The sequence below is a fragment of the Dorea longicatena genome (assembly GCF_025150085.1).
Lineage (GTDB): Bacteria > Bacillota > Clostridia > Lachnospirales > Lachnospiraceae > Dorea_A > Dorea_A longicatena.
In genome coordinates, this window is record NZ_CP102280.1 from 936,825 (window position 1) to 994,495 (window position 57,671).

47 protein-coding genes and 2 pseudogenes (2 of these 49 cut by a window edge) are annotated in these 57,671 nt (G+C 37.7%); 44 read left to right on the forward strand and 5 right to left on the reverse strand.

Going from position 1 to position 57,671, the window contains the following annotated elements; all coding sequences use genetic code 11:
- From NQ508_RS04450 to NQ508_RS14240, 6 genes and pseudogenes are all read left to right on the forward strand, one after another.
- Nucleotides 1-1,317, forward strand: partial view of a VirB4-like conjugal transfer ATPase, CD1110 family gene (locus NQ508_RS04450; protein WP_006426167.1) — the 3' portion only. It extends 1,023 nt beyond the left edge of the window; only the last 1,317 of its 2,340 coding nucleotides appear in the window; its start codon lies beyond the left edge, outside the window; the stop codon is at nucleotides 1,315-1,317.
- A 140-nt stretch (nucleotides 1,318-1,457) separates the two neighbouring features.
- Complete coding sequence (locus NQ508_RS04455; RefSeq protein ID WP_242654644.1) at nucleotides 1,458-1,814, forward strand: DUF6075 family protein; 357 nt, start codon at nucleotides 1,458-1,460, stop codon at nucleotides 1,812-1,814.
- 25 nt (nucleotides 1,815-1,839) lie between these two features.
- The gene (locus tag NQ508_RS04460) at nucleotides 1,840-3,561 is read left to right on the forward strand and encodes a lysozyme family protein (protein WP_006426165.1); all 1,722 of its coding nucleotides are present in this window, start codon (nucleotides 1,840-1,842) and stop codon (nucleotides 3,559-3,561) included.
- Nucleotides 3,562-3,690: 129 nt separating this feature from the next.
- A complete protein-coding gene (locus NQ508_RS04465) occupies nucleotides 3,691-5,802 on the forward strand; it encodes a penicillin-binding transpeptidase domain-containing protein (RefSeq protein ID WP_006426164.1) in 2,112 nt (703 codons plus the stop codon).
- 215 nt (nucleotides 5,803-6,017) lie between these two features.
- Nucleotides 6,018-6,194, forward strand: a complete 177-nt coding sequence (locus NQ508_RS04470) for a DUF6070 family protein (RefSeq protein WP_172676572.1) — start codon at nucleotides 6,018-6,020, stop codon at nucleotides 6,192-6,194.
- A 27-nt stretch (nucleotides 6,195-6,221) separates the two neighbouring features.
- Nucleotides 6,222-6,293, forward strand: a pseudogene (locus NQ508_RS14240) (metal-sensing transcriptional repressor); the annotation flags it as partial.
- Between the two features lie 31 nt (nucleotides 6,294-6,324).
- Here NQ508_RS14240 and NQ508_RS04480 read toward each other — a convergent pair.
- Nucleotides 6,325-6,591 (reverse strand): annotated as a pseudogene (locus NQ508_RS04480) (hypothetical protein); the annotation flags it as partial.
- A gap of 104 nt (nucleotides 6,592-6,695) precedes the next feature.
- On the opposite strand from NQ508_RS04480, the gene NQ508_RS04485 reads away from it, so the two are divergent.
- The 3 genes from NQ508_RS04485 (at nucleotide 6,696) to NQ508_RS04495 (ending at nucleotide 10,212) form a co-directional block, all read left to right on the forward strand.
- On the forward strand, nucleotides 6,696-7,535 hold the full coding sequence (locus NQ508_RS04485; protein ID WP_026649394.1) for a DUF2721 domain-containing protein: 840 nt from the start codon (nucleotides 6,696-6,698) through the stop codon (nucleotides 7,533-7,535).
- 380 nt (nucleotides 7,536-7,915) lie between these two features.
- Nucleotides 7,916-8,971 carry a DUF6070 family protein gene (locus NQ508_RS04490; protein WP_259829099.1) on the forward strand — a complete coding sequence of 352 codons (1,056 nt, stop codon included), beginning with the start codon at nucleotides 7,916-7,918 and terminating at the stop codon, nucleotides 8,969-8,971.
- Nucleotides 8,972-8,979: 8 nt separating this feature from the next.
- Nucleotides 8,980-10,212: a DUF6070 family protein gene (locus tag NQ508_RS04495; protein ID WP_006428648.1), complete on the forward strand. Its 1,233-nt coding sequence runs from the start codon at nucleotides 8,980-8,982 to the stop codon at nucleotides 10,210-10,212.
- A gap of 64 nt (nucleotides 10,213-10,276) precedes the next feature.
- Here the strand turns inward: NQ508_RS04495 and NQ508_RS04500 are convergent, their stop codons facing one another.
- Complete coding sequence (locus NQ508_RS04500; protein WP_080543156.1) at nucleotides 10,277-12,076, reverse strand: BlaR1 family beta-lactam sensor/signal transducer; 1,800 nt, start codon at nucleotides 12,074-12,076, stop codon at nucleotides 10,277-10,279.
- Nucleotides 12,077-12,094: 18 nt separating this feature from the next.
- On the reverse strand, nucleotides 12,095-12,463 hold the full coding sequence (locus NQ508_RS04505) for a BlaI/MecI/CopY family transcriptional regulator (RefSeq protein WP_006428645.1): 369 nt from the start codon (nucleotides 12,461-12,463) through the stop codon (nucleotides 12,095-12,097).
- Between the two features lie 158 nt (nucleotides 12,464-12,621).
- Here NQ508_RS04505 and NQ508_RS04510 point away from each other — a divergent pair, with 158 nt between their 5' ends.
- Nucleotides 12,622-13,044 (forward strand): winged helix-turn-helix domain-containing protein, encoded by a 423-nt coding sequence (locus NQ508_RS04510; protein ID WP_006428644.1) that lies wholly within the window; start codon nucleotides 12,622-12,624, stop codon nucleotides 13,042-13,044.
- A gap of 58 nt (nucleotides 13,045-13,102) precedes the next feature.
- On the forward strand, nucleotides 13,103-13,444 hold the full coding sequence (locus NQ508_RS04515; protein WP_006428643.1) for a hypothetical protein: 342 nt from the start codon (nucleotides 13,103-13,105) through the stop codon (nucleotides 13,442-13,444).
- A 181-nt stretch (nucleotides 13,445-13,625) separates the two neighbouring features.
- On the opposite strand, the gene NQ508_RS04520 is transcribed toward NQ508_RS04515, so the two are convergent.
- Nucleotides 13,626-13,988, reverse strand: a complete 363-nt coding sequence (locus tag NQ508_RS04520) for a helix-turn-helix domain-containing protein (RefSeq protein WP_006428642.1) — start codon at nucleotides 13,986-13,988, stop codon at nucleotides 13,626-13,628.
- Nucleotides 13,989-14,473: 485 nt separating this feature from the next.
- Here NQ508_RS04520 and NQ508_RS04525 point away from each other — a divergent pair, with 485 nt between their 5' ends.
- The 20 genes from NQ508_RS04525 to NQ508_RS04620 all read left to right on the forward strand — a co-directional run bounded on the left by NQ508_RS04525 (nucleotide 14,474) and on the right by NQ508_RS04620 (nucleotide 44,098).
- Nucleotides 14,474-14,944 carry an RNA polymerase sigma factor gene (locus NQ508_RS04525; RefSeq protein ID WP_006428637.1) on the forward strand — a complete coding sequence of 157 codons (471 nt, stop codon included), beginning with the start codon at nucleotides 14,474-14,476 and terminating at the stop codon, nucleotides 14,942-14,944.
- 593 nt (nucleotides 14,945-15,537) lie between these two features.
- On the forward strand, nucleotides 15,538-16,059 hold the full coding sequence (locus NQ508_RS04530) for a type II toxin-antitoxin system PemK/MazF family toxin (RefSeq protein WP_006428635.1): 522 nt from the start codon (nucleotides 15,538-15,540) through the stop codon (nucleotides 16,057-16,059).
- A 150-nt stretch (nucleotides 16,060-16,209) separates the two neighbouring features.
- Nucleotides 16,210-16,437, forward strand: a complete 228-nt coding sequence (locus NQ508_RS04535) for a helix-turn-helix domain-containing protein (RefSeq protein ID WP_006428633.1) — start codon at nucleotides 16,210-16,212, stop codon at nucleotides 16,435-16,437.
- Nucleotides 16,434-17,651 (forward strand): site-specific integrase, encoded by a 1,218-nt coding sequence (locus NQ508_RS04540; RefSeq protein ID WP_006428631.1) that lies wholly within the window; start codon nucleotides 16,434-16,436, stop codon nucleotides 17,649-17,651. The genes NQ508_RS04535 and NQ508_RS04540 overlap by 4 nt, the downstream gene beginning before the upstream one ends.
- Nucleotides 17,652-17,653: 2 nt before the next feature.
- Entirely contained in the window at nucleotides 17,654-18,946 is a 1,293-nt protein-coding gene (locus NQ508_RS04545; RefSeq protein WP_005337952.1) for a tyrosine-type recombinase/integrase, read from the forward strand.
- Nucleotides 18,947-19,300: 354 nt separating this feature from the next.
- Nucleotides 19,301-21,289, forward strand: coding sequence for an excinuclease ABC subunit UvrB (gene uvrB, locus NQ508_RS04550; RefSeq protein WP_044920527.1), 1,989 nt, complete (start codon nucleotides 19,301-19,303; stop codon nucleotides 21,287-21,289).
- Nucleotides 21,290-21,311: 22 nt separating this feature from the next.
- Nucleotides 21,312-24,155, forward strand: coding sequence for an excinuclease ABC subunit UvrA (uvrA, locus tag NQ508_RS04555; RefSeq protein WP_006428628.1), 2,844 nt, complete (start codon nucleotides 21,312-21,314; stop codon nucleotides 24,153-24,155).
- Nucleotides 24,156-24,360: 205 nt separating this feature from the next.
- Entirely contained in the window at nucleotides 24,361-25,350 is a 990-nt protein-coding gene (mreB, locus tag NQ508_RS04560; RefSeq protein ID WP_044920524.1) for a rod shape-determining protein, read from the forward strand.
- A gap of 23 nt (nucleotides 25,351-25,373) precedes the next feature.
- Complete coding sequence (gene recD2 / locus NQ508_RS04565; RefSeq protein ID WP_006428626.1) at nucleotides 25,374-27,590, forward strand: SF1B family DNA helicase RecD2; 2,217 nt, start codon at nucleotides 25,374-25,376, stop codon at nucleotides 27,588-27,590.
- Entirely contained in the window at nucleotides 27,580-28,308 is a 729-nt protein-coding gene (locus NQ508_RS04570) for a ComF family protein (RefSeq protein WP_006428625.1), read from the forward strand. The genes recD2 and NQ508_RS04570 overlap by 11 nt, the downstream gene beginning before the upstream one ends.
- Nucleotides 28,309-28,366: 58 nt before the next feature.
- On the forward strand, nucleotides 28,367-28,762 hold the full coding sequence (locus tag NQ508_RS04575) for a hypothetical protein (protein ID WP_006428624.1): 396 nt from the start codon (nucleotides 28,367-28,369) through the stop codon (nucleotides 28,760-28,762).
- Nucleotides 28,763-30,007: a hypothetical protein gene (locus NQ508_RS04580; protein ID WP_006428623.1), complete on the forward strand. Its 1,245-nt coding sequence runs from the start codon at nucleotides 28,763-28,765 to the stop codon at nucleotides 30,005-30,007.
- A 47-nt stretch (nucleotides 30,008-30,054) separates the two neighbouring features.
- Nucleotides 30,055-30,933: a diadenylate cyclase CdaA gene (gene cdaA, locus NQ508_RS04585; protein WP_006428622.1), complete on the forward strand. Its 879-nt coding sequence runs from the start codon at nucleotides 30,055-30,057 to the stop codon at nucleotides 30,931-30,933.
- Entirely contained in the window at nucleotides 30,914-32,242 is a 1,329-nt protein-coding gene (locus NQ508_RS04590; protein WP_006428621.1) for a CdaR family protein, read from the forward strand. Before cdaA ends, NQ508_RS04590 begins: the two co-directional genes overlap by 20 nt.
- A 79-nt stretch (nucleotides 32,243-32,321) precedes the next feature.
- On the forward strand, nucleotides 32,322-32,588 hold the full coding sequence (locus tag NQ508_RS04595; RefSeq protein ID WP_006428620.1) for an HPr family phosphocarrier protein: 267 nt from the start codon (nucleotides 32,322-32,324) through the stop codon (nucleotides 32,586-32,588).
- A 93-nt stretch (nucleotides 32,589-32,681) separates the two neighbouring features.
- Nucleotides 32,682-33,095: a GtrA family protein gene (locus tag NQ508_RS04600; protein WP_022415613.1), complete on the forward strand. Its 414-nt coding sequence runs from the start codon at nucleotides 32,682-32,684 to the stop codon at nucleotides 33,093-33,095.
- Nucleotides 33,096-33,191: 96 nt separating this feature from the next.
- Nucleotides 33,192-35,489: a GH25 family lysozyme gene (locus tag NQ508_RS04605; protein ID WP_006428618.1), complete on the forward strand. Its 2,298-nt coding sequence runs from the start codon at nucleotides 33,192-33,194 to the stop codon at nucleotides 35,487-35,489.
- 121 nt (nucleotides 35,490-35,610) lie between these two features.
- Entirely contained in the window at nucleotides 35,611-38,955 is a 3,345-nt protein-coding gene (locus NQ508_RS04610) for a glycoside hydrolase family 2 TIM barrel-domain containing protein (RefSeq protein WP_022415611.1), read from the forward strand.
- Nucleotides 38,956-39,102: 147 nt separating this feature from the next.
- Entirely contained in the window at nucleotides 39,103-41,640 is a 2,538-nt protein-coding gene (locus NQ508_RS04615) for a glucosaminidase domain-containing protein (RefSeq protein WP_049940543.1), read from the forward strand.
- A gap of 28 nt (nucleotides 41,641-41,668) precedes the next feature.
- Nucleotides 41,669-44,098, forward strand: coding sequence for a L,D-transpeptidase family protein (locus NQ508_RS04620; protein ID WP_006428615.1), 2,430 nt, complete (start codon nucleotides 41,669-41,671; stop codon nucleotides 44,096-44,098).
- Nucleotides 44,099-44,159: 61 nt separating this feature from the next.
- On the opposite strand, the gene NQ508_RS04625 is transcribed toward NQ508_RS04620, so the two are convergent.
- On the reverse strand, nucleotides 44,160-45,641 hold the full coding sequence (locus tag NQ508_RS04625) for a nucleotide sugar dehydrogenase (protein ID WP_044920521.1): 1,482 nt from the start codon (nucleotides 45,639-45,641) through the stop codon (nucleotides 44,160-44,162).
- 308 nt (nucleotides 45,642-45,949) lie between these two features.
- On the opposite strand from NQ508_RS04625, the gene NQ508_RS04630 reads away from it, so the two are divergent.
- The 13 genes from NQ508_RS04630 to NQ508_RS04690 all read left to right on the forward strand — a co-directional run.
- Nucleotides 45,950-46,411 (forward strand): glycoside hydrolase family 78 protein, encoded by a 462-nt coding sequence (locus NQ508_RS04630; RefSeq protein WP_006428613.1) that lies wholly within the window; start codon nucleotides 45,950-45,952, stop codon nucleotides 46,409-46,411.
- Nucleotides 46,381-47,514, forward strand: a complete 1,134-nt coding sequence (locus NQ508_RS04635) for a family 78 glycoside hydrolase catalytic domain (protein WP_006428612.1) — start codon at nucleotides 46,381-46,383, stop codon at nucleotides 47,512-47,514. Before NQ508_RS04630 ends, NQ508_RS04635 begins: the two co-directional genes overlap by 31 nt.
- A gap of 183 nt (nucleotides 47,515-47,697) precedes the next feature.
- Nucleotides 47,698-48,081 (forward strand): IS200/IS605 family transposase, encoded by a 384-nt coding sequence (gene tnpA, locus NQ508_RS04640; protein WP_044920514.1) that lies wholly within the window; start codon nucleotides 47,698-47,700, stop codon nucleotides 48,079-48,081.
- A gap of 147 nt (nucleotides 48,082-48,228) precedes the next feature.
- The gene (locus tag NQ508_RS04645; protein ID WP_006428610.1) at nucleotides 48,229-49,308 is read left to right on the forward strand and encodes an alpha-L-rhamnosidase C-terminal domain-containing protein; all 1,080 of its coding nucleotides are present in this window, start codon (nucleotides 48,229-48,231) and stop codon (nucleotides 49,306-49,308) included.
- A gap of 60 nt (nucleotides 49,309-49,368) precedes the next feature.
- Entirely contained in the window at nucleotides 49,369-49,494 is a 126-nt protein-coding gene (locus tag NQ508_RS04650; protein ID WP_006428609.1) for a hypothetical protein, read from the forward strand.
- Between the two features lie 256 nt (nucleotides 49,495-49,750).
- The gene (locus NQ508_RS04655; protein WP_006428608.1) at nucleotides 49,751-50,470 is read left to right on the forward strand and encodes an IspD/TarI family cytidylyltransferase; all 720 of its coding nucleotides are present in this window, start codon (nucleotides 49,751-49,753) and stop codon (nucleotides 50,468-50,470) included.
- Between the two features lie 40 nt (nucleotides 50,471-50,510).
- Nucleotides 50,511-51,977, forward strand: coding sequence for a flippase (locus NQ508_RS04660; protein WP_006428607.1), 1,467 nt, complete (start codon nucleotides 50,511-50,513; stop codon nucleotides 51,975-51,977).
- 26 nt (nucleotides 51,978-52,003) lie between these two features.
- Nucleotides 52,004-53,092, forward strand: a complete 1,089-nt coding sequence (locus NQ508_RS04665; RefSeq protein ID WP_006428606.1) for an NAD-dependent epimerase/dehydratase family protein — start codon at nucleotides 52,004-52,006, stop codon at nucleotides 53,090-53,092.
- Nucleotides 53,092-54,150, forward strand: coding sequence for a glycosyltransferase (locus NQ508_RS04670; protein WP_006428605.1), 1,059 nt, complete (start codon nucleotides 53,092-53,094; stop codon nucleotides 54,148-54,150). The genes NQ508_RS04665 and NQ508_RS04670 overlap by 1 nt, the downstream gene beginning before the upstream one ends.
- 3 nt (nucleotides 54,151-54,153) lie before the next feature.
- On the forward strand, nucleotides 54,154-55,044 hold the full coding sequence (locus NQ508_RS04675) for a glycosyltransferase family 2 protein (RefSeq protein ID WP_006428604.1): 891 nt from the start codon (nucleotides 54,154-54,156) through the stop codon (nucleotides 55,042-55,044).
- Nucleotides 55,045-55,054: 10 nt separating this feature from the next.
- Nucleotides 55,055-56,104 (forward strand): glycosyltransferase, encoded by a 1,050-nt coding sequence (locus NQ508_RS04680; RefSeq protein WP_044920511.1) that lies wholly within the window; start codon nucleotides 55,055-55,057, stop codon nucleotides 56,102-56,104.
- A gap of 116 nt (nucleotides 56,105-56,220) precedes the next feature.
- Nucleotides 56,221-57,072 (forward strand): LicD family protein, encoded by an 852-nt coding sequence (locus NQ508_RS04685; RefSeq protein WP_006428602.1) that lies wholly within the window; start codon nucleotides 56,221-56,223, stop codon nucleotides 57,070-57,072.
- Between the two features lie 2 nt (nucleotides 57,073-57,074).
- Nucleotides 57,075-57,671, forward strand: partial view of a LicD family protein gene (locus NQ508_RS04690; protein WP_006428601.1) — the 5' portion only. The gene runs 285 nt beyond the window's last position; the window shows 597 of its 882 coding nt (coding positions 1-597); it begins with the start codon at nucleotides 57,075-57,077; the stop codon falls past the right edge of the window.

A 57,671-nucleotide genomic window follows, 5' to 3' on the forward strand; every position in this document is an offset into this window, starting at 1 on the left:
GAATCGAAAAAACAGCTTGATGCAGATACGGAAACACTTCTGACAATCGGACGGAAAAAGTTATGCCAGTTTTCTGTTCTGAAATTTCAGCAGATGGACGGACTGAATACAGCACTACCCATCGGACACCGGAAGATTCCGGCAGTCCGCACACTGACTTCGGAGAGTGTAGCAGTGTTGATGCCATTCCGGGTGCAGGAGATTATGGACGCAGGAGGTATCTATTGTGGAGAAAATGCAATCTCCCATAACTTAATCATGTGTAATAAAGAAAAACTGTTGAATCCAAACTCATTCCTTTTGGGTGTGCCGGGAAGTGGAAAATCCTTTAATGCAAAAATGCAGATTGTATTCCTGGCACTGGCAACGCAGGACGATATCCTGATTTGTGATCCAGAGCGAGAGTATGCATCATTAGTTGAAGCAATGGGCGGAGAAGTGGTTCGCATTGCTGCAGGAAGCCGGGACCATATCAATGCAATGGATATGGTAGACGGATATGGAGATGGCGGTGATCCAGTGATTGAGAAGTCACAGTTTATTTTATCTCTGTTTGAACAGTTGGATAAAAAAGGAATCAATGCAAAGGAACGTTCCATTATTGACCGATGTGTGGGAGAAGTTTATGAGGAATATCAGCATGGCGGAGCAGTGCCGACTTTGCGGGTGTTGCGTGAAAAATTTTTAGAACAGGAAGAACCGGAAGCACAGGATTTGGCACTGGTATCAGAATTATTTACCAATGGAAGTCTGGACGCATTTGCACATGAAAGTAATGTTGATGTGAATAACCGTATCATGGTATACGACATTCTGGATTTAGGAAAACAGTTAAAGACCATGGGACTTCTGGTAATCACTGATGCAATGTTGAACCGGGTAACGGAGAACTGGAAACAGGGAAAGCGAACCCATATTTTTTTAGACGAGTTTCATGTAGTATTTGAAAATGAGTATTCCGGAGCATTTTTTAACTCTGCATGGCGAAGATTTCGTAAGCGTAATGCATTCCCGACAGCAATCACACAGAACGTGGAATATCTGTTAGATTCTGTTCTTGCAAGTACGATGATTTCAAACAGTGAGTATATCGTGATGCTTAATCAGGCAGAGCCGGACAGAGCAAAACTGGCAACACTACTAAATATCTCCACAGAACAGATGGGATATATCACAAATGCAGATGCCGGTTGTGGTTTGGTGAAATACGGAAGTTCGCTTGTACCGTTCGTCAATAGATTTCCAACCAATACAAGGTTGTATAAACTGATGACCACAAAGCCGGGAGAGGACAGTATCAACCGGGGAAGAATGTAAAACTAAAAATATTTTGAATAATGAAAAGCAACGCACTGGAAATCGTCACAATTTGTGGCGTTTTTTTAGTGCCGGAAAAGGAGGCAACTATGTCAGAAATCAGATTTTCATCAAAGGAACACGAAAAGTTTTTTTATTAGATGTTAGCAAAATGCGGAAAGCACGACAGTTATTACAGTTCATTTTTCTATTGTGTGGGAATTTCTAAAGATACCAGAAATCATGTTGATCGCATGTTTGATTTTAAAGAGCGTTTGATTAAACCAGAAGCATTGCATGAAGGGTGGCAGACAGGCGGTTCGGCACGATTGACCAGACTGGCTTTCAACTTGTGGAATGGATATGTGGAGAAGGGAGAAGAAAGTCTGTCTACTCCATATGAGATGTTCGATTGCGGTTATGCACCATATTTCTATGAAGCAATCCGCATAAAGTACCCGGAATACTGTCGGGACTTGCCACAGGTGAGCAAAAAAGAAACTAATCATGAACGCTAGATAAAGATTCAAATGGAGAAAAGCGATGGATCGTAAGATAAAAACACGCCAAGTCCATAAGGATATTAAAGTATTAGATAAGACAGTTATAGTGACAGACCATATCAAGCAGTCCTATGTCAGAACAAAAGAAAATATCATGCAATCGATGGAGAAATCTAGTGATAGAGAGAATAATCCGGTAGGTTATGCAGAAGATGCGACCAGCAAGTATGCTGACCGCATCTTTCACGAAACAGGGCATCAGGTACGCAGACAGGCAGAAAAGCTTATTGAACGGAAGAAAGAGAAAGCTTCTGTTTCTTCGGCAGGCGAAGAAACAGTTTACCAACCGAAAGAACAAATACGACCAGTACCGCCTTTAGGCGAAGAAAAGGCACAGGAGCAGGGGAAAGAACTTGCTGTCAAAAAAATCAAGACCATTGAACGGGATAAAAGAACCATCAAGACCGGTAGAGCATCGGAACAGGTAGTAAAGAATACCGGAAAAGGTACCATTAAGACTTCTGGGAAAGCGGTCAAGACTGCAGAACAAACAGCAAGGACCAGTATCAAAACATCGGAGCAGACAGCAAATGCTTCTGTCCAGGCAATGCATTATTCCATGAAAAAGGCAGAAAAAGCAGTGCAGACAGCAAGACAGACAGCACGAGATACCACAATTGCAGTGAAAAAGACAGCAAAAGCGGTAACACATGCGATAAAAGCGTTGATGGAAGCTACAAAAGCATTGTTAAGTGGATTGACCGCAGGCGGTTGGATTGCAGTGGTGATATTGATTATCGTCATTTTATTTGGTGGATTTCTTTGCATGACAGGCGGGGATAATTCCAGTACAGTTTCTTCTGTCAGTGCAGAAGTAGAAGCATACGAACCACTAATCCGTCAGTATGCAAATCAATATGGTATTGGAGAATATGTGGAACTGATCAAAGCGATTATGATGCAGGAATCCGGTGGGAGAGGACTTGATCCGATGCAGTGTTCAGAAGGGAGCTTTAATACAAAGTATCCCAGACAGCCGAATGGAATCACGGATCCAGAGTATTCGATTTCCTGTGGTGTGCAAGAAATAAAAAGTTGTCTGGAACGTGCAGGAGTAAAAAATTCTCTGGATATGGAAAATATTAAACTGGCATTGCAAAGTTACAATTATGGAAATGGATATCTGGAATGGGCGAAAGCCAGAGGTGGATATACCCTTGCAAATGCAGCAGAATTTTCCGATATGATGGCACAGAGAATGGGGTGGAGCAGTTATGGAGATAAGCAGTATGTGCCGCATGTGCTTCAGTATTATGCATTTGGAAGAATCCCGACAGGCATCGGTAATCAGGCAATCGTTCAGGTAGCAGCATCTCAGGAAGGAAAAGGCGGAACAACCTACTGGAGTTGGTATGGATTTGGAAGCCGAGTAGAGTGGTGTGCCTGCTTTGTGTCATGGTGTGCAGACCAGAGTGGTTATATCCAGAGTGGAGCTATTCCAAAATTCTCTCTTTGTTCGGACGGTGTGAAATGGTTTGAAAGTAAAGGCAGGTTCCGGGACGCAAGTTATACCCCGGCGGTAGGAGATATTATTTTCTTTGACTGGGGGAATAATGGAACGATTGACCATGTTGGAATTGTAGAGAGTGTCAGTGGTGGAACCGTCAATACCATAGAAGGTAACAGTGGAGATAAAGTGGCAAGACGAAGTTACAGTATCGGAAGTAGTAATATTTATGGATATGGTGTTCCGGCATATTAAAAGGCAGGAGAAAAAGTGTGATAGTCTAATGGTGAATCTGGAGTATACAATTCCTGAAAATAGACTTGACTTTCAAATATTACAAGCGTAAGATTTAAGAAACAAAAAAATTAGAAGAAAGGAATATCTATGAAAAGAAGACGAAAAAAGCAAAATATCCAAAAATCTTACATTTGTAAGATTTTTGGGCTGATAGTAGCTATAACAGTAATTGCTGTTTCAGGAGGTATTTTATTAAAAAGGACTATAACGGAATCACCAGAAAATACACTTATGGAATATATGAACCATATTGAAAAAAAGGAATATGAAGTAATGTACACTATGATAGATTCAGATGAAAAAGTTTATCTGACAAAAGAAGAGTACATACAACGAAATTCTAAGATATACGAAGGAATAGAGGTCAGTGACATTAAAATCAGTCATATAGCTGTGAAAGAGAAAAAAGCAGATACAGTTACGCTTTCGTATGAAACATCATGTAATACAATTGCCGGAACGATACAATTTGACAATATGGCGGAACTGAAGAAGACGAAACAGGGATATAAATTAGTATGGCAGGATAGCCTGATTTTTCCAGATTTAGAGAGTGATGATAAAATAAGTGTTACTACATCAAAAGCGGAGAGAGGAGAAATATTAGACCGAGATGGTAAAATGCTTGCAGGAAAAGGAGTAGCAACATCAGTTGGCATTATACCGGGAAAGCTGGAAGACAGGAATGTATCTATTGAAAAAATAGCGGAGTTATTAGAGATAGATGTAGAAACAATAAATAACAAACTCACAGCAAAGTGGGTAAAAGAAGATTCTTTTGTACCAATTGAAACTATTCCGAAAGTAGAAGAAATAGATTTAATGAAAATACAGCCAGAAGAAAAGACACTTGAGGAGCAGGATTGTCAGAATAAACTTTTGGAAATTCCAGGGGTTATGCTATCAGATGTGGAAGTTAGAACCTATGAGTTAGGGGAAGCAGCAGCTCATTTAATTGGTTATGTACAGTCTGTAACAGCAGAAGATTTGGAAAATCATCCAGGGGAAGGATATTCAGCTGAAAGTGTAATCGGAAGATCTGGGGTGGAAAAGTTATACGAAAAGCAATTAAAAGGAAAAGATGGTTGTGATATAAAGATTTTGGATAGTGATGGGGAAGTAAAAGAGGTTCTTGCAAGTATTTTTAAAGAAGATGGTATGGATATAAGATTAACGATAGATTCCGATTTGCAAAAATCATTATACGAGCAGTTTAAAGAAGATCCGGGGTGTTCTGTCGCAATGAATCCTTATACGGGAGAAGTATTGGCTTTGGTAAGTACCCCATCTTATGATAATAATGAATTTATACGGGGCTTATCATCAGAGAAATGGACATCATTAAACGAAGATGAAAAGAAGCCATTATATAATCGTTTTCGTCAAGTATGGTGTCCTGGCTCAACATTTAAACCAGTTGTGGCAGGAATTGGGTTGAAAACGGGAAGCATAGATCCAAAAGAAGATTTTGGAAATGAAGGTTTGGCATGGCAGAAAGATTCGTCTTGGGGATCTTATCAAGTGACAACACTTCATGAATATGAACCGGTTATTATGAAAAATGCAATTATCTATTCTGATAATATTTATTTTGCAAAGGCAGCTCTTAAAATTGGTAGTGAGAATTTCATGAATACTTTAAATGAAATAGGATTTAATCAGAATATGCCGTTTGAGATTGCGATGCAGGAATCAACATATTCCAATACAGATAAAATAGAAACAGAAATACAATTGGCAGATAGTGGTTATGGGCAAGGGCAGATTCTTGTAAATCCATTACATCTGGCAAGTATTTATACTTCATTTTTAAATGAAGGGAATATGATAAAACCGTATTTGAAATACAAAGAAGAAGCATCTGGTGAAACATGGATAGAAAATGCGTTTAGCAAAGAAAATGTAGAAGAAATTATGCAAGGGGTGGAAGGTGTTGTAAATGATCCGGAAGGAACCGGATATGCTGCACATCGTGACGATATTTTGCTGGCTGGAAAAACAGGGACAGCCGAGTTGAAGGCAACGAAAGAAGATACTTCTGGCAAAGAAATCGGGTGGTTTTCGGTGTTTACGGCAGATAAAAGCGTGGACAAACCAATTCTTCTTATCAGTATGGTTGATAATGTGAAAGGAATCGGTGGAAGTGGTTATGTTGTTAAAAAGGATGCAACCGTATTGGAGGAATATTTTGAAAAATAAAAAAATTTTTACGGGGAATTATTACATATGTAAGAAATTTGCGATGATATTGATAGTTCTTATTGTTTTTACAGGGTGCGGACAAAATCGAATTACGGAAAAAGAAGAAAAGAAAGAAACCGTAGAATCTGAAATGAATGCAGAAGTAAAAAAAAACAGTGCAAACTTTTCGGTCTGTTTATATGAAGGAGAAGTCGGAGTTAAATACATTAAAGGTGAAAAGAAAAATTATCAATTGTCTGGAAGAAAAAGGATATGCGGCAGTAGATTGTGATAATCAGATCGATATGGTCAATCGTGAAAAAGTAGAAGAATTTTGCAAGGCAGCGGAGAAAGAAGAACAGGCAACAGTAGATATTGTACAACCGAACAGAGATTCGCTACAATATTAATATTTCTGGTGATAAGGAGATGGGAAGATGAGACAATGTATGGATGCAGATAATCTGCACCGAAGACTGAAGAAAATAATCGGACAGGTTCAGGCAATCAGATGTACTGGTATCACTGGCATTAATTGCATCAGTCTGTATTGGTGAAAATTTTGCAGCAGGCGAGGTCTTTCTGGTTCAATATTCCATTAAAGCGGCTTAAGAAGGTTATGGTTGTAATGGCAGCCGCCAGGATATCACTGACTGGTTCTGCAAGGAAAACTGCAAATACCTTATCAGATAAAAAGAGCGGCAGGATAAAGATCAGAGGGATCAGCAGGATCAGTTTTCGCAGGCATGCAAGAAGCAGACTGATCTTTGCCTGTCCGAGTGCCATAAAACTCTGCTGGCAGCTTATACTCCCGGAAAGCAGGAGACAGCAAGAGAAGATTTCAATAACAGCAGAAATTATGTATAATTATGTTGTAGGTACAAAAATAGTGTGACAGCGAGGTAGAGAAAATGGAAGAGCAGATAAAAAAGATTTATGAAAAGCAGAAAAATGGACGCATCAGGATGATACGGAATGTGCTGTTGATTTATGCAGCATTGATCTGTGTGGTGAGTATTTTCAAAGGAAATCCGTTCCCGCATCAGGAGACAGTACTCTTTTTCGATGTGAAGCAGCCGGGCTGGGTCACGACAGATCCCTGGCTTCTGTGGATTTGCGTGGTGGTTGATCTGATTGCAGGTATATTCATTTTAATCAGGGACATTCTCAGAGATTTTTCAAAAATTGACCGGATTCTGTCACAGCAATGTGATGCAGAAAAATATTCAGAAATGCTGGAAGAGTTGATAAAGTACGGAAAGAGCTTGGATTATCATGGATTTCAAAAAAGTGTCATGCTGATAGCTGAGTCTAAATATGTAGTTGCACTGATCATAAATGGGCAGTTGCAGAAGGCAGAAGAGTATATAAAGAATGAATGGGAAGGAAAAAGAGAGGGACGTTCCTGGCAGCAGGTCATGACGAATCTCGAACTGTCGAAGAAATATCAGGAGAAAGATGCGGCAGGTTATTCGGCTACATTAGAAAAAGCAGGGAAAGTATTTCAAAAGAATCCACTGTTTATGGCAAAAAATTTGATGCTGAAAGGTGAAGATGAGGCAGCAGTAAGATTACTGGAAAATGATACGGAAAAGTTGCCTTATTATGAGGTTACACGCAGATTCCTGCTGGGAGTATGTTACTACCGAATCGGAAAAGAAGAGCAGGGAAAAGAATGTATGGAATATGTAATTGGGCATGGAAATACGTTGAAGTGCAAAGAAGAAGCGGAAAAATATGTAACAGTGTAAGTAAGGATGTTCTTTAAAATGACAGGGTAACAAAAATGGAGAAGATATAGAGGATGGTAATAAAATAGGATATATCGCACATAAAGATGGTGAATCTGGAGTATACAATTCCTGAAAATAGACTTGATTTTTAAATATTACAAGCGTAAGATTTAAGGAACAAAAAAATTAGAAGAAAGGAATCGGTGGAAGTGGTTATGTTGTTAAAAAAGATGCAACAATATTGGATGAGTATTTTGAAGAATAAAAAAATTTTTATGTGGAATTATTACATATGTAAGATATTTGCGATGATATTGATAGTTCTTATTGTTTTTACAGGGTGCGGACAAAATCGAATTACGGAAAAAGAAGAAAAGAAAGAAACCGTAGAATCTGAAATGAATGCAGAAGTAAAAAAAACAGCGCAAACTTTTCGGTCTGTTTATATGAAGGAGAAGTCGGAGTTAAATACATTAAAGGTGAAAAGAAAAATTATCAATTGTCTGGAAAAAAAAGGATATGCGGCAGTAGATTGTGATAATCAGATTGATATGGTCAATCGTGAAAAAGTAGAAGAATTTTGCAAAGCAGCGGAGAAAGCAGAACAGGCAGCAGTAGATATTGTTGTTGTATTTGATGAAGGGGAAATTATACAATATCATTTAGAGTCAATGAATGGAAAGATAAATGTTCGATTATGTCAGGTTAAATGGAAGGATAATAGCCCACAGGCTAATTATTATGATGAATATGAAGCATATGAGTGGAAATATACAGAAAAAGGATACTTGTTTCTGGAGGAATATCACCCACCGGGATTTGATGGAGCACCGGGTGAAACTGGATTCAGAGTGCAGCCATTAGATAAAACATGCCGGGAATTGAATCGAAAATATGTTATGCCGTTGGGGTATGCACTTAATAATCTGTTGATTACAAATTGGGATAACCAGAATTATACGGAACTTGATTTTTATGATCTTTATGAAAAAATGTATTATATGAAATATGGAAAGCAAGTTCCATATGAAGCAAATTATGGTGGAGCAGAATATGAAGTTCCAAAAGATGAGTTTGAAGAGGTTATAAAGACCTATTTACCATTTAGTAATAGCGAGATTGAAAAAGGAACTTTTTATAACTCTGATAATAGAACTTTTAGATACAGACCGCGAGGGTTATATGATTGTGAATTCCCATATGAGCCATATCCGGAAGTTATATCATATGAAAAATTACAAGATGGAACATTAAAACTTACGATAGAAGCAGTATGGGAAATCAGAATGTTAGATCAGGCAATCACCAGTGAATTGATGATAAAACCTATGGAAGACGGAAGTTTCCAGTATTTATCAAATAAGGTAATCAGTTCAGATCAAAATGCAAATGCAGGGTGGTATATGCCAAGGTTAACAGAAGAAGAGTGGGAAGAGAATTACAGTAATAATTAGGGGGCAATATGAAAAGAAAAAGTATTTTGTTAGTACTTTGTATAGGAATGATTCTGACTTCCTGTGAAAGTAAGATATCGTTAAACAGCACAGATGTAAAAAATGAGAAGAATCAGAAAAACACTACCATGGAAAATCCGGATAAGGGATATAATCTACCAATCGATGAAGACAAGAAAAAGGAAGTTGTGAACGATTGTGAAGAAATTATGGGCATTGTCCGAGACATTTATTCTGAATATAATGGAATACAAGAAGCAGATCAGAACACTGCTGAGCAAATGATGAATCGGATGAAAGAAATTATCAAACAAAATGGGAATCCGGTTATTGGTTCCGATCATTATTCTGTTATGGATAATTATCAGAAGATGGAACAATTTTTAAAATCTGCAGAACAAGAAGAAAAAGGAAGTGTAATTTTATATGAAGCAGATACAGATGGTGGAATTACCAGAAAAGAATATAGTTATGATGGAAAAGAAATGAGTGTGATGTCCGCAAAAATGATCTGGAGTGAGGATACAGAGCCTGTACTTACATACATATCGCTATCAAAAATAAAAGAATGGGCATATACTGAAAATGGGAATTTCTGTTATGAATTATGCGTACCTGAACCACCGGAAGTGACAGAGATTGTAGATGGAAGTTGTATTATCCGGGTAAAGCCTTTGAGTGAGGAGTGTCGGGAATATTTAAAAAAATATGTGAGTACGTTCGGCTATCAAGGAAACAATCTGTTATGTTCAAACTGGAATGCGGAGGATATGCAGGGGTTGGATTATAATGGACTTTATGAATATTTTTATCAAATGAAATATGGAGAAAAATTTACTGCAGAAAAAGAGGTTGTGGGAATTCCAGCAGAAGAGTTCGAAAATGTAATTATGACATATCTTCCTGTTACAAAAGAAGAATTGAAAGAATGGGCGGTCTACGATGAACAAAGTAATAGGTTTATCTGGGAACGATTGGGATATGGTAATTATTCACCAACACATTTTGGCTTGTCTTTACCGGAAGTAACAGAAGTCAGGCACAATGAAGATGGAACCATTGTTTTGACAATTCATGCAGTATGTGATTCTGTTGTATGTAATGATGTTGTTATTACACACGAACTTACGATGAAAATTCAGGATGATGGAACGATTCAGTATGTTGGAAACAGGATTTTAGATAATGGTATTGATAATATACCGAGGTATCAGTACCGGTTAGGTAATTTGCAGAATTGATCAGTAGAGAAGAAATAAATAAAGAGAACTGATAACGGGAAATTATGCTATCAGTTCTCTTTATTTATTTCCAAATACCAAGATTAGAAAGTACAGATTTTGTTATTTCGGTAGCCTGACTTCCAGTTGCACCAGAAGAGGATTGAATATTTGTTGCGAAGTAGTAAGTATTATTCGATGTTTCAATGTATCCGATAAACCAGCCATTGACATCCTTACCATTGACACGCCCGGTTCCTGTTTTCCCGTAAAGAGAACCGGAAGAAGTAGTGGAAAGCAGCAGAGCTTTTTTTACTGCCTGGATATTTTTACTGTCAAAATGAAAATTATTTTGATAGAAATCCTGTAACAATTCCACCTGTTCTATGGGTGATATCTTCAGAGAGAAATCTGTCCAATAGAGATTTAGATTTGTTCCAGTATTCTGATTCCCATAGTTTATTGTCTGTAAAAATGTTCTTACGGCTTCAAAACCTGCCTGTGAATCAATTGCCTGAAAATACCAGTTTACGGAATTATGTATAGCCGAGGTTAAATCTTGATCGGCTTCCCATGAATTAAAAGGATATGGTTCTCCATTCCATGTGAAAGTGGAATGTTCTGGTGTAATAATTCCAGATTCCAAGCCAAGTAATGCATCATATATTTTATAAGTCGAATTCGGTGATACACGTGTGGAAGCATGCTCCATATTATAAATATTCCATTTATCAGCAGACTGATCATATAAAACAAAACTTCCAGTGTAGTCCCCAAAATTGGAAGAAAGATTTAGCTGAGTAATATTCTTTTCGGTTGTGTCAAAATGATACCCAGTCTGATCAGAAGCATAAGCAGAAAGTATGGGAATGCATCCAATGATGATAGTAGAGACGAATATGCATATAAGATATCCACGAATTTTTTGTTTAAAAGTAGGTTGGTGGAATGATGCAATATTTAAAATGCGTCCTTTTAACTGTTTTATATTTCCACTAATTCCCATAGTAAGAGGGAATGGAGACAGAGCTATTGTTTCGGCAAAGTTAATCAGTGTATTTCCATATGACTTGTATTCTGTTTCTTTCAATAATTGTAATACAGCACTGTCGCAGGCAAGTTCCCGTTCCTGTCGTATTCTTTTTAGAAAATACCAGATTAGGGGATTGAACCAGTAGAAAACATTTACTGTATTTATCAAATATCCAATTAGAATATCTTTATGCTTGTAGTGCTGCAGTTCATGAAGAAGCATATAGCGAATATCAGTTGCGCTTATAGTTCCAGCGTTAAAATCTGAAATCAAGTGAATTGGAAGATAAATGCGAGGATGCAGGAAACCAGCCAAAACAGGAGATTTCAAAAATGCTGTACTATAAATCGGAATGGTATGCTTGCTGTTCACTTCGTTTAAACATTCTATATAAAGAGCGTTTAGTTCTTCATTTTGAAGAGGTAAAGCAGAACTATGTAAGGCTTTTACTTGTTTTACTGAGCGGTAGAGAAGAAAAAACATTATGAATATACCGATACTCCAGAAAAATACAAGTAATGTGTGAATAAAAGTTGGTATTTGGGTGCTGACAGAGACAGCAAAATCATTTATTTTATCCAAATTATAACCATTACCAGAAAGAAAAGTGGTTTGAATGTCACCATTGGTACTTGAACTGGCTGTCAGCAAATGTCTCCACGATATAGAAGATGGGGCAGAGTTTATCGGTAAAAAGGGAACAATTAGAACGGCAAGAAATATAATCGAAAGATTATATTGCATACATGCGGATAATTGCCTTTGCAATAAATTTTTTAATCCCAGTAAACTACCTAAAAAAATACAAATGATGGCATTACAGAGTAAAAATCGAAAACTAAAATATATCAAAATATGCTCCTCCCATGGTTAATGATTGGAAAGAAGATTCCGTAAGCTGGCAATGTCTTCTTCAGACAATTTATCATCCTCAATGTAAGAGGCAAGCATAGAAGTGATATTATCATTATAATATCGCTTTAAAAAAGAATTACTTTCCTGCCGAATATATTCGTCTTCCTTGACCAATGGAGTATAGACAAAAACCCGGCTTTGTTTTTCATAGGTTAGTGCTTTTTTAGAAACGAGACGTTTAATCAATGTCTGAATTGTTTTAGGACTCCAACTGGAAATTTGTGTTAATTTTTCAGTAATTTCATTGGTGCTGATTGGTGCGTATTTCCAAACGATTTTCATAACTTCAAATTCAGCTTCTGAAATTTGAGGCAGATTGCTCATGTGATATTCCTCCAAATCTTACAAATGTAATAAAAATATTATATATCTTAAAAGGTTATTCTGTCAACGAAATAAAAACTTGACTTTAAATCTTACAGATGTAATAATAGATAAAAATTACACTTGTAAGATTTGAAATGTGAAAGGTTTTTATAAAAATGGGAAGGGTAGTTGTTGTAACATTTGATGAAAATGAGGAAGAAAAATTAAATGAATTATTACATTTTCTGTCTGCTAAAAAATACTCTGAGATGCCTGATAAACAAAATAGGGTACTTGATTACGGAGCATTAAAAATAAATGCGGAATATCGTTCTGTAGAAAGTAATGGTGAGCTGGTTCAATTGACGAATTATGAATTTGAAATATTATATTTGCTGGCAAAAAATCCAGGACGGATATTTTCAAAGGAACAAATATATACACAGGTGTGGAAAGAACCATATTATGGGGCAGAAGATAATGTTATGGGCATAATTCGGAGAATCAGAAAAAAGATTGAGCCAGATTCTGCAAAACCAAGATACATTTTAAATGTATGGGGTATGGGATATAAATTTAATGGTGAATTGATGAAATGATGGAATATAAAATTGGGCATAATAAGTAAAGATACCAAAAAAAGCAGGAGAAATTTTTATGGAAAATGATATTTGGAATGAAATATCCTCTTTTTTGAACCAGTTGCGTTGTGAGAATATAAACAGAGAAAGTTATATCTATTTCCAAGAACTTGCAAATATTCAGTTGAAGAAGAAAATGGAAAAAGAAAAGGTGAATAAACTTCTCGATCATATAAGTTATGAGGACAGGGAGAAGTTGAAGCAATATGGAGAAATTTTGGAAGAAGAAGCGTTTGTGTCAGAACAAAGGGCATATTGTCAAGGATATGTAGATTGTATTCAGTTATTGGCTGGTTTAGGACTCTTGAAAAAATCGACGGATATGGAAAAAATAATTAGCGAGATGAAAAGCAATTAAGTGTGTCGTGGAGGAAAATGTAGTATTTGATAGATAAAAGGATGTTCGTAAAGAAGAAACAGTTATGTTATATCAAGTTGTAATGATATAGCATAACTGTTTTTAACATATGGTAATAGTATTTATTCCACTAATTTTAAATATCGGTAATTATCAGCTATTTATCGGTATTTTACAAGTTTTATTTTGTATCATTAGTAGTGTCTACGTTAGAAATAAAAGGATTAGAATCTAGCAGAGCTGTCGTAGTTGCAAGAATTACCTGTAACTGATAATCATTGCACTGATTTAAGAGCCGAAGAATCTGATCATATGTAGAATTATTTTTATTTTGATTTGGATAAACGTAGTCATCAGCAGAAATATTTAAAGTCTGCATGGTTTTACAAAATAATTCCAGACTGGGACCGCCTTTATGGCGTTCGAGGTCTCCAAGATAAGCCGCCGATATTCCGAGTTTTTCAGCAAGAGCTTCTTGTGTTAAATGCATTTCCATACGCCCTTGTTTTACTAAAGTGGCAAATAATGTTTTTGGAATATCCATGTTTGTATACCTCCATAAACTTAGTGTATTACCCAAAATTTGAAAAGTGAAAAGGGTGTAACATTAGAAAAAACACAGGGTATTACCCGATGAATGAGAAAGCATACAAATCTCTTTCGGTTAAAAAAACAGATTCCGAAAGAGCAGTATTTGTATGCTTATTTTCTTTTCCGGAATCTAACCGGAGAAAATATGGTTCTTAGCAAGAGTTCAGCTAAAAAATTCTGTTCAACAGAAGGTATTCAATTAAAAAAATCTCAACAATTTCATTAGTAAATGTTGGAATTGAAACTAGGGTAAGAGCCAATAATGAATCCAGGGTAATAAAATATCGAATTAAATGCGTCCATAGGAGTGAAATCTGTCAGGGCGTTTTTTGTTACCTAAATATTGAGAATGAGCAATTCAAAATAAGGTCGATTGTTCGTATTCGTGCCCCGCCTACTGATCTGAATTCAAAAAAAATTCAGATTGGAGGAAAGGTCATGGAAGGCAGACAGCCTAAAAGAAGAAAAGATAAATATAACCCATATGAAATCTATGAGAAGGACGGAAAATATTATGTTTCATTTCGTAATGGTGAAAAAGAGTACAAGGATTTGGAAATAGGAAAGAATGTATATGAAGCTTTTAATACGTTTGAATTGCAGGATGTGTCGCATATGAATGTTGTGGACAGGCATCTGGAACAGTCAGAAATCTGGGATTCCAGTTTATATGAACGGATATTTCAGAAAGAAGAAAATGTAGAGAATACGGTTCTGAATAAACTGGAAGCGGAACGGTTACATAGTGCAATTCAGCAGTTGTCGGAAATTCAGAGAAGACGATTGATGAAGTATTATTTTGAAGATAAGAAATATGAGCAGATTGCACAGGAAGAAGGATGCTCTTTTCAGATGGTAGCAAAGTCTGTAAAAGCAGCAATCAGAAATTTGAAAAAGATTTTGAGATAGTGGGTTGAAAAATAGCATTTAAGTGAGGAAACAGGTGGAAAGAGAAATATTTTGATCCACCTGTTTCTTCTTTTGTCACGAAAAGACTGGGGAGCGGGAAGAACCTTGACAAATTCATATACATTCATCAGGCACATTCCTGTTGTTATCGTGATGAGCGTAAGCCACATTAACAAATACGCCATAACACAGGCTGGGTAAAGACAGCGAAATCCCACCCGTATACTTCCTTTTGGTTTCAGTTTGTATTACCCGGACTGTTGAGCGAAAAATATCTGGTTATAACTGTCAGATTGCTTCTGGCAGGGCGATGACAGACAACAGGCATAATGATACTCCTGTCCGGTCATAAAGTCGTGTATACAAAATATTTCTTTGATGCCGCAACAAGTGAGGGCAGCTTCAGGAGATCCCTGGAGAGGAAAACTCCCAATCCCATATATTTATTTTAGATAAAATCCTGTGGAGCTGATTAGCAGTCAGTCGTCTGATGATTTCCCAATTACAAGTCGGGGCGTCGGGGACAAATAGGCTTGTATTTTACATATTTAGGGATAACAACAGTTAGAAAGACGAGAGGAGATATAGCAAAGATGGAAGATAGGAACGTCAAGCGTGGGGATATTTATCACGCCGACCTTGATCCTGTATTTGGAAGTGAACAGGGCGGTTATCGTCCGGTGCTGGTGATTCAGAACAATATAGGAAATAAATACAGTCCGACAGTGATTGTGGCAGCAATTACTAGTAAAGAAAAAATGAAACTGCCAACACACATTGCAGTCCCGGAAATGGAAGGGTTAGAAAAAGATTCTGTAGTGCTGTTGGAGCAGCTTAGAACTTTGGATAAAAGACGGTTGGAAAATTATGTGTGTACCTTAGACCGCACTGAAATGGAGAAAATCAATAAAGCAATCAGGAGAAGTACCGGGATACCGAAGATAATTGAAAAACCGTTAGTCGTGAGCCTGTGCAGAGTATGTGCAGGCAATTTTTATGATGTGCCGGGACATTATATCCGGCGAGTGAATCCAGAACAGCGATATAAGGATACTTGTATGTTCTGTAATGTCCGGAATGGGTACGACTATTATATAGGAAGAAAGAACAAGTAACACGTAAAAGTCAAGTGTGCGATTTGAAAATTCGCACATTGGACGATGCAGACGAAAATGGATATCTTAGTGGTGTAACGTTTTTAGATGTTACACAGCTAAAAACTACCGGTAGTGAAGCGCAAAGATTAGGACGAGGAGGATAACGTCATGGCAATGATAGAGAATGAAGTGGAAAAGAAAGTATATAAAGTAGAAGATGTTCAGAATTTGCTTGGGCTGGGACGCTCCAAGGCGTATGAATTTATAGAAAATGTTTATTATGATAGAAAACCATTCCGGGTGTTGAAGATTGGCAGATCTTATCGTATCCCATGCAATTCTTTTGATAAGTGGCTGAATGGAGACGAGGAGAGAGAGAGAGTGAGAGCAGAATGAAACAGAAAGAAACGCAGCAGGAGACAATGTCAAAGGAAAAGAGAGTTGTCTTTTTTGAAGGAAAATCATGGTATCACAGAACCAAAGAGCTGCAGGACGATCTGACGACAAAATATGGGAAAAAAGGTGGCTTTGAAACGCCGGAAGAAGCAGAGAAAAGTTACTGGGAATATGAAAAAAGATACCAGAAGAAGCAGAGAGATCTCCAGATTGCAAAAATGCAAAAGACAGATGTGATGCTTGGGGATTATCTGGAATACTGGTTTGAAAATATTTTCAGTCCGAGAATTGAGACAACCACGAGAATGGTTGGAGCATATACCTTATATAATCTGATTCTTCCGAGTATGGAAGCGGATATCAAATTAAAATACATTTCAGTAGAGTATTTAGATGCTCTACTGGAACGTGTCGCGAAAATCTGTCCTTCAGCGGGAAATAAAGGGCGGGAGCTTTTGAGCATCGCCATGAAAGATGCAGCAGGAGATAAGTTCATAAGCTATAATCCAATGCCTGAGACAAAGCCATATCCGAGAGTAAAACCAAAGGTAAGGGTATTAGGCAAAGAAAAATTGAAGGTTTTTCTTGAAGCTGCGAGCAAGAATCCTTGGTATCTGGAAATTTTACTGGGACTGTTTTGTGGATTACGAAAAGGAGAAATTCTTGGATTGAAATTTCAGGATTTTGATTTTGAAAAACAGACCGTCAGAATTAGCAGACAGCTTGTTGGAAACCTGAAACTGAAAGAAAAAGAATTTACGGTTACGGAATATGCTGTTATTGAAAGGAATCCAAAGACTGAGAACAGCTACCGGATATTGAGAGTGCCAAAAGTGGTGATGCAGGAAGTAAAACGCAGACAGCAGTTGATTGAATTGCGAAAAACTGATCCGGGCATAGAATACAAGAATTTTGATTATGTATGTTGTCAGGAAAATGGCGAACCCCGATCATTAACGGCAATGAATCAGGCACTTACGAAAATCTGTAACAGAAATGGATTGGCAAATATCACCGTACATGGACTCAGACATATGTTTGCGACCATTTTAATTGAGCTTGGAGTTCCATTGTTTAAAATATCTGGTCTGTTAGGTCATAGTTCCGTTCATACGACTTACGAATATTATTGTGAGATTATGGACGAGCAGGATAAGATTATTGCATTTGTAAATAATACATTTGTACCACAACGAACGGGAACGGAGGGATAGCCATGCATAAGACCTTTGATTTTAAGAAATATGTAGAATATAAGGTTTATTCGGTGACGACAATCAAAAAAGGATATGGATTTCGCGTGTTGCTGACGTTTGCAGATGAAAGTACAAAGACACAGCAACATGCGGGATTCACAACCAAAAGAGAAGCTAATGCATTTCGTGATGAAGTAATCGGACAGCTACATACCGGAACCTATATTGTGTATGGAAAAATCCGGGTAGAGGAGTTTATGATCTTCTGGCTGGAAGATATTATGCGTCCCCGGATAACAGACGATACTTATACAACTTACAAAAGTTCCATTAAGAATTATATTGTTCCACAGCTTGGAAAAATGTATATGTCTACACTGAATCAGGGGTATATCAGAAAATTATATAATGCAGTTGCAGAGAAGTATGAATCGGTTGCGAAAAATGTCAGGACGATCATGAAAACATCATTGGAGTATGCATTTAACAAAAATGTATTGGCAACAAATCCTGCGAAGGGAATCAATTTACCGAAGAAAATAAAAAAGACAGAGTATCGTGTCCTGAAAATTGACGAGAAGAAAACATTGACACTTCCGCAGGTGCTTCGGTTGATTGAGGCAAGCAAGGAGACACCGATTCATATGCAGATTTTATTTGCGGTATTGATGGGACTCAGAAGAAGTGAAATAAATGGTCTGAAATACAGTGATGTCGATTACATTCACAGGACGTTGAGAGTAGAGCGTCAGTTGGGAAAGAAGCCAAACAGTAAAGCAGAAGATTGTGCACCTAAGATGCTGACAAAGCAGGAAATTAAAACAAAAACACCTGCTGGTGTGCGTGAACTTCCAATACCGGATTATGTATTTGAAGCCATTCTAGAAGAACGGAAAACTTATGAGAAGAACCGCAGACGCAGACCAAAAGAGTTCCGGGACTGGAATTATATTTGTTGTTCTACATATGGGAATCCAAGGAGTAAAGGCTTTCATCAGAAATACTATAAAGACTTGTTGAAATCCTTGGATTTGCCTGATATTCATTTTCACCAGTTGAGAAATACCTATGCAACTATTTTGCTGAAGAATAGCTTTAATTCAAAAGGTGTTTCGCATTTATTGGGACATGCCAAGGAAATCATATCAGTAGATGTCTATGGAGATACGCAGGAAATCATAGAAGACTGTCTGGATGTATTGGAACCATTTATTGAAGAAGTTATTCCAAAAGAGCGGAAAGATCAGTATTATGATTATTCAGAAGTGATTGAAATAGACTTAATCCTGGAGGAATATTTCAACGCAGCATGATAAAAAATAGAATAGTAGTAAGAGAGAAAAGTACAAATAAGAATCGAACATTTGTGCTTTTTCTTACCTTCATCTATATACTTTCAAAAAAATGTCTGATATAATAGGGACTGTTACAAGAACAAACAGTAAAAATATGACAGAATCGGAGCCTGGTATCATCAGGTATTTCCGAGTGTTGTTTTATCCGCAAAAATCAGTTTTCCCACAGGGATACTACGTAATGTGACTTTTATTCGTAACGAGGTGAAAAAGACATCTATTCACCATAAAATAAGCTTTTCGTTACGAATCTGGATACGAATTTTTGGCTGATAATGATCATAGTAAAAGTCACAAATGGAGGGATTTACCATGAATGAGTTCAAATTAAAAGCCCCATATAAGCCAACCGGAGACCAGCCACAGGCGATAGCAGAGCTTGTGAAAGGGTTCAAGGAAGGCAATCAATGCCAGACTTTACTAGGGGTTACGGGTTCTGGAAAGACTTTTACGATGGCAAATGTGATTCAGCAATTACAGAAGCCGACGCTTGTCATTGCTCATAATAAGACGTTAGCAGCTCAGTTGTACGGAGAGTTCAAGGAGATGTTCCCTGAGAACGCAGTGGAATATTTTGTCTCCTACTACGACTACTACCAGCCGGAAGCCTACGTCCCATCCTCAGACACATACATTGCGAAAGATTCTTCTGTAAACGAAGAAATTGATAAACTGAGATTATCGGCAACAGCAGCATTGATCGAGCGGAGAGACGTGATCGTAATTGCCAGTGTTTCCTGTATCTATGGTCTTGGTGAACCGGAAAACTTCGAACAGATGATGGTATCGCTCCGTCCGGGTATGGAGAAAGACCGTGATGAAGTGTTGCGCCAGCTGATAGACATTCAATATGACAGAAATGACATGGATTTCAAGCGCGGAACATTCCGGGTACGGGGAGATACGGTAGAGATTGTACCGGCAGACCGTGGCGATACTGCTATTAGAGTGGAATTTTTCGGAGATGAGATTGACCGGATTTCGGAAATAGACATGCTTACCGGTGAAGTGAAAAATACGCTGAATCATATTGCGATATTTCCAGCTTCTCACTATGTTGTTCCGAAAGAACGTATGGAGAAAGCGATTCGTAATATTGAGATTGAACTGGAAGAACAGGTGAAATATTTCAAATCGGAAGGCAAGCTTCTGGAAGCGCAGAGGATTGCAGAACGTACGAATTTTGATATAGAAATGATGCGTGAGACAGGATTCTGCTCGGGAATTGAGAACTATTCAAGACATTTAGCGGGACTTGCACCGGGACAGCCGCCGAACACATTGATGGATTATTTCCCGGATGATTTTATTATTATGATCGACGAGTCGCACAAGACGGTTCCGCAGATCGGCGGCATGTATCATGGAGACCAGTCCAGAAAACGTACACTGGTAGAATATGGATTCCGTCTGCCGTCAGCACTGGATAACAGACCACTTAGCTTTGACGAATTTGAAAGCAAGATCGATCAGGTCATGTTTGTATCTGCAACACCGGGCAAATATGAAGAAGAACATGAACTGTTAAGAGCCGAGCAGGTAATTCGTCCGACAGGTCTTCTCGATCCGGAAGTGGAAGTTCGTCCGGTAGAAGGACAGATTGATGATCTGATCGGAGAAGTGAATAAAGAGATTGCCAATAAGCACAAAATACTGATAACAACACTGACCAAACGTATGGCAGAAGACCTTACTGACTATATGAGAGAACTGGGAATCCGCGTGCGTTACCTGCATTCGGATATCGATACACTGGAACGTACCGAGATCGTGCGGGATATGCGGTTGGATGTATTTGACGTACTGGTTGGTATCAACCTTCTGCGAGAAGGTCTGGATATTCCGGAAATCACACTGGTTGCAATTCTGGATGCAGATAAAGAAGGATTCCTGCGTTCCGAGACATCACTGATCCAGACCATCGGCCGTGCAGCGCGTAATGCAGAAGGACATGTCATCATGTACGCAGATACGATCACAGATTCTATGCGTGCGGCACTGGATGAGACGCAGAGAAGACGTGAAGTGCAGATGGCATATAATGAGGAACATGGCATTACACCGAAGACAATCCAGAAAGCGGTACGAGATCTGATCGCTGTATCCAAGAAGGTGGCAGCCTCTGAAGTGCAGATGGAAAAAGATCCGGAATCTATGAGCGAGAAGGAATTAGAGAAACTGATCAAAGAACTGGAAAAACAGATGAAGAAAGCAGCGGCAGACCTGAACTTTGAGGCGGCAGCAGAACTCAGAGATAAGTTAATTGAGCTTAAAAAGACACTGCAGGAAATAAAGATATAGAAAAAGGAGAGTATATACTCACATGTCACAGGAAAAAGATTCAAGACAATATATCAAAATCAGAGGAGCCAATGAGCATAATCTGAAGAATATAGATGTAGATATACCAAGAGACAAGCTGGTAGTTCTGACTGGACTCAGTGGTTCGGGAAAATCATCGTTGGCATTTGATACAATCTATGCGGAAGGGCAGAGAAGATACATGGAATCCCTGTCCTCTTATGCAAGACAGTTCTTAGGACAGATGGAAAAGCCGGACGTAGAAAGCATCGAGGGGCTTTCCCCGGCGATTTCCATTGACCAGAAATCTACGAACCGTAACCCAAGATCCACCGTAGGAACCGTAACGGAAATCTATGATTATTTCCGTTTATTATACGCAAGAGTCGGAATACCGCACTGTCCGAAATGTGGCCGCGAGATCAAAAAGCAGACGGTTGACCAAATGGTAGAACAAATCATGGGAATGCCGGAGAGAACTAAGATCCAGCTTCTGGCCCCGGTTGTAAGAGGAAGAAAAGGAACCCATGCCAAATTACTGGATCGTGCCAAGAAGAGCGGTTATGTCCGCGTCAAAATTGACGGTAATATGTACGAACTTTCAGAAGAGATTAAGCTGGATAAGAATATCAAACACAATATTGAAATTGTGGTAGACCGTCTGGTAGTAAAAGAAGGCATCGAACAGCGTCTGACCGACTCCATTGAAAATGTACTGAATCTGGCAGAGGGACTGATGACCGTAGATGTGATCGGCGGAGAGCCGGTTCAGTTCAGTGAAAGTTTTTCATGCCCGGACTGCGGAATCAGTATCGAAGAGATTGAACCGAGAAGCTTTTCGTTCAACAATCCATTTGGAGCGTGCCCGGAATGTTTCGGACTTGGATATAAGATGGAATTTGATGAGGATCTGATGATCCCGGACAAACGTCTCAGCATCAGCGAAGGTGCCATTACAGTTATGGGATGGCAGTCCTGCACAGACAAAAAAAGCTTCACTTATGCAATTTTGGATGCATTAAGCAAAGAATACGATTTTTCGCTGGACACTCCATTTGAAGACTATCCGAAAGAAATTCACGATGTTCTGCTTCATGGAACGAATGGAAAAGAAGTCAAAGTATATTATAAGGGACAGCGTGGAGAAGGTGTCTACGATGTTGCGTTTGAAGGATTGATCAAGAATGTAGAACGCCGTTACCGGGAGACTGGTTCGGAAACTATGAAAGCGGAATATGAAGAATTCATGAATATTACACCGTGTCATGCCTGCAAGGGACAGCGTCTGAAGCCGGGAGCACTGGCTGTTACGGTAGGAGATAAGAATATTGCAGAACTGACAGGAATGTCGATCGAGAAACTGCAGGCATTTCTGAAAGAATTGAAGCTAACGAATCATCAGATGCTGATCGGCGGACAGATCCTGAAAGAGATCAATTCCAGAATCCAGTTTCTGATGGATGTCGGACTGAACTATCTGACACTTGGAAGAGCAACTGGAACACTGTCCGGCGGAGAAGCACAGAGAATTCGTCTGGCGACTCAGATTGGTTCCGGACTTGTAGGTGTAGCATATATTCTGGATGAGCCAAGTATCGGTCTGCATCAGAGAGACAATGATAAATTACTTGGCACATTGAAGCATTTGCGTGACCTTGGTAATTCAGTAATCGTAGTCGAGCATGATGAGGATACGATGAGAGAAGCGGATTTTATTGTGGATATCGGTCCGGGCGCGGGAGAGCACGGCGGCGAAGTGGTTGCAACGGGAAATGCAGAAGAAATCATGCAGAATGAAAAATCTGTAACCGGAGCCTATCTGAGCGGAAGAATCAAGATTCCGGTTCCGGAGACAAGAAGAGAACCAACCGGATGGTTGAAAGTACTCGGAGCACAGGAAAATAACCTGAAGAACATTGATGTCAGCTTCCCGCTTGGCGTAATGACCTGTGTAACGGGTGTGTCCGGATCGGGAAAAAGTTCGCTGGTGAATCAGATCCTTTACAAGCGTCTGGCAAGAGACCTGAATCGTGCAAGAACCATTCCGGGCAAACATAAAGGCATCGAAGGACTGGATCAATTAGATAAAGTTATCAATATCGACCAGTCTCCGATCGGACGTACGCCTAGATCTAACCCGGCAACCTATACGGGAGTATTCGACCTCATAAGAGATCTGTTCGCAGCAACACCGGATGCGAAGGCAAGAGGCTATAAAAAAGGAAGATTCAGCTTTAATGTCAAAGGAGGACGCTGCGAAGCCTGCAGCGGAGACGGAATCATCAAGATCGAGATGCATTTCTTGCCGGATGTCTACGTTCCATGTGAAGTATGTAAGGGAAAACGTTATAACAGAGAGACTCTGGAAGTAAAATATAAAGGCAAAAGCATTTATGATGTGCTGGATATGACAGTAGAAGAAGCTATGCATTTCTTCGAAAAAGTACCAAGCATCCGCAGAAAGATGGAGACTTTATATGATGTCGGACTTTCTTATATCCGTCTGGGACAGCCGTCCACGACGCTGTCCGGAGGAGAAGCACAGCGTATCAAGCTGGCAACGGAACTGAGTAAGAGAAGTACAGGAAAGACAATCTATATTCTGGATGAGCCGACGACAGGACTGCATTTTGCTGATGTGCATAAGCTGACAGAGATTCTGCACAGACTGACAGCTGATGGTAATACGGTTATTGTGATAGAGCATAATCTGGATGTTATAAAAACTGCAGATTATATTATTGATATCGGACCGGAAGGCGGTGACAAAGGTGGAACCGTGATCGCAAGCGGGACACCGGAAGAGGTAGCAGAAAGTCCTGTGTCTTATACAGGAAAGTATATAAAACCGATGTTAGGAAGGTAGAAATATGACATTTTGTTCATCTCTTCGGGCAGATTCGTCATATTGTAATATTTATGTAAAAAGCTTCACAAAGATTTAAGCAAAATGGGTCTTTTTATTTTAAATAATTTTGATTATAATGGGAACATGCTCAAAAATAGCATGCGTATGATCATATCTTACAAAAGATAATGATATAGACAGCTTGATGAAGGGAGAATTGGGAATGTCAGTAGATCTTGGAATTGATTTGGGAACAGCCAGTGTATTAGTATATGTAAAAGGAAAAGGTGTTATATTAAAGGAGCCTTCTGTCGTAGCTTATGACAGAGATACAAATGCGATAAAAGCGATCGGAGAGGAAGCAAGAATGATGCTTGGAAGAACTCCGGGAAATATTGTAGCGGTAAGACCATTAAGACAGGGTGTTATTTCAGATTATACAGTAACTGAAAAAATGATTAAATATTTCGTGCAGAAGGCATTAGGTAAGAGAACCTTCAAAAAGCCTAGAATCAGTATCTGTGTCCCAAGTGGTGTAACAGAAGTGGAACGTAAGGCAGTTGAGGAGGCTACTTATGCAGCTGGTGCAAGAGAAGTTCATCTGATTGAAGAGCCGGTTGCAGCAGCTATCGGTGCAGGAATCGATATTTCAAAACCTTGCGGTAATATGATTGTTGATATCGGGGGAGGAACATCAGATATTGCGGTAATTTCTCTTGGAGGAACTGTTGTAAATACATCACTTAAGATCGCAGGTGATGATTTCGATGAGGCAATTGTGCGTTATATGAGAAAGAAGCATAATCTTCTGATCGGTGAAAGAACCGCAGAGGATATTAAGATTAAAATCGGTACAACTTATCCGTTGATTGAAGATGAGACTTTGGAAGTCAGAGGAAGAAATCTTGTAACAGGACTGCCGAAGACTGTTACGGTAACATCAACAGAGACAGAAGAAGCACTTCGAGAGACTACCGGACAGATTGTAGAAGCCGTAATCAGTGTGTTAGAGAGAACTCCACCGGAGCTTTCCGCTGATATTCTTGACAGAGGAATTATGCTGACGGGAGGCGGATCCATGCTGCGTGGTATGGAAGAGCTGATCGAGGAAAAGACAGGTATTAATACTATGACAGCGGATGATCCAATGAAAGTTGTAGCAATCGGTACTGGAGAATATGTAGAATTTATGGGCGAAAGAAAAGGTATCTAGAAAACCAGGGTGAATGAAATCGAATGGAAGAGATTAAAGGATACGTAGAACATATCGTTTACAGAAATGAAGATAACGGATATACAGTATTCCATTTGAATAATTCAGATGGAGAGGTTACCTGTGTCGGAAATTTTCATTTTATAGAAGAAGGAGAATTATTAAGATTGACAGGAGGCTATACAACACATAAGATGTATGGCCTTCAATTCGCTGTGGAAGAATCGGAAGTATGTGAACCGGAGGATCTGATATCAATTGAAAGATATTTAGGATCCGGAGCGATAAAAGGAATCGGAGCCGCGCTGGCGGGAAAAATTGTCAAGAAATTTAAAGAAAATACTTTTCGGATCATAGAAGAAGAGCCGGAGAGACTGGCGGAAATCAAGGGAATCAGCGAACGGAAAGCAAGAGAGATTGCTTCTCAGGTGGAAGAAAAGAAAGATATGCGTCAGGCGATGATCTATCTGCAGAAGTTTGGAATTTCAACGACGCTTGCGGCGAAAATCTATCAGCATTATGGCCGTAATGTTTACCGCACGATTGAGGAGAATCCGTATCAGCTGGCGGATCATGTTCCGGGGGTTGGATTTAAGACTGCTGATGAGATTGCGGCAAAGATTGGAATCCACACAGATTCGGATTTTCGTATACGAAGTGGGATTTTTTATACATTGCAGCAGAGCGTGAATGATGGACATATTTATTTGTATCAGGAAGCACTGTTAAGAGAGACCAGTGAATTGCTTGGTGTTCAGATTCAGGACATGGAACAGTACCTGATGGATCTTGCGATGGAAAAAAAGATCGTTATGAAGCCGTCGGAGCAGGGAATGAGGATATATACGTCTCATTACTATTATATGGAATTAAATACAGCAAAAATGCTGCATGATCTTAATCTTGATTTTGAAATTGCAGATGCTAACTTAATACGCCGGATTAATAAAATCGAAAAAAATACAGAGTTGTATCTGGATGATATGCAAAAGACTGCTGTAATGGAAGCAGTAAGGCATGGTCTGATGATCCTGACAGGGGGACCTGGTACCGGTAAGACGACTACGATCAATGCTATGATACATTTTTTTGAAAGTGAAGGGCTGGATATTTACCTGGCCGCACCGACAGGAAGGGCGGCAAAAAGAATGACTGAGGCAACCGGCTGTGAAGCACAGACGATACACCGTCTTCTAGAAGTGTCAGGAAATCCGGATGATGAGACAATCGGGGGCTTCCAGCGGAATGCAGAAAATCCACTGGAAGCAGATGTAGTTATTATTGATGAGATGTCGATGGTAGATCTGCCACTTATGTATGCACTCCTGAATGCTATCGTACCCGGAACACGTGTGATCCTGGTGGGGGATGTGAACCAGCTTCCAAGTGTAGGACCGGGAAGTGTACTGAAAGATATCATTTCTTCGGAGTGCTTTTCGGTTGTAAAACTGACGAAGATATTCAGACAGGCCGGAGAAAGTGATATTATTGTGAATGCGCATAAGATCAACCGGGGAGAACCGGTTGTTCTGGACAATAAAAGTATGGATTTCTTCTTCTTAAAACGTGACGATACGAATATGATCATCAGCAATATTATTACATTGATCCAGAAGAAACTTCCAAAGTTTGTGAATGCGAAAGAAGCGGATATTCAGGTTCTGACACCGATGCGAAAAGGACTGTTGGGGGTAGAGAGAATCAATAAGATATTACAGGAATATCTGAATCCGCCGAAACCTGGAAAACAGGAAAAAGAATACGGAGATCACCTGTTTCGTGAGGGGGACAAGGTGATGCAGATTAAGAATAATTATCAGCTTGAATGGGAAATTTCTACCCGCTATGGAATGACGATCGATAAGGGAATCGGTGTCTTTAACGGCGATATGGGAATCATACGTAAAATTAATACATATGAGGAAACGGTTACTGTTGAGTATGATGAAAAGAAGCTGGTAAAGTATCCGTATAATCTGCTGGATGAATTGGAACTGGCTTATGCTATAACGATTCATAAAGCCCAGGGAAGTGAATATCCGGCGGTTATTATCCCTTTGTTACAGGGACCAAGACAGCTATATTACAGAAATCTGCTTTATACGGCTGTTACAAGAGCAAGAAAGTGTGTTACAGTGATTGGAAATGAAAGTGTATTTCAGGAAATGATACATAATACGAATCAACAGAACCGTAATACGAGTCTTGCAGAGCGAATCCGGGAATTAAATGAATCATAAAAAAATCAATAAGATTAAAGAATCAATCATATCTTTGCTCTGGCCGGAAGTTTGTCCATTCTGCCAAAAAGTATGCAGAGACGGCATCTGCAAAGAATGCAGAAAGAAGCTGGAACTAGTGAAAGTCAGAGAACCAAGGTGTATGCAATGTGGAAAACAGATCCGTAGTGTAGAGCAGGAATACTGTTATGACTGCATGCATACACATCATTATTATGAACGGGGATTGAGTTTGTGGAACCACAAAAACCCCGTAAATCAGTCTGTTTATCAATTTAAGTACCATAACCAAAGAAGATACGGAATATTATATAGTCAGGAACTTGTAAAAGAATTCCAAAAAGAAATAGAAAGATGGAGGCCGGATATTATTATGCCGGTACCGTTGCATCCTTCAAGAAAGAGAAAAAGAGGATATAATCAGGCACAGATACTTGCAGAAGAAATAGGAAAAATCCTGGAAATCCCGGTGGACAGTAAAAGTCTGATAAGAACCAGAAAGACCAGTCCGCAGAAAAAACTAGGTCACCAGGAAAGAAAAAAGAATCTGAAGCACGCATTTGCAGTGAAACATACATTTCAGGCAGTAAAGAGAGTGTTGTTGGTTGATGACATTTATACAACGGGAAATACAATTGATGCAGTGTCAAATGTATTGAAACAGAAAGGTGTAGAGAATGTTTACTTTTTAACCATAAGTATTGGACAAGGGTACTGAGATTTGTTATACTTAAAATGATGTTTTAATGGAATTAATATCATGTTGAGGTGGATATATGTTAGATGAGAGAAAAGTAAAATTAATGACAAAACTTGCTCTCTATGAAGAGACACATGGAAAAGAAGATTTTAAGATCAGCTCTTATTATAGAAAAGACTATGCAAGTCTGCATGTTATCTATGCATTCTTAAGTGTATCGGTTGGATATGTATGTCTGGTAGGCGTGTTGTTACTTGCCGGCGTGGAGAATATTATGGGTAATCTGTCAAATGGATTGATCATATTTTTATTTTTAATCATTTTGGCAGGTTATGTGGGTGTTGTGATTGTGTATTGCGGAATTGCCAGTCATATATATAATGAAAAACATAAAAAAGCAAGAAAAAGGGTAAAAAGATATAATCATAATCTGATCCAATTGCTGAAGATGTATGAAAAGGAGAAAAGATAGATGGATAATATATATGTAATACGGGGAAGAATAGAAGAACTCTATGGAAAACATTCTAAATTATTTGACAAGGCTTTTCAGTTCATACTTGCAATGATCACATTTTCGATGATCAATCAGAATACCGGATTCATGAAGTCGTTATCATCACCGGTAATTTCTCTGGCACTGGCTGTAGTTGCTACATTTCTGCCTCCGATGGTGATTGTTGTGATAGCAGCGGTATTAGTTCTTGCACATACGCTGGCAGCGTCGATAGGAATATTTGCTGTATCGGCAATGATTTTCCTGATCATGTATATTTTCTATATCAGACTGGCACCAAAGATGGCGTTTGTTGTACTTCTTACACCGATTGCATTTGTTCTGAAAATACCATTTCTGGTACCTGTTGCGTGTGCACTGATATATACACCGGTAAGTCTGGTGCCGATGAGTTGCGGAACAGTTGTGTTTTATATGGTGGAATATCTTAAAAAGACAAGTTCGGCATCAAAAGCATCAGGAAGTAAAGCGATGCTTTCTGAGATTACAACTTATGTACAGAAAGTATTCCAGAATAAGGAAATGTGGATTTACATTGTAGCGTTTATTATAGGATTTTTTGTGGTTTATACAATCCGCAGACGTGAACTGGATCACGCATGGAAAATTGGGATTATAGCAGGAGCAATTGCTGATGTAGTGGTAACGGCAATGGGAAGCATTGCACTTGGAGTGGAGATATCATATGGATCTCTGATCTTCGGAAATATTCTTGCGGCAATTGTTGGAATGATATTAGAACTGTTCCTTTTCTCTGTTGATTATGCAAGAAGTGAACGGTTACAGTTTGAAGATGATGAATATTATTATTATGTAAAAGCAATACCAAAGGTGGCAGTAACAACTCCGGAGAAGACGGTGAAAAAGATCAATGAAAGACAGGAAACAGAGATTATTGATGCAGAAGCAGTAAAACGTCTTTCACAGGATGTTACGGAAGAGACTAAGGCAATCAGCGTGGAGCCGTCTGCAAATCACAAATTAAGAAAAGAAACATCGAGAAAAACACCATATAATAATTCGGAGTACAGAAGTCCTGCACAGATAAGAGCCAGTCAGGCCAAAAGACATTCACCGAAGAGAGGACCGATGCCGAAGAAACATGATATGAAAGATGTAGATAAGTTACTTTTGACACAAAGCCTTGAAAATGAATTTCATGCAAGTGGAAAGAAAACTGCAAATAAAAGAAAAAGATAGATATAGAATATAGTTGAAATATTTCAGATAAAGAGGAGGTGAGAAGAATGGAACAGGCAGTGGCAGATTTTATAGAAAAATACGGAATAGGTCTGTATATTCCAAAGGTACATGTTACAGATGTGATAGAGGTTTTGATTCTTACATTTCTGATTTATCAGATTATTGTATGGATTAAGAATACGAAAGCATGGATGTTACTTCGGGGAATTATCGTTCTTGCCGGATTTATTCTTCTTGCAGCTATATTTAAAATGCATACCATCCTTTTTATTGCGAGAAATTCGCTGACGGTTATGGCAACCGCTGCGATTGTTGTATTCCAGCCGGAACTTCGAAGAGCGCTGGAAAAACTGGGAGAAAAGCAATTCCTGACGTCGGTTGTGCCTTTTGAGCAGAATCGAGAGATACGTTTCAGTGAGGAAACCAGAGAGAATATTATCAGAGCCTGCTTTGCAATGGGAAAAGTAAAGACAGGAGCGTTGATCGTAGTAGAACAGGCAATTCGACTGACAGAATATGAAAGTACAGGGATTCAGATGGATTGTCTGGTATCCAGTCAGGTGTTGGAGAATATATTTGAACACAATACCCCTCTTCATGACGGAGCAATTATTATCCGTGGTGACAGGATTGTGTCGGCAACATGCTACCTTCCACTTTCTGACAATATGCGTATCAGTAAAGATCTGGGAACAAGGCATCGTGCCGCAGTTGGAATGAGTGAAGTCAGTGATGCTCTGATCATTGCTGTTTCGGAAGAAACGGGAGCTGTATCTGTGGCACAAGGAGGCAAACTGGCGAGAAATATTAATGAAGCGCAGCTTAGGATAAAACTGGAAGAAATCCAGCACAGAAGTAGTGAAACTAACAGAATACGGGCAATGTGGAAAGGATGGCGTGAGCATGCAAAAAAGAATAACTAAGAATCTTACGCTGAAAATACTGGCTTTCCTGATTGCAGTATTTCTGTGGCTGATCGTGGTAAATATAGATGACCCGGTAGACGATAAGACTTTCTCAAATATACCGGTTCAGGTAACTCATGAAGAAGTAATTACAGATAATAATAATACGTATCAGATTGTTGATAATACACAGGAAGTGAATGTAACTGTTACGGCGCAGAGATCCGTATTAGATAAAATTAAGGCAGAAGATATTCAGGCAACTGCCGATATGAAAGAACTGACACTTCGTACACAGGTACCAATCGAAATAACAATCAAAGGTTATGCCGGAAAATATGAGAAAGCGACGGCAAATCCAAGAAATCTGCAGATCCAGATTGATGAGGAAGCAAAAAATAATTTCCCGATTACTCCGACAACAACAGGTACTGTAAGAGGTGGTTATGAAGTAGGAGCATTGAAAGCGGTTCCGGAAAAGGTAACGCTTAGAGGACCAAAACGAATTATCAACAGTATAGCCAAAGTTACCGCCGAAGCAGATGTATCAGGACTTTCGGAAGATGAGACGGTGGAAGCAAAACTGGTTCTGTATGATGCGAATAATAATGTGATTGATCAGACACTTCTGGCAAACAATCTTGGAAAAGAGGGAGTTAGTGTAGAAGTAGAACTTCTTCAGGTTAAAAGTGTTCCGATAGAAGTTGATACGTCAGATGTATCAGCGGCAGAGGGGTATAAACTTGGAAAAATAACGGTAGAGCCGCAGGAAGTTGAGATTACAGGAGATAAAACGACATTAGCAGGAGTTTCCAAAATCAGTATTCCGGCAAGTGCGTTACAGCTGGATAATCTGACACAGAAGACGGACAAAACAATTGATATTTCGTCTTATATTCCAAGTGGTGTGTCTTTGACAGAACAGAATGCGAATAAGGTGGTTGTATCAATTCCGGTACAGCAGCCGGGAGCGAAAACATTTGAAGTATCTACAAATTCTATTGTTGTAAACAATATAGCAGAAGGACTGAGCATTAGTTATGGTTCAACGGTTGATCTTGAGATACAGATAAAAGGACCTGGGGATGCACTGAATTTGTTCTCACCGGCAAAGAAAGTGAGTATTGATCTGAAGAAGTATACCAATGCAGGAACTTATACGGTTCCGGTATCTGTTGAACTTCCGGACGGATGTTCACTGGTGAATAATGTGAATGTAGAAATTATTCTGGAAAAAACAAAACAGAATGATAAGACACAAAATGAAAATAGTAGCAGTGAAGGTCAGACGAAAGAAGATGAGAAAAAGACAGATACAATCAGGTAAACAAAAGAGAATAATCATAAAACAAGTACAGAGGCTTGAAGATGGACGGAATAACAATTAGAAGCGAGGAGAGTACATTATGATCAGACAGAAAGTTACAATAACAAATCCAACAGGGTTACATCTCAGACCGGCAGGAATGTTCTGTAACATAGCAAGTAGATACAAATGCAAAGTAGAGTTTATGTATGATGACGATGTTGCAGCAAATGCAAAGAGCGTTTTAAGTGTTCTCGGAGCATGTGTGAAATCGGGAGATGAGATCGAACTTATTTGCGACGGGGAAGATGAAAAAGAGGCTATGGATGCCATGGTCAGTGCAATCGAAGATGGATTAGGAGAATAAGAGAATATTGGACGGCCTGTGTTTTTACACAGGCCGTTTTAGTATTGCCATGCAATGCCTATTTTATAAATGAACAAGGAGAAAGAAGCAATAATGAAAGATAAAATAAAAAATATACTGGATATAACATTTTGGAAATTTGTATTGGTTGGAATTGTGAATACACTGGTCGGAACAGCTGTAATGTTTGCAGCATATAATGTGTTACATCTGAGCTATTGGATATCCTCGGCATCCAATTATGTTGTGGGGAGTATTGTGAGTTATTTTTTGAATAAGTATTTTACATTTCAGAATAAAGAAAAGTCATGGAAGCAACTGGTTAAGTTTGCGTTAAATATTACGGTCTGTTATCTGGTTGCGTACGGGCTTGCCAAGCCGCTTGTGTCATGGTTTCTTCACGGACAGAGTAAAAGTGTACAGGATAATCTGTCTATGCTAGTTGGAATGGGAGCGTTCGTGGTGTTTAATTATGTGGGACAGAGAGTGATTGTATTTAGAAAATAAGAAAATGTCCGGAAAAGCAAATAAAGATAGTAAGAAAATAAGAATCATGATATAGTAAAATATATAATACAATTTGATGATTTGAGGGGGGGAAATATGAAAAGGATAATGACGGTAATGCTGGCTGTCATATATATTACGACAGGTACAATCAGCGTTATGGCAGGAGAACCGGAGAATAACGACGCTCAAAAAAAGGAATCTGTCTCTGATTCAGTGAAAGTGCAGACGAGTGAGAATACAGATGAGGACAGGCCGAAAGAAAATAGTTGGAGATATTCGAATGGTGAATTAATACCACAAGAAGATGATGCGACAAGTAATGCAAGGGCTGTTACAAATGCATGGAAAAAGGTCAATGGACAATTTGTTAACAGTCTTGGAAAACCAATCCCTGGTGCAAAGAAAAAAGGAATGGATATAAGTGAATATCAGGGAACTATTAACTGGGATACGGTAAAAAACAGATCGGATATTGATTTCGTTATTATCCGCTGCAGTTATGGTTCAGGCTATAAAGATCGTAAATGGGAGTACAATGTAAAAGAATGTGAACGATTGGGAATTCCTTATGGGGTATACATATATTCTACAGCAACAACGGTTTCGGCAGTAGAGAAAGAGGCTGAAAATGTTAAGAAAATGTTGGAAGGACACCAGCCGACATACCCCGTTTATTTTGACATGGAAGAGAATTCGGTTCTGAATCTTGGCAGTTCAACAATTGGAAAATTGGCAAATACATTTTGTTCTAAGATATCTGGGGCTGGATATAAAGTTGGAATTTATGCGAGCCTGTATTGGTGGAATAGTATATTGACAGATCGGGTATTTAAGAATGAGTCCTGGTCTAAATGGGTTGCGCAGTATAGTGCATCTTGTCAGTATCAGTCAAAGTATGATATGTGGCAGTGTACGTCTTCGGGAAAAGTAAATGGTGTTAGTACCAATGTAGATATTAACTTCTGGATGTCAGATGAACCGGTGATAAATCAAGATGCAGATCGGGTAATGGTTTCCGATGAGAATATCATTACATATACGTCGCATATGCAAAGTTATGGCTGGCAGGAGCCTGTAAATAACGGTTATCAGACAGGAAAGCCGGGTTATGGAAAAAGACTAGAAGCGTTTAAAATAAATGTCGGGGGCGGATATGGAGATCTAGGAGTAAGATATCAGGCATGTATACAGGATGAAGGCTGGAAGCCACTGGCAGAAACAGGGCAGCTCGCAGGAACAGAAGGAAAAAGCAAGTATATTCAGGCTGTGAAAATTAGTTTAACAGGAAGTCAGGCCGAGAATTATGATATATACTATCGTGTATATAGTCAGAACTTTGGCTGGCTGGGATGGACATCCAATGGACAGCCGGCTGGAAGCCAGGGATATGAAAAACGAATTGAGGCATTACAAATTGCTGTCTTACCAAAAGGAGCAACGATACCCGGAACAACAGATAATTCGTATAAGACTACAGGAAAGAAAGTAGAATATAGAACATACGTAGAAAAACAAGGATGGAAGAAATACAGTGCGGATGGTGAACAGAGCGGTACAATTGGTCAGGCAAGAGCGGTTCAGGGATTAGCTGTCAGAGTAAATGATACACAATATAGTGGAAATATAGTATATGATACGTATATGCAAAGTTATGGCTGGATGGGAGAAAAAGCCAATAATACAGCAGCAGGTATATTAAATGGCGGAAAGAGAATGGAAGCTATAAAGCTGCATCTCACAGGAGAACTTGCGGAAAAGTATGATATTTACTACAGAGTGCATACACAGACATTTGGCTGGCTTGACTGGGCGAAAAACGGAGAACCATCCGGAACAAAAGATTATGCAAAACGAATCGAGGCGGTTCAGGTTAAAGTGGTTCCAAAGGGAAATCCTGCTCCGGGAGCAACATCTATAGCTTTTAAGGAAGCAAAAATAGCTTACAAAACGCATGTACAGACCTATGGATGGATGAGTAAGGTACATGATGGTGAGACGGCCGGAACAAGTGGAAAAGCCAAGAGGATGGAAGCACTGAATATAGCAATGGTAGATTCCAGTTATAATAAGGAAATTTCATATAGAACGCATGTACAGACCTACGGATGGCAAAAGTGGGTTAATGGCGGAAAAAACAGCGGAACAGAGGGAAAAGCTAAGAGACTTGAAGCAATACAGATTGAATTGAAAGATTCGCTGGCAGATCAGTATGATATATATTACCGGGTGCATGCGCAGACGTATGGCTGGCTTGGCTGGGCAAAGAACGGAGAAAAGGCCGGAACGGAAGGTCTTGCGAAAAGATTGGAAGCTATTCAGATCGTACTGGTGGAAAAAGGTGGAGCAGCACCTGGAAGTACTAATAAATTTTTTATAAAAAAAGATAAATAGAAAGAGCGGATGAGAAAAAGGAGGATAGGAAACAGGTTCGCTTTTGGCTGCCGGAAAAAGCAGCTTGAAATGAAAAAATGGAGGAGGAAAGTGTTAGTAGGAATAGCACATGAGGAAAAGAATGAAAAAGAAATTTGCTGCAATATGTATTTCGTTGGCAATAACACTAACAGGACCGGGAATGTCGATGGTTACCATGACGTATGCTGACGAAATTACGAAAGAAAATCAACAAGATCAGGAAATATCTAATGATCAGAATAATACGAAAGACGGGGAAAACAGTAATACAAATGACGGAAAAGAGACAGAGAATGATTTAATACAGGGAAATGATTCTGACAGTTCACAGGAAAAAGCGGAAGAAAACATTACGGAAGAAGAGAGTAAAGAAGATAACATGGAGGCTCAGCAGGAAGAACCTTCAGAAGAAACAGATTCAGAAGAAGCGGTTACACAAAGAAAAGTATTAAATATTAATGATGGCTGGAACTTTTCAACGAATGATACATCTACTGCAGGCTGGAATTTCCCGTCGGGAGCAGGAAACGGAGTAGTGAATCTGCCTCATTCTTGGGAATATGTTCATCCGAGGCAGTCATATATTCCACAAATGAATTCAAAGACTGTTACATATGAGAAGACAGTTAATATTTCAGAAATAAAAAATAAAAATCTTTTTATTAAATTCTATGGTGCGGCAAGAAATACGGAAGTATTTATAGACGGAGAGAAAGTAGGTACGCATGTTGGAGGATATTCGGCTTTTGTTTTTGATATTACCAATTATGTACAAGGTAAGGATGAAATAACAATTAAGGCGAATGTTACTAATATTGATACGGTTTCAATACCAATTAATGTAGATTATACACAGTGGGGTGGAATTTACAGAGATGTTGAATTGATTTCAACAGATGACCAGTATATTTCATTAGAAGATTATGGCAATAAGGGAATCTATATAGATTCCAATGTAAATGGAACAACTGCTGATGTAAATGTGAAAAATGAGATATCTAATAAAAGTAATGACGATAAAGAATTAAAAATCGTAACAGATATTTATGATGCAGATGGCAATAAAGTTACTGGAACAGAGCAGAAAGTAACAGCTAAGGCCAATAAAAATGTTCAGCCATATAGTACAAAATGTCAAATTGATAATGTTCATTTATGGAATGGAACAAAAGATCCATATTTATATACAGCAAATGTAACAGTATATAATGAAAATGATGAAGTACTTGATACGGTTTCGGATAATTTCGGAGTCAGAACATATGAGATAAAAAATGGAAAATTTTATTTGAATGGACAGGAGTATGAGATTCATGGAGTCGGTATGCATCAGGACAGAGAAGGATATGGAAATGCTGTGCCGGATGATTTGAAGGTACAGGATATGAATCTGATGCAGGAGATGGGAGTTAATGCAATTAGAACATCGCATTATCCTCATTCACAATCAACATACAATTTAGCAGACGAGAGAGGTATGTTGGTTTATTGTGAAATACCGTATTATTTGTTGTTGTCAAATGCGGAATCTTATAAAACATCTATAAAAGAAGAGTTAAAAGAGATGATTCGTCAGGGCTATAATCATCCGTCGATTATGATGTGGGGAATCGAAAATGAGGTTTATCAGCCGGCATCTGCAGCTGCATTTGGAAAAGATTTTCAGATAAACGAAAATACATTAGTATCCTTCAATTCATCAGTTGCAAAGCTGGCTCAAAAAGAAGATACAACGAGATATATAGTTCAGGCTCAGATAGACAGTAGTAATGCAAATAAGGTATGTGCTAAATGGTCTAAAAATGGCAATGTAGACTATACCGGAGTGAATTTATATGTGGGATTTAAGTCATCTGTTTCCAGTGCAGATGATGAAGGAAGAAAAGAGATCACAGATACTCTGAATAGAAAACTAAATGAATATAAGCAGACGTACAATGCCTCTTCTATGATGATTACAGAGTATGGTGCAGGAGCTAATATAAATCAACACGCAACGATGGATGAAAATTTTTCATGGTCTTCTGATGATGCATCGAAAGATAAACATTACGAGGAATATCAGGCGTTTGTATTAGAGACATATTATTCATTGATTCAAAAGCGAAAAGATATACCGGTAAGCTTCGTATGGAATATGTTTGACTTCTCCTGCTATAGAAATGAAGGAGGAATCCCGAGAAGAAATACAAAGGGATTAGTTTGTTATGATCATACGACAAAAAAAGATGCATTCTATTTCTATAAAGCAAATTGGAATCAACAAGATAAATTTGTATATTTAACAAGCAAAAGGTATACGGAAAGGGATACAAAATATCAGCAGATAAAAGTATATTCCAATTGTGAAGGCGTGGAATTGTTTGTAAATGGACAGTCTGTTGGAAAAGGAAGAAAACAGCAGTCAGGTGTATTTGTATGGGATGACGTAAAGCTGGATGATATGAATACAATAAAAGCAGTGGGAACGTCCGATGGACAGACATATTCGGATGAAGTATCTGGAATTAAAGCAGAAAATAAAAATAGTGCTACAAGTATAAAATATCAGACACATATACAGAGTATCGGTTGGCAGGAAGCAAAGAAAGACGGACAGACATCAGGAACGATAGGAAAAGGCCTGAGAATGGAGGCTTTAAAGGTAAAACTTCAAAATAAAAAATACGGAGGAAATATCGAATATCGTACACATATTGCCCAGAAAGGCTGGCAGGACTGGAAAAAGAATGGACAGACGGCCGGAACGACAGGGGAAAAACTGGCGATGGAAGCCGTAAGGTTGAAGTTGACGGGGGAACTTGCGGAGCATTATGATATATATTATAGAGTTCATTCACAATCTTATGGTTGGTTAGGCTGGGCAAAAAATGGAGAAATAGCCGGAACAGCAGGCCTCGCAAAAAGAATGGAAGCTATTCAGATTAAGTTAGTAGAAAAAGGAGGAAAAGCTCCGGGAACAAGTGAAAAACATTATGTGTCTAATCAGGGAGTATTTTATCAGTCACATGTACAGACCTATGGCTGGCAGACTTGGAAACAAAATGGAGAAACAAGCGGAACCAGCGGACAGGCAAAACGTCTGGAAGCAATAAAAATTAAGCTGCAGAAAATGAAGGTATCTGGAAACATTGAATATCAGTCACATGTACAGACGTATGGATGGGAAAAGAGCTGGAAAAAGAATGGACAATTAAGCGGAACCAGTGGTAAAGCAAAACGTCTGGAAGCAGTGAAGATACGTTTGACTGGAGAAATGAAAAACAAATATGATGTATATTACAGAGTTCACGCACAAAGTTATGGCTGGCTTGGCTGGGCAAAGAACGGAGAAAAGGCCGGAACGGAAGGTCTTGCGAAAAGATTGGAAGCTGTTCAGATCGTACTGGTGGAAAAAGGTGGAGCAGCACCTGGAAGTACAGAAAAAACATTTATAAAGAAGTAAGATAGAGAGCTTTAGTATATGAAAGAAAAGTCATTTGAAGTATGAAGTATCCATATTTCAAATGACTTTTTCTGTTGCAATAAAGGATTTCGCTTGTTATGGAACTGTGTTATAATTAGGAAAAATGAAGAAAGGGAGGAAGAAAATTTGAAAAGTAAAAAAAGATTCATTGCCTGCATATGTATTATGAGTATGATACTTTCCGGAATAAGTGTATCTGCAGCCAATGATGCGGCTACTGAAGAAGGACAATCGATGGAAAGTAGTCAGACGGATCAGAACCAGCAACAGATGAATGACGAAGCTGATCAGGAAATAAACCAGGAAATAGATGGAACACAGGAACAAAGTGAATTAACAGAGAATCCTGATACACCCGAAAATACCACAGGTGAAAGAACCGTTGTAAGTGTAGATGGAAACGGAAATGTATTCGATGTTGAAGAAGAAACGGATGGAGTAGTAAAAGAAGATTTATCTAATAAGGCAAGAGCTGCGGCAACCTATATTGTAAATTTCCGGGCGAATGCAGCAGGTGCTTCGGTTGGAAATAATACTACAGAATACAAAGAATACAGTACGAACGCCGCAGGTTACTGCTATGGTGGAGCGGGAGCTGATGCAGCATATCTGGGCACTGAAAACGGAAAAGTGAAATTTATGCAAAGTGGTGTTGTAGGATTAGTAGACCAGTCCAAAGTTCAGGTTGTTAATTTGAATTCAGCAAAAAGTTATAGCAACTATTATGCAGATGGTTCTTCTATTATCCATAGAATCTGTATGGATATGACGACACCGGGTTATGGCGGATCAGTTAATGTGGGACCACAACAGTCTTATATGAAGACGGGGACCACATATTACAGCTATGACGGACATTATTTTTATACTAATTACGTGACAATGTTATCTGATTACAAGAGTAACACAAGAAAAAATTCTATTAACCCCAATAACCCGTATTATAATTATTATCAATATCTTCCGCTGCGTGGAAAGTCATCGTATTCTGCAAATGAACTTTCTACAATTATTAATAAACATGCTCAGAGCAGCTCAAAAATGTATAATAAAGGGGCGGCATTTGTAAATAATCAAAATTCATATGGAGTAAATGCATTGCTCATGACAGGTGTAGGTGCGTTGGAAAGTGCTTGGGGAACAAGCAGTATTGCAAAGCAAAAAAATAATTTGTTTGGACTGAATGCAGTCGATACATCGCCTGGCCAGAGTGCGAATACATTTTCAAGTGTGGATGTATGCATAAAAGATTTTGCAGAAACTTATATGTCAAAACAATATTTAAGAGCCGGATGGGCTTATTATCACGGAGGCTTTTTAGGAGATAAAGCGAGTGGTATTAATGTAAGCTACGCATCAGATCCTTATTGGGGTGAAAAAATCGCCGCTCTTGCATGGAAGATGGACAGTGAGGGAGGAAAGAAAGATCAAAATAAATATTCGATAGGTATTAAGGATGTTGTATCAACAGCACATACAACATTAAATGTACGAAAAGAAGCAAGTACTTCTGCTACAAGTCTGTATAATACGGGAACGTCCTCCAATTATGCATTCCTGATATTGGGAGAATCTGGAGATTTTTATAAAGTGCAGAGCGATCCGGTGTTAAAAGCGAACAGAGAAGGAATTGAAAGTACTTCCGGAAAATATAATTCATCTTCTATGTATGCTTATGCAAGTAAGCAATATATTAAAAAGATTAATACAGGTACCTCTGGATCAAATGGAGGAAACACAGTACCAGACACTAAGGAAACAGGAGTAATTTACAGCACACATGTACAGTCAGATGGCTGGCAGGCGGCTAAAGCCAATGGTGAAATATCTGGAACAACAGGTGAAGCAAAACGATTAGAAGCGATAAAGATTCAGCTTTCTAATATTGGTGATACCGGTTCGGTACAATACAGTACACATGTGCAGTCAAATGGCTGGAAAAACTGGGTATCGGATGGTGCGATCGGTGGAACGACGGGCGAAGCAAAACGCATGGAGGCAATACGTATCCGTCTGACGGGTGAAGCAGCAAATCATTATGATATTTACTATCGTGTACATACGCAGACATATGGCTGGCTTGACTGGGCAAAAAATGGAGAAATTGCGGGTACAACAGATGGTGCAAGACGAATGGAGGCAATACAGATAAAATTGGTTTCAAAAGGAAGTCCGGCACCTGGCAGTACAGTACAGGCATATGTACAACCATTAACACAGTACTCGGCACATGTGCAAACAGATGGCTGGAAAGAAAGTGTATATGGAGGTGGTTATGCCGGGACGACAGGCGAAGCAAAACGTATGGAAGCTTTCGGAATGAAATTGACAGATCAGAAATACTCAGGTGGAATTAAGTATCAGGCACATGTTCAAAGTAGTGGCTGGCAAGGCTGGAAAACGAATAATGCAGTAGCAGGTACGGTTGGTGCTGCAAAAAGAATGGAAGCCATAAGAATTGAACTTACAGGAAAAATGGCTCAAATGTATGACGTATATTATCGTGTACATGCGGAAACATATGGCTGGCTCGACTGGGCAAAAAATGGAGAGATAGCAGGAACAACAGGATGTGCAAAACGATTAGAATGTATACAGGTTGTTCTGGTAAAAAAAGGTGCGGCGGCACCAGGTAATACTCAAAAAACGCATGTGATCAAATAAAGTCATATTATGAAAAGGAGGCAGGATCATGTATAAGAAAATAATATCACTGACTGCAATTGTGGCAATGATTGTTACATTAGTTATGCCGGCCAGGGCATATGCTGACGAAACACAGGCAGAATCACAGCCTGTATTAAAATATTCGGTATTAATGTCAGGGGCTTCTGAGTGGCAGGAAGCAGACAATGGAGAATATGTGGGTGAGCCAGAGAATAAAGATGCTGAAATATCCAAATTAAAATTAGATGTTTTGGATTCTGTAACAGAGGAAAATTTGAATGGAATCACATATTCGGTAGCAGATTCAGAGGGAAATTGGAACGAGTATGTAACGGCCGGCCAGGAGACTGGATTTGACAGCGAACAGAAGATAGCTGCGTTCAAGATAAAATTAACAGAAGAACTGGCTGAAAAGTATAATATTTACTATCGCGCATATGTTCAAACTGATGATCAGAGTGAAGGACAGTGGCTTGGCTGGGCCGAAAATGATTCCCCATCCGGAACTAAAGGATATGATTGTGGCATAAAGGCCATTCAGGTTCAGCTGACAGAGAAAAGTACAAATGTCGATTTAGACACAGCAAATTCATACATAGTAAAGACGGATATAGTACCGGAGGAAACAGTGAAGGTGGTATATCAGGCTCATGTAGCAAAAATCGGCTGGCAGAAAAAAGTAGAAGATGGCGCACTGGCAGGAACGGAAGGAAAGGCGCTTTCTATTGAGGCGTTAAAGATTAAGCTTGCCGGATTATCAGAAGAAGATCAAAAAGACAGTAAAATTATATATAAAACTCATGTACAGTCATATGGCTGGCAGAAAGAAGTAGAAAACGGAGCACTTGCAGGGACAACCGGACAGGGAAAGAGAGTAGAAGCAGTATCTGTTCGTCTGGAAGGTGCTATAGCAAAAAAATATGACGTGTACTATCGTACGCATATACAGAGCTTTGGCTGGCTTGACTGGGCAAAGAACGGAGAAAAGGCCGGAAGCAGTACTTATGGAAAACGTTTAGAAGCAATTGAGATCAAATTAGTGAAAAAAGGTGAAAGTGCACCAGGAAGTACGAAGAAAGCTTATCAGGTACCAAGAATTCAGTATCAGACCCATGTACAGTCTATTGGATGGCAGAAAAAAGTAAGTGATAATCAGATTGCAGGGACAACCGGACAGGGAAAAAGAATTGAGGCAATAAAGATTACACTTCCGGATTCTGACTATACAGGAAATGTAGAATATCAGGCATATGTACAGGGAATTGGATGGCAAAGCTGGAAAAAGAATGGTGAACTTGCAGGAACAAGCGGTCAGAGTAAGAGAATTGAAGCAATCAGAGTGAAGCTGACTGGTGAGATCGCAAAGTATTATGAAGTGTATTACAGTGTACATCTGGCAAAGATTGGCTGGTGTAATTACGAATCTGCAGGAAGAGTAACAGGAACAATTGATCTTAGTAAGAAGATCGAGGCATTGAAAATATGCCTTGTGAAAAAAGATGCAGAAACGGCTCCGAATACAAGTGGTGTAAAATATGTGGAAGGATATAAGAGTGGTAACTTCTATTATAATGGATATATCAAAGGTGTAGGAGCGACAGGCAATGTATCGCAAGGAAATACAGTAGGGACAATCGGAAAAAAACAACAGCTTCAGAGCCTTACATTATATCTGGATCAGTCAAATAAACTTGCACCATCAGGAACGATTCAATATGCGACACATATTGCAAAAGAGGGCTGGAAGGACTGGTCTGATGCAGGTACAACCAACGGGGCATCTACAGGAACAAATGGAATGGAAGCTGTGAAAATCAGACTTACCGGTAATCTTGCCAAATATTACGACATATATTATCGTGCACATGTACAGGGATATGGCTGGCTTGGCTGGGCAAAAAATGGCCAGGCAGCAGGAACATCAAAAATCGGATACAGAATGGAAGGATTACAGATTCGCCTTGTATCAAAAGATGCAGCAGCTCCGGGGAAAAATGCTAATTATTATACAGAAAAGAAAAAGACTGCGACAATAGCAGTTAAAGACCAGATGCATCTGAAAGCATTGGCGTATGCAAGTAACACACGGTATCTCATTCTGGTAGATACGACAGCCAACAGAGTAGGAATTTATAGCGGTTCAGTCGGTAAATGGAATGAAGTGAAAAAGTGGGTTTGTACTACAGGAGCAAAATCAACTCCGACAGTGAAAGGAACATTTACTGTACAGGGAAAAGGAAAATCATTTGGATCTGGATATACATGCTGGTATTATACACAGTTCTATGGAAATTACCTGTTCCACTCCGTACTGTATAAACAAGGAAGTATGTCTGTAATTACAGATGGAAGACTTGGAATCAATGCATCACACGGATGTGTTCGATTAAACATTAATAATGCAAAATGGATATATGATAATATTCCGCGAGGAACAAAAGTTGTAGTATATTAGCAATAAAGGCAGGTCATTTGACCTGCCTTTGTTATACACAAATCTTTTTGTGAAATTCGGATTAATCTCGTTGGAAAAGATCACGGGTATATACTTTGTCCTTAACATCGTCAAGAACCGGATTATATCTGTTGGCAATAATAGCCTGAGAAAGTTTTTTGAACTGCTCTAAATTATTGACTACTTTGCTTCCAAAAAATGTGGTTCCATCTTCCAGGGTTGGTTCGTAAACGATGACAGTAGCTCCTTTTGCTTTGATTCGTTTCATGACGCCCTGAATACTGCTCTGACGGAAGTTGTCGGAATTGCTCTTCATCGTAAGACGGTAAACTCCTATAGTACATTCTTTTTCCTGGGCAGCAGAATAATCACCATGATTGTTATAATCATAATATCCGGCGAGATTGAGAACACGATCAGCAATAAAATCTTTTCTTGTACGGTTGCTTTCGACAATTGCGGACATCATATTCTGAGGTACATTATCGTAATTGGCCAGCAATTGTTTGGTATCTTTTGGAAGACAGTATCCTCCATAACCAAAAGATGGATTGTTGTAATGCGTTCCGATTCTCGGATCGAGACATACACCGCTTATAATATCTTTGGTATTGAGTTCTTTCATTTCTGCATAAGTATCCAATTCGTTGAAATAAGAAACACGTAATGCAAGGTAAGTATTAGCAAAGAGCTTTACGGCTTCGGCTTCCGTAAATCCCATGAACAATGTATCAATCTGCTCTTTAAGAGCCCCTTCCTGAAGAAGTGCTGCGAATGTATGAGAAGCCTTCACCAGTCGTTCATCGGAAGAATCGGTAGATACGATGATCCTGCTTGGATAAAGGTTGTCATATAAAGCTTTTGATTCTCTTAAAAATTCTGGACTGAAGATAATATTAGCTGTGTTATATTTTTTGCGGACAGATTCGGTATAGCCCACAGGGATCGTTGATTTGATGACCATGATCGCATTCGGATTTACCTTTAATACAAGTTCGATGACTGCTTCTACTGCAGAAGTGTCAAAATAATTTTTGTTACTGTCATAATTGGTTGGAGCAGCAATGACGACGAAATCAGCATCTTTATAGGCGGATTCACCATCAAGAGTAGCAGTCAGGTCAAGATCCTTTTCGGCAAGGTATTTCTCGATATAATCATCCTGAATAGGGGATTTTCTGTTGTTGATCAATTCTACTTTTTCAGGAATGATATCTACAGCAGTTACGTGATTATGCTGTGCAAGTAATGTCGCGATGGATAATCCGACATATCCGGTTCCGGCTACCGCGATATTTAAAGGTGAAGGAGAAGGAAGCTTGGTATTGCCGGCATCAACAAATAATGTCTGGGGTTCAAAATCAAGCGTTTCTCCTAATTGCTCTAATTGAGGAATAGAAGGAATAAAATCTTCTTTTTCCAAACGTGAGATCATAGAACGGTTGATCCCTGTGATATCTGCAAGATCCTGCTGGGTCATGTGTTTTTCTTTTCGACGATTTGTTACAAGATTTGCGAGAAGTGATTGTGATAGTTTTTTCATGATTTGATATCCTTTCATTTATAATGAATACTAAATGTTATTTAAAACAACGTTTGAATTGAAATGACATAAATATTGTATCATGAACGTAAGAAAATCACAATGTTTTAGTGAAAAAATAGAAATTAATGTTATTGAAAATAACAATCAAGGAGAAGACCAATGGCATTGTAAAAATAATTTTATCTCTTTTATATAAATTTGAGATGGTGTAATATTAGTGTAGGATAAAAAACGGGGACCGAAAGGAATAGTATTATGAAAAAAGTATAAAAAGATGGTTATTCTTTGTGTGTATAATTGCGATCATGCTAATAAGTACAAAATACAAGGCTTATGCAGCAGACAATATCTGTGTTGATAATCTTAAGGTCAATGGTTTGACGGAGGCATTTGGACAACCTTTAAGTAATATACGGTTTTCGTGGGAAATCCAGACAGGACTTAATAATGTGAATCAGACAGAGTACCATGTTGTATTTGCAAATACCAGAAATGAATTAGAAAATCAAAATTATATCTATGATTCAGGCTGGGTGAAATCTGAAGAAAATACGAATGTAACTGTAGGGTACAAATTTTCGGAAAATCAATTGTATTACTGGAAAGTACAGGTGAAAGATAATCAGGGAAATATCAGTGACCTGTCGGAAGAACATTGCTTTTCAACAGAAATTGGAAATGCTTGGAATACCAATCAGGCTATATGGAGTAATGGCGGAGATTTTACTTTTTTCAGATGGAAAAAAGTCTTGATCTGTCTAATGTAGAAAAAGTCTTGTTTGCAACAACGGCAACTTCGCCGGAATATAGCAGACAATATGTGTATAACTTATATGTGAATGGTGAGTCGATAGGAGTTGGTCCGACAAGACTGGACGGGAATAACTTATACTATAATGTCTATGATATTACGGACAGTCTGACAAACGGACAAAATGTGATTGGCTGTGCATGCTATGCAGAACAAAGGAGAGCATTTTTGGGGCAGCTTATATGTTATTACAAAGATGGAACAAAAAAGATCATGGCCAATACAGGAACAGATAGAAAAGAATGGACGAGTCTGAACGGAGATGAAGCATATGGAAATAATTCGACGAATGTAGGTACAAAACAATACTATACACAGACCGCTGAAAATCTGAACAGCAGTAAATATCCAAAAGGATGGCTTTTGCAGGCTTACAATGATGAAAAATGGACGCAGCCGAGTGCAAGCGGTGAAATGAAAAATTATCAACTGTGTCCATATAAATCCGGTGTTGTTAACCGATATAGACAAAGTCCGGCAGAAATAAAAAAAATAGCAGAGAGCAGATATGTGATTGATTTCGGAAACGAGATGATTGGTAATGTGTCGGTACAATTATTGGGCCTTACATCGCAGAAATGGAGTGTCGGATATGGAGAAGAACTGAATCCTGATGGTAGTGTAAAAAGTGAGATGAGAACGGGAAATATATACAGGGAAACATGGAATCTGACTCCGGGTTATCAGGAAATGAGTACAATTAATATGAAAGCATTCCGATATATGGAGATAACCGGCTGCACTGAAAAATTATCTATCAATAATATTACAGGATGGCAGGTAAGACAGAAAACAGAAAATCAAGAATTACAATTTTCTTCTAATAATTCAATTCTGAATGACGAATATAATTTGGCGAAGAAAACGATTGAAAATACAAGCCAAGATATGTATGTAGATACACAGAGCAGAGAAAGCCAAAATTATGCAGGTGATACGTTCATTAATATGATGACAGCAACTTCAATGAATTTAAATTATTCTCTGGCGGCACATTCTGTAGAATATGCGTTGAATCATCCTACATGGCCTTCAGAATATATGCTTTATACAGTATAGGCTGCATGGAAGTATTATCTGTATCCCGGGAATATTGATTTCTTAAATGAAAGAGCTAATCCCCCAGCTATGCTGGGGCGAATAGTGTAGTAGTGACGTTGTAGAATGTATAATAAAGCCTCCTATGCTACAATAGTAAAGGTGTCTCAAGCCAATACTAAAGAGAATAGGAGGCGGTCCAACGTGGACAGTAGTAGTTTATCACATACAAGGTACAAATGCCAGTATCATATAGTGTTTATACCAAAGTATAGAAAACGAATCATGTACGGAAGATTACAAGCAGATGTAAGAAAAATAATAAAAAAACTGTGCGATTACCGGAATATAGAAATAGTAGAAGGTGCAGTATGTGCAGATCACGTACATCTATGTTTAAGTATTCCACCAAGTGAAAAAGTGTCAGATGTGGTAGGTTACATTAAAGGAAAAAGTGCATTAATGATACACGACAAATATCCGGAAAGTGTAAATGGATGGTCAAAAGCCTTTTGGGCCAGAGGGTATTATGTTGCAACAGTAGGCAATATCACAGAAGATGCGGTAAAAGAATACATTCAGCAATAAAAAGAAGAATCGAAAAGAGAAGATACTAGAAGATAGCCTCTTTTAGAGGCCAGCCGGTATATGTGCTTGAGGCATCCGGCTTCCAGGCGTTGCAGGCATAGGCCCCTTATAGGGGCAGAATCAAACCACCAGTTGAACTGGTGGTTCATGACTCAGAAAGTGTACAATTCGGGAACAGGAAGATTCGCGGATGGTCTGACGAAAGCAGGCGCGAGAATAGAACATTATGCACAGCATGCAACAGCATTCGCACTGGCCAATCAGGTATATGAAAATCAGAAGATGGCGGTGAAGATGGCTGATTCGTTAAAGAATGAAGGAATCAATAAAATGAGTATGTATGGAACCTTCTTCTTATTACAGGGACTCTACAACAGTAATCAGGGAGTTCTTGCACGGCAGATCATGAGTAATCCAAGTGATTACACTGGAAGCCGTACATGGGCGAATATGATGTATAATACCGGAGCAACACTGACGACAGAAGCTTGGGACAGTACCATAAAGTCTAATATGTCATACAGCCATGCGTGGGGAAGTGCCCCGGGCACATGGCTGATACAGGGATTGTTCGGAATCAAACCGACAGAACCGGGATGGAATGAAGCAGAGATAAAATTACAACCCGGAGGAGTGGAATCCGCTTCGGTGAGTGTACCAACTACAAAAGGCAAAATAAGTGCAGACTATAAGATTGAAGAGGACGGAACCATTACACTTCAAATGAAGATTCCTTCCAATATGAAAATGAAGATTATAATTCCGGGAACAGAAGGACAGACATTAAGGATAAATGGGACGGAAACAGAAGTTGCTTACAATACAGAAGGATATTTGGAGACAACACTTTATGGAGGTAGTTATCTAATTACAGGGGGGCAGTCTGCGATAGATAATTCCGAATTAAAAGAATGCCAAAATATTGTATACAGAAGTTGTGGAAAAGACTGGAGTGCTTATGAAACCGATGGCGGAACAACAGGAAAGTCTCAGCCGTTGCATAAGATTCAGATGAGACTGAATCAGATAGATGGAAATGTAAAATATTCTGTTCATGTCAATAGTAAAGGCTGGCTTGGCTGGGCAAAGAATGGCGAACTTGCCGGAAGTTCCGGAATGGCGAAAAGACTAGAAGCAATCGAGATAAAAGTTGTTCCGAAAGGAGAAAACATTGACAGAGGAAGAAATGCTTACTACAGTAAGGAACAAACATTGAATACAGAGTAGACGGTAATCGATGAGGAACAGTCGAATGAAGAGATTACGCAGGAACCGGAAAATGACGATGTGATAGAGAAAGAAAATCCGGATAGTAGTGATAATAAAGATCTGGAAGAAATAACCGGAGAGGATAATGAAAAAGGAGATGATGAGATAGAGGAAAAGAGCGAAGAAAATTTGAGAGAAGAATAAGTAAGTTGATTCGCAAAAGAATGTTGAAGAAAGCAAATACAAAAAAAGCTTGTAATTGAATAAAAGTCTGATATAATAATGAAGATAGAGGGATGGAATATAAAATATCAAAATACAATAAGTAAGATAAAAGGTATGTACCTCTTGCCAAGAAAGTAAAAAGCAAAATGTACTCATGCAATTTAAAACTCAGGTTTCATACAATTGAAGTCTGAGTTTTATTTATGCAATAAAAATAAAAAAAGGAGAAATATCAATGAATTATGCTGTGATTTTTGCTGGCGGAACGGGAACAAGAATGAATAGTAAGACACGTCCGAAACAGTTTTTGACTTTACATGGTAAAGAAATTATAATATATACATTAGAACATTTTGAAAATCATCCGGAAATAGATGGAATATCAGTGGTATGCATTGAAGGTTGGATTGATTATTTAAAAAAATTGTTGGATAAATATCAAATAAAAAAAGTTAGGTGGATTTCTCCTGGGGGAGCAACGGGCCAGGAATCTATATATAATGGATTAAATGCTATGAGAGGTCAGATAGCTGATGATTCTATAGTCTTAATACATGATGGAGTAAGACCACTGATAGATGAAGAGTTAATTACTAATAATATTAGGATGGCAGAAAAAAAAGGAACAGGGATTACAGTAGTACCAGCAATAGAGACGGTAATGTTGGTAAATGAAGCAAATGAGATTGTTCAGAGTGTTGATAGAAAAAATTGCAGAGTAGTTCGAGCTCCGCAAAGTTTTAAATATAAAGAGATATTAGCTGAACATGATAAGATGAAAAAAGCAGGGATTAATGATATCATAGATTCGGCTACGTTGATGAAGCAGGCGGGATATGCGCTGTATCCAGTTGAAGGAAAACCTGAAAATATTAAGATAACGACTCCTTCTGATTATTATACATTTAGAGCAATTGTAGAAGCGGAAGAAAATTCCCAAATATTGGGACTTTAATTTGTTAAGTAAAGAATTTTTAATCAGGAGAATTAATTGAATGGCTTCAAAAAAACAAAAATCAATATCGTTCAATCTAATAGTAAATGGAATCAAGACACTTATGAGTGTCTTGTTTCCGCTTATAACTTTTCCTTATGCATCCAGAATATTGGGAGCATCGGGAATAGGAAAGGTGAATTACGCAAGCTCTATCATTTCATATTTTTCATTAATTGCATCTTTGGGGATTAGCACATATGCAATTAGAGAAGGAGCAAGGATCCGTGAAGATAGAGAAAAATTTAATAAATTTGCCAGAGAAATATTGTCAATTAATTTGTGTACAACAGTTATTTCGTACCTGCTATTGATTGTATTCTTGAGTTTGCCGATCTTAAATAATTATAAGATATTGTTGGTTATTTGTAGTGCGGGAATTGTATTTACTACGATAGGAATGGAATGGCTTTTTATTATTAAGGAAGAGTATAGTTACATTACTATAAGAGCGATTGCTTTCCAATTTATATCCTTGATATTACTGTTTTTATTAGTGAAAAGTGAAAAAGATTATTGTTGGTATGCAGCACTTACAGTTATTTCTTCAGGTGGTTCGGCAGTTATGAATTTATGGCATTCCAGAAAATTTGTGGATTGGCGGAATAGAGGGAGTAAGTTAGAATTTCGTAAGCATTTAAAGCCTATTTTTTTGATTTTTGGAACCAGCTTGGCATCTAGTATATATATGACGATGGATACAACGATGTTAGGTGCGTTGAAAGGCGATTCTGCAGTCGGGGTATATACAGCGGCTGTTAAAATAAATAGTGTGGTTAGTACGTTGATAGGAACTGTATCATCAACAATACTTCCGAGAGTAGCTTACTATATAGGAAATGGACTGCAAGAGCAGTATAAAAAGTTAATGAAGACTTCTATGGATATTTTACTTATGATATCTATGCCAGCTGCAATAGGAATGATATGTACCAGTGATATTTTAATATTATTATTTAGTGGTAAAGAATTTTTGGTGGGATCGTTAGCTGCTAAGATTTTATCGGCAAAAGTTGTGGTAAGTGCTATAAATAGAGTTTTGGCATATCAAGTATGCACACCACATAAAATGGATAAAGAAGTATTAATTTCTACGGCCAGTGGAGCAATTTTTAATTTATTTGCAAATGCAATTTTAATACCAATTGCGGGAGTAACCGGAGCATCAGTTGCAACATTGCTTTCAGAAATTATAGTGTTTTGTGTATTAAGTAAATATGCAAAAGAAGTGTTGGATACCAGGAAACTTTATGATAGGATTTGGATTTATGGGGCGATAAGTATTTTGTTTGTTTTTGTCAGAATGATAATGAACAGGTTGCTTGAAAGCAGTGTTCTTTGTTTGGGAGGAACAATGAGCGTGTGTGTTGTACTTTATGCAATGATATTGTTGATTATAGGCGATAAATATATTAGAGAATATTTGAAAAAGTTTGGAACAATAATAAAAAAAATCATACGAAAATAAGGCACTTAATTAATGGAGGACAATAAATGATAAAGAATATTGAGAAAATGCTAGAATGTAAAGAAAATTCTAAGCAACAAGAAGACTTGGAATTAATAGCGAAAAGTAACATTGACTTTGAAAAATATAATCGAAAAACAGTTTTTATAACAGGAGCAACAGGACTTGTGGGCTCCGGTTTGGTAAAAACTTTTTTGTGTGTAAACCGTTTGAGAGGACTTGAAATCAATATTATTGCAGCTGTTCGAAACGAAAAAAAGGCAGAAATGTTGTATGGAGATTTGCTGAAAAGAAAAGAATTGGAATTGTATATTGGTGATATTGTAGAGCCAATAGAAACAGAAAAAAACATTAATTATATTTTTCATACAGCAAGTATTACTGCATCAAAGCAGATGGTTGAACATCCGGTTATGACGATAGAAACATCTTATCAAGGCACACATAATATATTAGAGCTGGCAAGAGAAAAAGCAGTTGAAGGGGTAGTATATGTGTCATCGATGGAAGTATACGGAAGACCTGAAAAAGCAACATATATCAAAGAGAAGGATCTTGGATATGTAGATTTGACGAATGTAAGAAGCTGTTATCCAGAAGGAAAGAGAATATGTGAGTGTTTGTGTAATGCATATGCTTCAGAATATAAAATACCAGTTAAAATAGCAAGATTAGCACAGACATTTGGAGCAGGAATTCTTGAGAGTGATAATAGAGTGTATGTTCAATTCGCTAAAAGTGCAATAGAAAAAAAAGATATTGTATTACATACAGAAGGAACTTCAGAAGGAAATTATTGCTATACAAGAGATACGATAAAAGCGCTGTTACTCTTGGGATATACGGGTGAATCGGGTGAGGCGTATAATATTGTAAATGAGAATACACATATGCAAATCCGGAAAATGGCAGCTATGGTTGCAGAGAAAATTGCAAATAAAGAAATCAATGTAGTATTTGATATTCCAGAGTCGGCTTTAAAATATGGATATGCTCCTTCAGTAAAGATGAAATTAGATGGAGAAAAAATGCGTGCATTGGGATGGAAGCCGGAGGTTGATCTCCCGGAAATGTATGAAAGAATGATTGCAGATATAGTGATGGGAGAGTCGTAATGGAGAAAATAAGTGTTATAGTACCGATATATAATGCTGAAAAAAAATATTTAACAGAATGTGTTGATAGTATAATAGGACAAGATTATAAAAATATTGAAGTTATACTTGTAGATGATGGGTCGACTAATTCATCAGGTGAAGTGTGTGATGGATATGCTGATAAAGATGAGAGAATTCAAGTGATTCATCAAAAAAATCAAGGAGTTTCAGTGGCGAGAAATACTGGAATTGATCAGGCGACAGGGGAATGGATTGCGTTTGTGGATGTTGACGATTGGTTGGAAAAAAATATTTTTTCAGAGGTAATGGGACAGATAAAAGAGAAAAAAACGGATCTGGTTGTTTGGAATATGTATATGAACTATTCAAATGTCGAAAAAGTCGCTCAAAATTATAAAGAGACATTCTACACGGATTCGAAAATAGAAATTGAGGAGATAAGGCTCCGACTGTTGAGGACAATATCAATTTATAATGACGAAAAAAATATTACAACTATAAATTATCCATTTTGTCATTTATATCAAAAGAAGATTATTCAACAATGGAATGTACGTTTTGATTCGGAATTTAAACAAGGAGAAGATAAACTTTTTAATTATCAATATTTTACTAAAATTAATTCAATACTCTATATAAATAAACCATTATATCATTATAGACAACATTCTTTATCTGTAAGCCACAAATTTTATAAAGAGCATGAAGAAAATACTACTAGAATTTTGAAGAAGTATTATGAAATAGAACCTTTGATACAAAGTAATAAAAAATATAAAGATACTTATAATATTAGAACGGCGTATTTGGCATGGTGGTTAATTCGTAAGTATTATCTTCATGAAAATAGTACGGTAAAAAAGCCTTTAAAAGAATTTGAAAATATGTTAAAAAGTAGTCCGTATTCAGAGTCAATAAAGAAACTGAATGTAGCTGATATGAAGTTTTCATTGACAAAAATAAGATTAATACTTTTGAAATTACATATGAATCATTTGCTTTTTTTGGATGCAAAGATTGAAATGAAATTACGAGCTAAAAATAAAGGAGAATAATATATGGATATAGTTTTTGTTATGTTGCATTATATGGCAATCGAGGAAACAAAAATTAGTATAGATTATATAAGAAAGAATGTTGATACAGAAAAGTATAAGATAATAGTAGTTGATAATGCTTCGCCGGATAATAGTGGAGATATGCTTATAAAAGAATATGGACAGGATATAGACATAAAGATTATTAAAGCTAGAACTAATCTTGGATTTGCCAGAGGAAATAACCTTGGATTTAGATATGCAAAGAAATGTTGGAATCCCAAATATATTGTTCTAATGAATAATGATGTTTATCTAATTGAAAAAAAATTGATGCATAAGTTAGAAATGGAATACAGTAAAAGCAGATTTGATGTATTAGGACCGATGATTATGACTGGAGATGGACGTTGCGATATCAATCCACAAAAGTCAGAATTCAAAAATGTTGAAGATGTAAAAAAACGTATTGAGTTTTATAAAAAAGATTTAAGAAGATATGAATTGGGATATGCAGAGATTTTATATAAAATTGTTCGGATAAAAAATATAATATTTTCTAAGAATACAAGACGAAATATAAAAAAAGATTTTATAAACAGAGCAGAAGATGTAAAATTACACGGTTGTTTTTGGGTGTTTTCGAATAACTATATTAAAGAATATGATGGATTGGATGAAAGTACATTTTTATATTGGGAAGAAGAACTGTTGTATAAGCATATGCAATATGATAGGAAAAAGATGGTTTATACACCAGAAATAAAGGTGTATCATTTGGAAGATGCTTCGACAAATGCGTGTATAAAAAAAGCAAGAAAAAAAATGATTTTTATACGAACTGAATATATAAAATCATTAACTGCTTTAATGGAAATATATGAAAAATGTGATAAGAGTAAAGAACGATAGGAAGTATAATATGAAAATATCAATAATAGTACCGGTGTATAATACGAAAAAAGAATATCTAAAAAAATGCGTGGATAGTTTGCTGAATCAAACAATGAAAGAAATAGAAGTAATATTAATTGATGATGGTTCAACAAATCAAGCAGGAAAAATATGTGATGAATATGCTGGCGTTGATAATAGGGTAAAGGTTTTGCATCAAAAAAATCAAGGGGTTGCAGTAGCTAGAAATAATGGACTTGATATTGCAGAAGGCGAATGGATAACGTTTGTAGATGCAGATGATTGGTGTGAAAATACCATGTGTGAAGAAATATTAAGAAAAGCAGTAGAGAATAGTTCGGAAATATTGATTTTTACAAATTATTCAGTTCAAAGTGAAAAGACAGTTAAAAAGAATCAATTTTTTGATAAGGATATAAAGAAATTTGACGAAAAAATGAAAGAAGAAGCAGAACTAAAAACAATGTTGAGAACACATCCAAGCTTTTCGTTTCAACCGCCTATTAATATGATGGGGGGAACATGGTGCAAATTAATTAATAGGAATTTCTTGGAAAAATCCGGTGTTAAATTTGAACCGGAATTATTAAGATCACAAGATATTATTTTTTACTTGAACTTATTTGAAAAAGCTGATGATATATCATATTATAATCGACAATTATACTATTATAGATATGATGAAAATTCTGTTTCTAGAAGATATCGTAAAGATGCATACAAAATATTTTTAAAAGTATTAAACAAACAATATAAATTTATTCTTGAAAATCATAAACCAGAAATATTTTATGAAGTATTTACGAAAGGCGTTATGAATACTATTGGAATATGTATGAATACAGATTTTGTGCATGAAAAAAATAATGAATCATTTAGAAACAAGACAATAAGAATTAGAAAAATGATTCGACAAGAACCGATATGTACAGTATTGAAAAATCCAATTAGTAATGGTTTGCTGTGGACTCAAGTACTTCAGAAAAAACTGCTGAAATGGAATTGGGTAGAAATATATATAATATTGTGGAAAATAAATGAAAGAATAAAAAAATAGTTACTTGCCATTTGAGATAAGCTGCAAAAACTTGTGTTAAATGACAGGATGCATTATAATGCGAATATCAAATTGAAATAATAGTATTATAACAAATATTAGAAAGTGTAAAAATTATGTACGGAGAATATGAGCCACAAGTTTTAGAAAAATTACATAGCGTAGAATTATTAATGCTTAAGGATTTTATGAAATTATGCGATGATAATAATATAGAATATTTTGCAATATCGGGAACAGCGATTGGAGCCGTCAGGCATCAGGGATTTATTCCTTGGGATGATGATATTGATGTCGCGTTATTGCGAAAAGATTATGAGCGTTTTGTAAAAGTAATGAAAAAAAATAAGCAATTTTGTGAAAAATATGATTTATGGGGACCAGATTTGGAACATAAATATTACAATCTGCAACCAACATTAATGCTGAAAAATACTGTTTTTGTTAATGAGAATGCGTATGCAGGAAATTACAAACCAGGCATTTTGATGGATATATTTATATATGATAATCTTCCAGAAGATAAGAAGAAAGCAGAGTTGATTATAAAAAAATGTCAACGGTACAAAATCTTATATATTGTAAGAAACGTTAATCATTTTAAATTGCTTAAGGGAAAAGAGGCAGTACAGAAAGTCAAAAATATAATCTGCGGATTTTTACGAATCTTTTTAAAATTGTTCCCAAAGAGTGATGAAATTCTATTTAGAAGATTTATGATGTATGCAACGATGTATAAAAATCAGACGGATAAGTATACTTGTCTTTTTGATCCAGGAGCGTCAATTATGGATATCAGTAAAAGCAAATCATATCCTACGATTAAAGTGCCATTTGAAGATACGGAAATTCGCTTGGTTAAGAACTATGATGAGCAGTTAAGAAAACATATGGGAAATTATATGGAGGTTCCACCGGTTGAAAAAAGAACTAATCATTGTCCGGTAGAATTAGACTTTGGAGAATAGATATGAAAAAGAAGAAACAATTCAAAGAATATGATGATTTTACATTAAAAAGAATTCAAGAAGTTGAATTGGAAATATTAAAAGATTTTATGGATATTTGCGATCGACACGGATTGGATTATTTTGGTATTGCAGGCACTGGGATTGGAGCATTACGCCATCATGGATTTATTCCTTGGGATGATGACATTGATGTTGCAATGCCCAGAGATGATTTTGAAAAATTGTTGCCGTTAGTTGAAAAAGAGATGGGTGATAAGTATTTGATTATGAATGCGGAAAGATATCCGAATTATCCACTTATGACGACCAGAATGACGATGCGGGGAACGAAATTTAAAGAAGAGGCTTTAAAAAATATAGATGCACCATTAGGAATCTTTTTAGATTTATACCCATTAGATAAAGTAAGTGATAATCCTAAAGAGGCCAGAAGACAAGCACGAGACGCCTGGTTTTGGAGTAAAATTTTAATATTGCGTAGTATTCCGTTTCCGATGCTGGGATTTTCGGGATGGAAAGCAAAAATTATACATGCAATTTGTGGATTGGCTCATTTGGTATTAAGTATATTACATGTCCCAAAAACTTGGATATAT

Coding starts and splice junctions, on each gene's coding strand:
- NQ508_RS04455 (WP_242654644.1), top strand. CDS start 1,458: ATGTTAGCAAAATGCGGAAAGCACGACAGTTATTACAGTTCATTTTTC.
- NQ508_RS04460 (WP_006426165.1), top strand. CDS start 1,840: ATGGATCGTAAGATAAAAACACGCCAAGTCCATAAGGATATTAAAGTA.
- NQ508_RS04465 (WP_006426164.1), top strand. CDS start 3,691: ATGAAAAGAAGACGAAAAAAGCAAAATATCCAAAAATCTTACATTTGT.
- NQ508_RS04485 (WP_026649394.1), top strand. CDS start 6,696: ATGGAAGAGCAGATAAAAAAGATTTATGAAAAGCAGAAAAATGGACGC.
- NQ508_RS04490 (WP_259829099.1), top strand. CDS start 7,916: ATGAATGCAGAAGTAAAAAAAACAGCGCAAACTTTTCGGTCTGTTTAT.
- NQ508_RS04495 (WP_006428648.1), top strand. CDS start 8,980: ATGAAAAGAAAAAGTATTTTGTTAGTACTTTGTATAGGAATGATTCTG.
- NQ508_RS04505 (WP_006428645.1), bottom strand. CDS start 12,463: ATGAGCAATCTGCCTCAAATTTCAGAAGCTGAATTTGAAGTTATGAAA.
- NQ508_RS04510 (WP_006428644.1), top strand. CDS start 12,622: ATGGGAAGGGTAGTTGTTGTAACATTTGATGAAAATGAGGAAGAAAAA.
- NQ508_RS04515 (WP_006428643.1), top strand. CDS start 13,103: ATGGAAAATGATATTTGGAATGAAATATCCTCTTTTTTGAACCAGTTG.
- NQ508_RS04520 (WP_006428642.1), bottom strand. CDS start 13,988: ATGGATATTCCAAAAACATTATTTGCCACTTTAGTAAAACAAGGGCGT.
- NQ508_RS04525 (WP_006428637.1), top strand. CDS start 14,474: ATGGAAGGCAGACAGCCTAAAAGAAGAAAAGATAAATATAACCCATAT.
- NQ508_RS04530 (WP_006428635.1), top strand. CDS start 15,538: ATGGAAGATAGGAACGTCAAGCGTGGGGATATTTATCACGCCGACCTT.
- NQ508_RS04535 (WP_006428633.1), top strand. CDS start 16,210: ATGGCAATGATAGAGAATGAAGTGGAAAAGAAAGTATATAAAGTAGAA.
- NQ508_RS04540 (WP_006428631.1), top strand. CDS start 16,434: ATGAAACAGAAAGAAACGCAGCAGGAGACAATGTCAAAGGAAAAGAGA.
- NQ508_RS04545 (WP_005337952.1), top strand. CDS start 17,654: ATGCATAAGACCTTTGATTTTAAGAAATATGTAGAATATAAGGTTTAT.
- uvrB (WP_044920527.1), top strand. CDS start 19,301: ATGAATGAGTTCAAATTAAAAGCCCCATATAAGCCAACCGGAGACCAG.
- uvrA (WP_006428628.1), top strand. CDS start 21,312: ATGTCACAGGAAAAAGATTCAAGACAATATATCAAAATCAGAGGAGCC.
- mreB (WP_044920524.1), top strand. CDS start 24,361: ATGTCAGTAGATCTTGGAATTGATTTGGGAACAGCCAGTGTATTAGTA.
- recD2 (WP_006428626.1), top strand. CDS start 25,374: ATGGAAGAGATTAAAGGATACGTAGAACATATCGTTTACAGAAATGAA.
- NQ508_RS04570 (WP_006428625.1), top strand. CDS start 27,580: ATGAATCATAAAAAAATCAATAAGATTAAAGAATCAATCATATCTTTG.
- NQ508_RS04575 (WP_006428624.1), top strand. CDS start 28,367: ATGTTAGATGAGAGAAAAGTAAAATTAATGACAAAACTTGCTCTCTAT.
- NQ508_RS04580 (WP_006428623.1), top strand. CDS start 28,763: ATGGATAATATATATGTAATACGGGGAAGAATAGAAGAACTCTATGGA.
- cdaA (WP_006428622.1), top strand. CDS start 30,055: ATGGAACAGGCAGTGGCAGATTTTATAGAAAAATACGGAATAGGTCTG.
- NQ508_RS04590 (WP_006428621.1), top strand. CDS start 30,914: ATGCAAAAAAGAATAACTAAGAATCTTACGCTGAAAATACTGGCTTTC.
- NQ508_RS04595 (WP_006428620.1), top strand. CDS start 32,322: ATGATCAGACAGAAAGTTACAATAACAAATCCAACAGGGTTACATCTC.
- NQ508_RS04600 (WP_022415613.1), top strand. CDS start 32,682: ATGAAAGATAAAATAAAAAATATACTGGATATAACATTTTGGAAATTT.
- NQ508_RS04605 (WP_006428618.1), top strand. CDS start 33,192: ATGAAAAGGATAATGACGGTAATGCTGGCTGTCATATATATTACGACA.
- NQ508_RS04610 (WP_022415611.1), top strand. CDS start 35,611: ATGAAAAAGAAATTTGCTGCAATATGTATTTCGTTGGCAATAACACTA.
- NQ508_RS04620 (WP_006428615.1), top strand. CDS start 41,669: ATGTATAAGAAAATAATATCACTGACTGCAATTGTGGCAATGATTGTT.
- NQ508_RS04625 (WP_044920521.1), bottom strand. CDS start 45,641: ATGAAAAAACTATCACAATCACTTCTCGCAAATCTTGTAACAAATCGT.
- NQ508_RS04630 (WP_006428613.1), top strand. CDS start 45,950: ATGCTAATAAGTACAAAATACAAGGCTTATGCAGCAGACAATATCTGT.
- NQ508_RS04635 (WP_006428612.1), top strand. CDS start 46,381: ATGGAAAAAAGTCTTGATCTGTCTAATGTAGAAAAAGTCTTGTTTGCA.
- NQ508_RS04645 (WP_006428610.1), top strand. CDS start 48,229: ATGACTCAGAAAGTGTACAATTCGGGAACAGGAAGATTCGCGGATGGT.
- NQ508_RS04655 (WP_006428608.1), top strand. CDS start 49,751: ATGAATTATGCTGTGATTTTTGCTGGCGGAACGGGAACAAGAATGAAT.
- NQ508_RS04660 (WP_006428607.1), top strand. CDS start 50,511: ATGGCTTCAAAAAAACAAAAATCAATATCGTTCAATCTAATAGTAAAT.
- NQ508_RS04665 (WP_006428606.1), top strand. CDS start 52,004: ATGATAAAGAATATTGAGAAAATGCTAGAATGTAAAGAAAATTCTAAG.
- NQ508_RS04670 (WP_006428605.1), top strand. CDS start 53,092: ATGGAGAAAATAAGTGTTATAGTACCGATATATAATGCTGAAAAAAAA.
- NQ508_RS04675 (WP_006428604.1), top strand. CDS start 54,154: ATGGATATAGTTTTTGTTATGTTGCATTATATGGCAATCGAGGAAACA.
- NQ508_RS04680 (WP_044920511.1), top strand. CDS start 55,055: ATGAAAATATCAATAATAGTACCGGTGTATAATACGAAAAAAGAATAT.
- NQ508_RS04685 (WP_006428602.1), top strand. CDS start 56,221: ATGTACGGAGAATATGAGCCACAAGTTTTAGAAAAATTACATAGCGTA.